Below are 57,671 nucleotides of genomic sequence, written 5' to 3'. Positions count from 1 at the left end.
TACCACACTCAGTTTCTGGCAGATGATTGGCGTATCAATATTATGCGGTGGGGGCATTGGCCTTGAGCGCCAAATGAGGGGCAAGCCAGCCGGTGTGCGCACCAGTATTCTCATTTGCCTAGGTACGGCTTTGTTTATTAATCTGGGATCTTCTGAGGTAGGGGGCAATACGGATAGAACCCGTGTGCTCGGGCAAGTGGTAACAGGGATCGGTTTTCTTGGGGCCGGCGTTATCATTGCTCGCGAAGGCGTGATTGCTGGGGTAACCTCATCGGCTGTGATATGGGTATTGGCTGCCATAGGCGCAGTGGTTGGCTTTGAGCAATATGCAGAGGCAATGGTTATCGCTGTCCTGACGGTGGCTATTCTGGTCGGGATCGGGGCATTGGAAGGCAAATACCATGTATTACAAAGAGGCGTTCACTCCCCAAAGCCGAATGACTATCATCATCACCATGGCCACCACAATCAGGGTCACTAGTCAAGGAGACTCATGATCACACCGAACAGGCCTGCGCCGGCCAGAGCAAAGCAGAAGTCCTTGATTGTCTTTCCTCCCCAGCAAAGGAAAAAGAATTTCCACCAGGGATAACGAAGGGCGCCCGCGGCCATAACTACCAGCTTGATGAAGAAATTTGGCACGGCTGAAAGAAGGAAGATGGTTATTGCGCCATGCCGGGCCGTCCATCCCTCGATTTGCTTGTATCTTTTCCACTTAGCAATGGCTCCCTGTCCGCCATATCCTGCCATGTAGGCAGTCAGCTCGCCTATTGTTTCGCCGATACCAGCAACCAGTCCCAGAATAATAGGATTTAAGCCCAGCCCGCCAGCGATGAATGCTGCCCAGGAACCCGGCAGCGGCCAGATCGGGGAGGTGCTCCCGATGAGGGCCATAAGCAGCACACCAACATAGCCCGTGTTTCTGATGTATTCCCAATAATCGGTGGAGCCGTCCGGCTTGTCAACCAGGACAATAACAGCCACAACGATGGCGACCGCGATGATAAGTATCGCTATGGAATATCGTCTTTTTCGCTGGCTTACCTCCACTGTGTCAGGAGGTTTTTCCTCAACGATCTCACCCGGCAGAATATCACCTTCCATTGGCCCTTTCCGTCCCCTTTTCACAATTACCTAGACTACAGCTTGGATAGCTCATAAGTCAAGATCAAGTCTCTCCTTTGGAATAGTGGCGGGGTATATTGAGACATTCCTTTTTCAAATCTCGGCCTGACATGCTATACTAGTCTGCAAATCAGGTGAAATTCTGCCCGGCGCTACCCTTTGTATCCCTGGCAGCAAGGAATCGCGCATGTTCTTGCCAACGACCGCACTCGAACTCAAAGCCCTCGGCTGGGAGAGGCCGGACGTTATTCTGGTCACAGGGGATACCTATATAGATAGCCCCCATATAGGCATAGCAGTAATAGGAAAGTACCTGCTTCAACAGGGTCTCAAAACGGCTGTTATCGCCCAGCCTTCGATAACCGATGGCAAGGATATCACCCGTCTTGGGGAACCGCGGTTGTTCTGGGGAGTGACCGCCGGATCAATCGATTCCATGGTGGCAAATTATACCGCAACGAAGAAGCGGCGCCATCAGGATGATTACACTCCCGGCGGCATCAATATCCGGCCAAACCGGGCAACGATCGCCTATACCGGCCTTATCCGACAGCACTTCAAAAAGACGAAACCCATCGTCCTTGGCGGGATTGAGGCTAGTTTGCGGCGCATCGCGCATTACGATTATTGGGACGATGCCGTTAGGAGATCGATCCTTTTTGATTCAAAAGCGGACATTCTCGCTTATGGCATGGCGGAGAAGACGGTCATCGAACTGGCACATGCATTGAGAGAAGGCTCCGATTGGAAACAAATCAGAGGGCTTTGCTATATCGCCAAGACCTTGCCCAAAGGGGATTTCATCGAGATCCCATCGTTCGAGGAAGTCTCAAGCGATAAGACGGCATTTCGCCGGATGTCGGAGTTGTTTGAGAGGAATGCCGAAAATACGTCCACAGGTTTGGTACAGAAGCACGGCGATCGATTCCTGATTCATAATCCGTCTCAGCCGCCGTTGTCTTCTGCAGAAATCGACGAGATATATGCCCTGGATTTCGAGAGGGATGCACACCCTTATTACAAAACCGGTGAGATAAGAGCCCTCGATACCATCCGGTATTCCATCACCACCCATCGAGGGTGTTTTGGGCAATGTAATTTCTGTGCCATCGCTGTTCATCAGGGCCGGACGGTTGTTTCCCGTAGCACGAAATCAATCATGGAGGAAGCTGTTCGCATCAGCCGAACTCCAGGGTTCAACGGAATAATTTCCGATATAGGAGGACCGACGGCCAACATGTACGGCGCCACATGCCTCAAGGGATGGCGCTGCAGCAATAAGCATTGTCTAATGCCGAAACCGTGTCCCAATCTACAGTTTGGACACCAGGCACAGATCGAACTCCTTGAACGGCTTAGAAGTGTTACAGGGATAAAGAGAGTTTTTGTCTCGTCGGGTATCCGGCCTGATCTGGTTATGGCTGATAAGAACACCGCAAAACGCTATATCGAACAACTCGTCAGGTATCATGTTTCCGGGCAGATCAAAGTGGCACCGGAGCATTCCGACGATAGAATCCTGACGCTGATGAACAAACCTTCAGTGAAATCGCTGCTGCAATTCAAGGAAATGTTTGACAGCACTTGCGCCGCAATAGGCAAACGCTATTTTATGACGTACTATTTCATCGCCGCACATCCGGGCTGTACCATGGGGCATATGCAGCGCCTCAGGGACTTTCTGTCTACCGGGCTGAGATTTACCCCTGAGCAGGTACAGATATTCACCCCCACCCCGTCAACAATCTCCACCACGATGTATTTCTGCGAAACCGATATGGCAGGAAACAGTATAGCCTGCGAGAAAACCTTGCAGGGGATCCAGGAGCAGAAGGACGCTCTCCAGAGGGTCGAAAAGGAAAAGAAACCAAAACCTTTCCGAACTAAGAAGTCTCGCTTTCCTTAACATCGGCCTTTTCCAGAAGGTCGGGCCGGTGGGTGGCGGTCCGCAGGATCGATTGCTCATGACGCCATTTGGCAATCTCGGCGTGATTTCCAGAAAGCAAGACCTCCGGAACTTCCCAACCGCGGAATGTGCGGGGTCGAGTGTAGTGGGGGTACTCCAGAAGTCCGCTGGCGTGCGAATCATCCTTTGACGATTCGCACGAGCCCAAAACACCGGGAATTTGTCTGGCCACGGCATCGATAACCACCATGGCGGGTAACTCTCCCCCGGTCAGAACATAGTCGCCGATGCTGATCTCGTCAGTACACAGATGCTCTCTGATTCTCTCATCGACGCCCTCATAGTGTCCACAGATGAGCAGAAATCGCGGATAACAGGAAAGCTCCTCGGCAATCTTCTGATTAAAAAGCCTGCCCTGGGGGGTGAGCAAGATCACCGGAAATTCCTCCGATCCCTTTATGGATTCCACGGCGGTAAAGAGCGGCTCTGGCATGAGCACCATCCCCGCCCCACCGCCATGAGGGTAGTCATCAACGGTTTTATGCCTGCCCAAACCCCAATCTCGCAGGTTATGAAAGACGATTTCGATCAACTTATTGTCAATGGCTCTCTTGATGATGCTTTCATTAAAAGGGCCATGGAACATTTCGGGAAAAAGGGTCAAGATTTCGATGCGCATCGTTGCTTTCCTCAGGATTCCTCGGATTTGTCGGGACCATGTCATATCAGCCGTAGCGATTGTGCTGGTCAGTGAAGTGATGGCGAACCAGTGGCTCTATTCTACTTTGGCGTGCGGACCTTGACAAGAAAACCCTGCTGATCCATAGTTGCTATTGGTCAAGAGCGCCAGGCACTGCAATTGAAAGCTCTGGAAGGAGTATGACGATAATGCATGTCAGTAGAGAGAGGCTGGACCGCGCCCTCAATCCCAGAACTGTAGCCGTAATAGGCGATAAGGAGAAGTTTGGCTACATGTGGCTCACTAACATGAGCACGTTTAGGGGGAAGGTGTTTTCTGTCCAGATTGACCCCAGGGAGATTCCCGGCATTGAGAAGATGGGAATTCCCAACTATAAGAGCCTTCTGGAAATTCCTGAAGAGATTGACTATGTAGTGGTTTCGGTTCCCATGCAGGCGTCTTCTTCGGTAATCAGGGATTGCATCGAAAAGAAAGTGGGCGGTGTATCGATGTTCACGGCCGGGTTCGCAGAATCCGGCCGTGTCGAAGGCATCAATTTGCAACGGCATATCGGGAAAATGGCCAGAGAGGCTGGCCTGGCTCTCCTTGGTCCCAACTGCATGGGCGTCTATAATCCGGAGATCGGGTTGCGATTTTTGCCGATTCAAGCCGTTGGCGAAAAGGGGCCGGTATCATTCATCTCGCAGAGTGGAGGACATGGCGGGGGTTTTTCGGTTGCGGCAAAGGCCCAGGGTGTGGCGATCAACAAGGTCGTCAGCGTTGGGAACGGAGTGGTCCTGGAAAGCACGGATTTCCTGGACTATTTCGCACACGATGAGGAAACCAAGATCATAGGGATGTATGTCGAGGATGTGAAAGATGGGCAGCGGTTCTTCCGCTTGCTAAGGGAAATTACTCCCCGGAAGCCCGTTGTCATCTGGAAGGGAGGGCGGACAGATGAAGGCATGAGAGCCACATTGTCCCACACAGGAGCTCTATCCGGATCCACAGACACGTGGGATATCGCCATAAAGCAATGCGGAGCCATTGGCGTGGGTTGCCTGGATCAGATGATCGATGTGATCAAGGCGTTGGCCTGTCTGCCAGAGGTCACGGGAGACGGAATGGGCGTCATCGGATGGTCAGGCGGGCAATCCGTATCGGTGACGGATGCCTTTGCCAGCGCGGGTTTGCGTGTCCCATTGCTGCAGAAATCAACCCACAGCAAATTAGAGGACATGCTCAGGACAGTCGGGGCCAGCTGCCAGAACCCGATTGACCTCGGCGCTATGAACGATGAAAATATGGAGGCCTCTATAGAAATAGTGGCCCAGGATGCGAACATCGATATTGTTGCAGTACAAATTGGAGGAATATCCACCTTCACCACTCGACCAGATCGGCTGGCACGCATCATCAGAGCGCTGATTGGAACGCGTGACAAAGTGGAAAAACCTTTTGTAGGGCTTCTGCTTTCTCCCGATCCCTACGCAGACGGCAAAGCGCTGGGTGACTTGAATCTGAGGCTGCAGCAGGCAGGAATACCGAGCTATCTGAGTTATGAGAGATCGGCATATGCTCTCAGAAAACTGCTGGACTACTACCGCTTCCACACCAACGGAGCCTAGTCCGACTGCAATCCTTCCGTGGAGCGCGTAATCCAGAGGAAACATTGGTACTAGAAGTCTCGCAATCTTCGTTCAGAGTCCGGGATTGACGCTCTAAATTTTCTTGACACTGCATCTGACGCCTGCTAAAGTAACTTTATACTTTGTGTTTACACCCGCCCCTGAAGTGAGAAAGTGGCTGCTGTCGATCCTAAAATGAAGACGTTCAACAAGCGTGGAGACAAGGGTACAACCAGCCTGCTTTATGGTGCAAGGGTCTCTAAAAACTCTCCCCGTTGTGAGGCCTATGGGACTGTGGATGAAGTGGTATCTGCTCTGGGGCTGGCGAGGAGTCTGGTAAAAAAGGAGCGGACAAGAGAGATTATCTTGAAAGCTCAAAAAGAGTTGTTTTCGGTGGGTGCGGAGCTTGCTGTTGAATCAGCTGACTATGAGCGATTCATCTCCCAGTTTAGTCCCATCACCGAAAAGATGGCGGACGATCTCGAGAGCATGATCGATGAGCTGGAGGCCGGGATTGAGATGCCCAAGGCTTTCATCATTCCGGGGGGGAACCCGGGGTCAGCTGCTCTGGACTTGTCCCGTTCCATGCTGAGGCGGGCCGAAAGAAGGACTGTCTCATTGCATGAAAGCGGGGATGTCAAAAACAAATTCCTCCTCCCTTATCTGAACAGACTTGCCGACCTTCTTTTCACCCTAGCAAGATACGAGGAGATTTGATGCAGAAAAGATTGGTTCAGCTTTACACTGGCAACGGAAAAGGCAAAACCTCTGCGGCACTAGGTACTGTACTCCGATCTGTTGGCCATGGGCTGAGGGTTTGCATCGTGTCCTTCATGAAGGGCGATTACCCTTATGGAGAGTACGAGACCTTACGGCGCTTGCCTGAGATCACGGTCATGAGATTTGGGCGAATCGAGTTTGTTGATCCTGATAACATACTGGAAATCGACAGGGACGAGGCCTGCAAAGCCCTGGAGGCTGCCCGGGAGGCTATTTTTAGCGGATTGTACGATGTTGTCGTACTTGATGAGGTAAATATCGCCGCGGGCTGGAACCTGATTAAACTTGAAGATGTGATCGACTTGGTAAAATCAAAGCCGCCCAATGTTGAACTTATTCTCACCGGCCGTTATGCCGACCCCTTGCTGATTGCGTGCGCTGATCTGGTCACGGAGATGGTGGAAGTCCAGCACCCCTATCGTAAGGGAATCCAAGCCAGACCCGGGTTCGAATACTAGCCGCTGGCCAAGTCGATGGGCAATATGAGATGCGGTTTGAATTGTGATGTACAATTAAACTAAACGAAAAGAGGGGATATGATCACACTAAGCGTAATAAAGGCAGATGTCGGGGGTTATGTCGGGCACTCCAGTATGCACCCTGATCTCATCGCGGAAGCCAAAGAGCACATGATAAGAGCCAAGGGGCAAGGGCTCCTGGTTGATTTTTGCGTCACCCGATGCGGGGATGATCTGCAGCTCATTATGACGCACCAAGAAGGCGAGGGAAATGGGCGTATCCATCGACTAGCCTGGGATACCTTCATCGCCTGCACAGAAGTTGCCAAGAAGCTCAAACTTCACGGAGCGGGGCAAGATCTCCTGAGTGATGCTTTCTCCGGAAATGTGAAAGGGATGGGTCCGGGATCTGCCGAGATGCAATTTGAGGAGCGAGGCTCCGAACCGGTACTTATCTTCATGGCGGACAAGACTTCTTCCGGCGCATGGAATATGCCCTTATACAAAATGTTCGCGGACCCCTTCAATACCATTGGCCTGATCATCGCTGAAAACATGCATTCCGGATTCAGTTTCGAGGTGCATGATGTGCGGAAACATCGGAAGGTGACCTTCAATTGTCCGGAGGAACTTTACGATATGCTAGCGCTTATTGGATCTCCATCGCGCTATGCGGTTAAATCCATCCGTCATCGACCTTCGGGCGAAATAGCGGCGGTTTCCTCTACCGATAAGCTTTTTGCAGTAGCGGGGCGGTATGTTGGCAAAGACGATCCAGTGCTGGTTGTTCGATCGCAGGGAATCTTCCCGGCTGTGGGAGAAGTGCTTGAGCCGTTCGCCTTCCCTCAATCAGTAGAGGGATGGATGCGAGGATCACATAATGGGCCGTTGATGCCGTGCTCGATTCCCAACTCGAACCCTTCGCGCTTTGATGGGCCGCCGCGAGTGGTGTGTGCCGGGTTCCAGCTTTCAGGAGGAAAACTGGTCGGCCCGGTCGATATGTTCGATGATGTCAGTTTTGATGAGGCGCGTCATCAGGCTAACGTGGTTGCAGAATACCTGCGCCGCCACGGCCCCTTCGAACCCCATCGCCTGCCGATGGATGAGATGGAATATACCACCATGCCTCAAATTCTGAGGAAGCTGGATAAACGATTCTCTCCCCTATAAGTCTTGGATGGAAATCAAGTAGTGTAAACATACAAAAGGGGCGGCCGCAAGGGGTCGCCCCTTTTTAATCACTTGGGGTTCAATTCCCCGTCGCTTGCGACGAATCGTCATTCCGGCGAAGGCCAGAATCCAGAAACTGGATGCCGGATCAAGTCTGGCATGACATCGGATACCCCGCTGCTTGCGGCGGGGTAGTTCATTTTCGCCGAGCGACCAGCCCCTAAAAGAGGCCGCATGTGAAAGGGTGAGAATAACGACGTAGTTGACATAACATTAGTTAGTCTCATAATCTGGTCAGGGCGTTCTTGTCAGCAAGGAAACAGTCAAAGGATGAATTATTGAAGATTCTACTCGCCAGCAATAATCAAGGGAAGGTTCGAGAATTCGTGTCTCTGATATCCCACCCTGCATGGGAGCTTACCACGCCCTCTCTGGAAGGTATCGAGATAGATGTAGAGGAGACGGGCAAAACCTTTGAGCAGAACGCCACTCTGAAGGCCTTGGCCTATGCCGAGGTTTCTGGTATGATCACCATCGCCGACGATTCCGGATTGGAAGTGGAAGGCCTGAACGGGGAGCCGGGCGTGCAGTCGGCGCGCTATGCTGGAATGGGGGCCTCAGATAAGCAGAGGATCGAGCTTCTTTTGAGCAAACTTGCCGGAGTGTCATGGGAGAAGAGAACGGCCCGATTCAGATGCGTCATCGCCATTGCGTTTCCGGATGGCAAGGTCGAATTGTGCCAGGGGGAATGCCCCGGAATTATCGGGTTTGAGCCGAAGGGGACAAAAGGGTTCGGGTACGACCCCATATTTTATATGCCGGAATTCGCCGGAACCATGGCCGAAATCAGCGATGAGCAGAAGAACAGGGTCAGCCATCGAGGGAAGGCAGCAGTCGAAGCTCGACGATTGTTGATCTCGCGTTTATGTAATTAGGATGCGAGTGGAATCATTCCGGTTCTGCCCGATGAAGAACCATGGGACAGTTGCAAAAACAACCCCGGGGCGGTAAACTCTAAACTAGCCGAAAGCCTATTGCAAGGAGAATTTCAGTGGCGAAGAAATCCCAAAGAAAAGCGCCGGCGCAACCCCGAAAAAACGCGAAGGCTAAAAATGTCGTGGCTCCTAAGCAACCGCTCACAGCCGAAAAAACCACTGTTACCGCATCGCAAAGTGGAAAGGCGGCCGACGCTGTTCCAGCGAAAGCCGTATCCCCTTCACCCAAAAAGGCCACGGTCGGATTGGCGGCTCAAGGCTCTTATTCATACGTGACCTCTGACATAAAGTGGCTTGCATCGATTATGGCAGTGATGTTCGTTTTACTGGTTGTGCTGTCATATATGCTGAAGTAGTTCCCTGAATCAGAGTGAGGCAATTCTGATCTCACCCCAGATTCCCATCTGATCATCCTTGATGATCACTATTCCTTTCAGGCCTTCAATGCCTTGAGCTGTCTCGATTGCTCCGGGTATATCAGTCTTCTCTTTCACAATGTTGCCAATAGCCGTTGCTGCCGCATCAGCGAGGGCAGCAGAGCAAGCCACCACAACAACAGCATCGGCTTTTCCAAAGCTGAGGGAGTGCCCAACTGTTCCCGATGACGTGCAGATTCCAACGGGCGTCTCCTCCGGAACCAGTTCAATAGCAACTTTACCGCTCAGAGGGGAATCACCGGCATAGATGCCAACCAGTCGCTTTTTGGTGATTTTGAGAAAAATATCTCCCCCGTTCTCTACAATGACTTCAGGTGAAAATGCCAGCAGCTCCTTGCCAACGTGTTCGGCGATGGCCCCAGCAACGGCGGCCATTGGGCCGACAGAAACCGTCTCCGCGGCAAGCGCCATCTCTTTCACGATTGCAGGGGCATCCTCCTGAATTGAAAAAGGTTCGAGAGTGGTGAGGAATGCCGGATGCTGCTCGATATATCTCTCGATAGCAGCTCGACATTTCATCACTGCTTTCAGGGCTTTTCTCTTCAGGTTTCTGCGGGCTCGAATGAGGAGATCGGTCTCTTTGATAACGGCAGCGAATGAGACCAAATCAGTATCCTTTATCGAATGGCGATATATTCTTGGCTCATACATTGGCGTTTGTCATTCAAAGTCGCCATGAATCTATCCAACTCTACACGGCGGCGATCTCTCTGATTTGAAAACTAGTATAGCACAGTCGGACCAACTGAGGGCTTTCCCCCTTGTGATATTGGCGTTAACCCGATAGTATTTCCATATCGACCAACAGGGTACACGGGTCCGAAGGGGAAATCGCTGAATTTGAACAAACAGAAGATGAGCACAGCCTTTCGAGGAGGCGCGTATGTTGAGCGAGAGACGTTTTCGGAAAATGTTTGAGGGCCACCAGGCAATCATGCTCCTGATCGAACCGGAGAGCGGCAGAATCATAGAAGCCAACTCGGCGGCGGTCAAATTCTACGGTTACCCACGCGACGTCCTCTGCAGCATGAATATCAGTGAAATCAACCAGTTGCCACCCGATCAGGTCGCCGCGGAAAGGCAGCGGGCCTTGAACGGAGAGTGCGACTATTTTGTCTTCCCTCACCGGATACACAGCGGCGAAATCCGCACGGTGGAGGTTTACTCGTCCCCTATAGAGATCGGAGAGCAGCATCTCCTTTTTTCTGTCATTCACGATGTCACCGAGCGCAAGCAAGCTGAAGAGGCGGTTCGCGACTCCGAGAAGTGGTATCGCGCCATTTTTGAGCAAGCCGTAGACTCAATCGTGTTGATTGATACGGCCACTGGAGAATTGGTTAATTTTAACGATCAGGCCCATAAGAACCTTGGCTATAGTCGCGAGGAATTCAAGCGGAAAAAGCTAGCTGATTTTGAGGCTATGGAGTCTGTCGAGGATACTGCCCGTCATGCCAGGGAAGGCAGTAAAGGCGGTCCGGTCACCTTTGAGACACGGCACAGGACACAGAGCGGAGAGATACGGGATGTTCTGGTGCAATCCAGCCCCGTAAGATTTCGAAGGAAAACGTATCGCCTCAGCATCTGGCATGATATCACCGAGATCAAGCGTAAAGAAGCGGCTGAATTACGGGCACGAGAGCTGGAAGAAATCAATCGGCTTAGCAATGCGCTTCTGGCCAGCGTATCGCATGAGTTGCGCACCCCGCTCACGGCCATAAAGGGATTGTCGGACAGCTTGCTTCTGCATGATGTCGAGTGGGACGATGCTACTCGGCAGGACTTCCTGCGGATGATCAGCCGTGAGTCAGAAACGCTCACTCATGTGGTGGAGAATCTAGAGAAGATGGCCAGGCTGGAAGCCGGAATCACCAAGATGGAAAAGAGGAAGACTCACATTTCGAGCATTACGGCTAATCTGAGTAGCCGTCTGAAGGAAGTATCGTCCAGTCATCGGCTGGAAGTGAGTATTGAGTCAAACATGCCTCCCATTGTTGTGGATCAACTCTATATCGGAGACGTCATATGGAATCTGTTAGAGAATGCGGTGGCGTTTTCTGATCGGGGAAGTCGAGTGATTCTAGATGCGAGACAGATCGGTGATGAGATCACAGTGAGCGTTACCGATGAGGGTGTCGGTATTTCGCCCGAGCACGTCGACAAGATATTCGACCGCTTCTATCGCGTGGAAAGCGGTGTGGCTCACCGAAGAGGGGGTATCGGTCTGGGGCTTAACATATGCAAAATGATCGTGGAGGAACATGGCGGCCGTATATGGGGTGAGAGTAAGCTGGGCCAAGGTTCCACGATCATTTTTAGCCTGCCTGCGGCGAAAAGATCATGAGGCCGTCATCTGCCCCCTAAGATTCGATGACCTCCACGGTCCAGTTCTCGTTCACCCAAACCCCGGCCACTTTCTTTACCGGCAGGTTCCACGACCGAACGGCCTCCATAGCCTTCTTCACATGAGCCCAATGATCTTCCTTTGATACCGGATTCCCGGCGCAATCGTGATGAGCGACGATCACAATGGTTTCGGAGCCATGAGCTTTGACCGAAATCATCACTCTTGATTTGATTGACTCCACTTGGTTGCCATGGTCGGCCAATATCCGGTCCGGTCCGGGTTCGGTGATGGTATCCACATAGTCCAGGTGATACTGCTGTTTCATCCAGTTGTTGACGGGCAGTTGCGTCCTTCCGTCCATGCAATTGATGGCCGTGCCGAATTTTCCGTGTCCCATGATTTCCACCTCGCTTTCATAAAAATATGGGGGGATTTTACGCCCCCCATATCGAGATCCCTTGTTTGTTCTAAGCTGTTTCTTTTGAGCCGGGGCTGCCGCCGGTCATGCTTCTCCCTCAGGCGCTTTGTCAGGCGGTTTGAGCCAGAGGGCAGCAATTATGATTCCTAATGCTGCCAGACCGGCTGTCGCCCAGAGTGCCGGATCATAATTTCCATCATCGGCGGCATAGCCGGATACCACATTGCCAATGATCGCACCCGCACCATAGGCGATGAACACTATTCCATAGTTATCGGTGTAATTCTTGAGGCCGAAGAAAATGGTGGTTGCCGTTGGGGCGATCGCGAGCCATGCTCCGAGGCCTAACCACAGAACGGAGAAACTGACGAGATATATCCCATTATCGCCAATACCTGCCGGAATCAAGGCAAGGGCTGCAGCTCCGATCATGAACAGGGTAATGATGGCCGTTCCCCGTGTCCCGATTCTGTCTGTGAGCCAGCCGAAGATCGGGCGTCCGCCGCCGTTGAATATGGCGAAGACCGATACCAAGGTTACTAACGTATAATCCATGCCCCATAGGGTCTCATTTGTCATGCCGATAACATCGCGACCGAACTGGGTGCACATGCCGATGGCCATCAGTCCGGCTGAAGAGCCGATCATGAAGCACAACCAGAGAACGATGAAGCTGCGATTCTTGAGCATTTGTTTGGGGCTGAAGTTCCATGTGGCCGTAGCCGCGCTCGCGGCAGGAGGCTGCCATCCGGCCGGCTTCCAGTTGGTCGGTGGGAATTTGAGGAAGAGGGAAATAAGGGCAACCAATATGAGGAACGCGATGCCAAAGACTTTGAACGCGTCCGATACGTCGTTGTTGACAACCACCCCTCCGACTTTCTGAAAGTCAATCAACCGTTTGGCTATCGGCGCAACAATGGCTGCGGAAACGCCGAAGCCCAATACAGTCAGCCCTACAGCCAGGCCCTTTTTGTCAGGGAACCATTTTGCGGCAGTGGCAATGGGCGCTCCGTAGGCCAATCCGACACCGATTCCCCCGATTACTCCGTATGTGAGACACAATAAGGCGAAGTTGGTATCTGTATAACCCGCCAGCAGCCAACCTGCGCCGACAATGATGCCGCCGATGAAGCAGATTTTGCGAGGGCCATATTTGGTGATCAGTTTGCCGCCGAAGGGCATCAACACGGCAAAGAAAGCCAGGAACAGGATGAACGGAACATTGCCCTTCAGTGTGCTGATATCGTACTGGCTCATAACGGCTGATTTGAAAACGCTCCATCCGTAGACCGCGCCCAAGCACAGCTGAATTGCCAGTCCCGCGATGACGAATACCCAACGACCCGTCTTTACGGGCAGCCCGAACAGTTTTTCCGGGCCCATGTCTTTTGTGGCTTCTGCCATTGTAGTCTAACCTCCTAGATTCGCTATTTAGAATTGCCTCTGGGTCTGCTCTAAAAAACCGAGCTAGTATAGCACGGGCACTGGCCAGTGGTCAACTCATCCTTCACTCTGAAACACCCACGGGATTGCTCCCGTGGGTGTTTCGCTTAACTCGCCCGTTTTCTCCGTTAAAGGTATCTTTTACCTTACGGGATCCTGGTGTCCACCAGTACCTGAACCACAGCAGGGTCAGCCAGTGTGCTGGTATCGCCCAAATTCCCAACATCGCCGGAGGCGATCTTGGTCAGTATTCTTCTCATGATCTTGCCGCTTCGCGTCTTGGGCAGAGCATCAGCGAACTGTATCTTATCGGGAGAAGCGATAGGGCCAATGGTTGCGCGGACATGAGCAACCAGCTCTTTCTTGAGAGCATCGGTCTTTTCGACTCCAGTCTTTACAGTGACGAAGGCATAGATGGCGCTTCCCTTGACTGCATGCGGGAAGGGGACAACTGCGGCTTCAGCTATTGCCTTATGGGATACCAGGGAGCTTTCGACCTCAGCGGTGCCAATGCGATGTCCAGATACTTTAATGACATCGTCGATTCGTCCCATCAGCCAGATATAGCCGTCGTCATCAATTCTGGCTCCGTCTCCGCTGGTATAGCTGCCGGGGAACGCCTCGAAATAAGTCTTCTTGAACCTTTCCGGCTCTCCATATACCCTGCGCATCAAGCCGGGCCAGGGTCTCTGAATCACCAACTGTCCGCCTTCATTCGGGGCGGCCTCAGTGCCATCTTCTCGGACCACTTTCATCTTCAGTCCGGGGAACGGGAATGTGGCTGAACCTGGCTTAAGAGGCGTGGCTGCTGGCAATGGAGTAATAAGTGCTCCGCCAGTTTCTGTCTGCCACCATGTGTCCATAATGGGACACTTACCTTTACCAACAACGTTGTAGTACCACATCCAGGCTTCCGGGTTGATGGGTTCGCCCACCGAACCCAGGATGCGAAGAGAGCTTAAGTCATGCTTATTGACCCAGGCATCGCCCTCTTTCATGAGCGAGCGCAAGAGGGTTGGCGCGGTATAGAAGGTATTGACTTTGTATTTCTCTATGATCTGCCATACCCTATCGGCGGCAGGATAAGTAGGAACGCCCTCGAAAACGATAGATGATCCACCCAGAGCTAGCGGGCCATACAGGATGTAGGTGTGCCCGGTGATCCAGCCGATATCGGCTGTGCACCAGAAGGTATCCTCATCATGCATATCGAATATCCACTTGGTAGTCAGTTGAGCATATACCAGATATCCGCCGCAGGTGTGAAGCACTCCCTTGGGCTTTCCGGTGCTGCCGCTGGTATAGAGGATGAACAACGGATCCTCGGCATCCATCCACTCCGGCTCACAAACGGGTGTAATATCGGGGGCAGCCATTTCTTCGTGCCACCAGTACTCAAGGCCTTTCTTAAGGGTAACATCGGCATTGGCTCTCTTGAATACGATCACATCCTTCACATTGGGACATTCCTTGAGTGCGGCATCGGCATTATCCTTACTCTTGACAACCTTGCCACTCCGGAAGTAGCCATCTGTGCAGATGAGCATGGTGGATTCGCAGTTCTGAATCCTGTCACGCAGAGCTTCAGCACTAAAACCGCCGAAGACAACGCTATGAATAGCGCCAATTCTGGCGCAGGCAAGCATAGCAATGGGCAGCTCGGGAATCATGGGCAAGTAAATCGTGACGCGATCGCCCTTCTTGATACCGTGCTTTTTGAGGACATTGGCGAATTTGCATACCTCGTGATGCATCTCTTGATAAGTTAGCGTTCTGCTATCGCCTATGTCTCCTTCAAAGATGATTGCTGCCTTATTCTTTCTCCATGTTTTAATGTGCCTGTCCAACAGGTTATAGGAGACATTGAGCTTCCCGCCGACAAACCATTCGTGCTTGGCGTTCTTGAAGTCCTCAATGAGAACCTTGTCCCATTTCTTGAACCAATCTACGGCCTCAGCCTGTTCGCCCCAGAACCCCTCGGGATCATCGATGGATCTCTTGTAGATTTCTTTGTACTGATCCATGCTCTTGATATATGCCGTTTCGGCGAGCTTCTTCGGAGGAGGAAATACTCTTCTTTCATCCATCATCGAAGTGATCGCTTTTTCTTCTGCTTTTTTCGGCTCTGCCATATCTAAATTATACCCTCCTTCATTCGCGACGCACCAAGCGTCTGATAGCGATACTCACGCGATTGGGCTGTTTCGATACCAGCATCATTCAGCTACCGCGCTATTCACCGCCGTCTAGTTTAACATATGAACCGATTTCTGACAACGGGGAGATCAAACTCGCCTCAGGAAGGGGTTCTACCATGTCTCAATTTCATACTTGCCATGCCTGTGAGGGGTAGAAACAGGGGGTTGACGAGGCAGCGATTGGAAACCATGCGTCGAAGGATAAGATGGGCAGAATGCAGTTCTTGCGAGTGGTTTCCCGGAGAGCGGATAACTCAAGTGGGCTGGCGCTGATAACTCTCGGTGGGAAAGTCACGCGGTCCGTCGACCAATTGGAGTCTACCCTCATGGCGACCCGATTGAAAGACACATCCGAAACAAGCGATTGTTTCTGTGTTTCTGTAGAGATAAGTCTTGATTTACCGCCTCATCTAGTGAACAAGAGCAGCAGATCGATCGATAGAAAATATCACTCCTGAGGCCACCATCCCCACCAACTCTCTTCATCACACCGGCTGCATTTGACCAGTCCCACAACATGCCCCTGAGAACCGCAATGTTCGCATTCAAAAGTTTCACGAATATTGTAACCAAAACTGTTGTGAAGCCCCTTGTTGATGGTCTTCATCTGGCTCTCCTTTTGCCTGGTTACATTCATGATGTTCTGCATACTCGCCGTGATCTTTTGGATTTCCGATCTGAGGCTCTTTATTTCCATCTCCATTTGCCGAACCTTTGCCGAGTCTTGTCCGGGCCGTTGCGATGGCTGCTGAGCACCATTGGCCACAGCGCTTTCCAGAGGACTCACTCGCGCGGCGATGGACTCAACTTTCTCCATACGCCTTGCCAGAGCATCTGTTGCTGATTGCAAAGCCTTTATGGCCTTCTCCGTATCTGAATTCGCCATCACCTGCCCCGATCCAACATTGCCAGGGCCTTTTGCCCTAGGTGATCCCATCGGTTCAATCTGCCTTGGCGCTGCTTTCGTCGCCGCTACTTCACCCGAGGGGCTAGACGATGCAGCATTTGGAGCCACATTTGGACCGGGCTTTGCAGCCGATGCCGTGCCGTGCTGACTTGAAGCGCCTTTATCAGGGGACGTGTTCGGTGCGGGGGGTGCCGCAACGGCTGGGCCCTTTTCAGGAACACCCGCGCTAGAGCCTTCACTTTGGGCCAGCTTTCCGGCTATCCTTTTGGCAAACAGTCCTTCACTGGGAGCTTCACTGCCCTTCGTCAGCAGAGCCTCTATCTCAGGAGACATGTCGGCCCCCTTCTGGGAGGCACTTCTTGATATCAGGGCATCTATTTGAGCTTGCGAAAGTACTTCATCGGCCATAGTTTATTCCCCAAAGTTATATTTCCAGCAACTCCGTTATTTTCTTGCTCTGATACACGGGCGTGGTGAGGTCCATATCAATAGGGGGATTCACGTCTTTACCGTTGGTATCCTTAACAACACGTACCACTGGTCTGCCAATGTGTCCCAGATTAACATTAGTAACGATGCCGGTCTCCCCTGAATTTAACTTAACCATCACACCACTGGGATAGATAGGAACCCTTCTGGCAAATACCTTTACCAACTCCGGGTCAAACATCCGCCCTCCCTCCGCCATAATATAGTCAAAAGCATCCGCTGGCATAATAGGTTTTTTCCCTGGCCGGGCGGAAACAAGCCCATAATAGGTCTCGGCTATGCTGATGAGCTGCGCCAGAGGCGATACATCCCATCCCTTTACACCATTGGGATAACCTGTACCATCAAACCGCTCGTGATGCTGAGCCACGGCTTCAACCACTGCCGGAGGAACGCGTTCATACTGGCCGAGAATCTCAGCTCCGTATAGGGGATGTTTCTCGAACTCCGTATTTTCCGCCTGAGTCAGAGGAGTCCTCTTTTCCCACAGCGGAGAGGACAGCCAGATATAGCCGATATTCTGCAGCATGGCTGCTTTTCCCACATTGAGCAAAGCCGTATTGCTCAAACCGACCTCCCTCGCCAACAAAATGGCCAGGGTAGTACTCTGCACCGGTTGGACATAATGGAAGTCCTCCACCAGTAAACACCCTGAGCTGTCCGGCTCGCCCAAAGGCGAGATAAGGATCGCCTGGACTATGGCATAGGTCAATCGCTCTACTTCCAGCCTCGATGCGAACATATCATCGTCATCCAGATTCTTCCTTCGGTCACCTTTTTTGTTCTTATTGATGTTGATCAATCGGCGCATTGCCTCGACCGCCTCTTTCTGCATGTCCAGCTTTACCAGAGGCTTGATGGTCAGATCGCTGACTCGCGGGTCCTCAATCAGAAGCTCCCAGACTCCGTTGTTCTGCAGAGACTTCAGGTAGTTGTCCACCAGCTCCGTGCCTGCAGGCAAAAGCATGTCCCCATATTTGTCAAAGACCGGGCTGCTCAGTTGCATCCCTGGTCTTGCGTGTTCAACAGATATGCGTCGCATGGTGTCTTTCCTTATCCCTTTTTATCCTACTGGTGAAACTTATCCACTCGTTATTCCTGCGCGGCTTGCACCTGTCCCTTTTGAAGAAGTTCACCCTGGCCGATCATTTTCCTGACCGCCGCCAGAACCCGATCATCACTACAGGGTTTTACCACAAAATCCTTGGCACCAGCATGGATAGCCTCCATGACTATGGACTGTTGGCCCATCGCGGTGACAATGCACACCTTGGCATCGGTATCCAGTTTAATCAACTCCTTCAGGGTCGCCAATCCATCCATCTCGGGCATGGTAATATCCATGATCACTGCATCAGGTTTTTCCTCTTTGTACCGCTTGATGGCTTCGATGCCATTCAATGCCTCAACTACATGGAACCCGTTTTCGGTCAGCAATCTGACGGACCTCATGCGCTGAAAGCGAGCATCATCTACAACCAGTACCGTTGCTCTCCGGATCTCTGTTTTTGCGGGTGAAATCACTCCCTTGGTCATCGCTTAATGTCGCTCCACAATCAAATCTCTAAGAGTTCTATAACCAGTCGATCCTGATAACTTGGCTTCGAGAGGTCCATATCGTATGGGCGGCTGACATCATTGCCTTTACTATCAGAGATGATCCGCACCATCGGTCTGCCGATATGTCCGAGGTTGGCATCAGAAATGATTCCGATCTCCCCTGTGCTCAATTTCACCTTCACCCCGCTGGGGTAGATGGGAACGCGACGCGAGAAGACCTGCACCCATTCCGGATCGAAAAGCTCTCCCCCGTATGCCATGATGTACTCAAACGCATCCATTTGCTTGAATGGCTCCCTCCATGGTCTCGCCGACACAAGATCGTAGTAGGTATGTGCAATCCCTATAATCTGGGCAAATGGGGATATATCCCAGCCCCTTATCTTGTTAGGATAACCACTCCCGTTCCACCGTTCCTCATGTTGCAGTACTGCTTCGATGATCTGAGGAGAAGTCTGGCCGGTCTGACGGAGGATTTCAGCACCATATATGGGATGTTTTTCAAATTCCAGAGTCTCCTCTGGTGATAGCTCCGTTTCTTTTCTCAATATCTCCTGAGGCAGAAAGGTATAACCAATGTTCTGCAGCATGGCGGCTTTGGCCACGCTCAGCATATCCCCTTCGTTGAAGCCGGCCTCCTTTGCCAGCATCACTGCCAGGATGGTAGATTGCACAGGTTGAATGCAATGATAATCTTCGATGGATTGACAGCCAGAGAGATCCGGCTCCCCCATAACTGATGTCAAAACCTCTTGCGTGATCATATAGCTCATTTTCTCGATGTTCAGTCGAGCGGAGACCATTCTCGGGTCCTTGGGACTTTTGATCCCTCCACCCTTCTGGTTTATGGTCAACAGATCGCTGATTGCCTTGACTGCTTCTTGCTGCGTCTCCGGCTTTATAAGTGGGTCCCAAAGCACATCATCGACTCGCGAGTCTTCAATGGATAATTCCCTTACACCCTTGTTCGGCAATAACCGCAGCTGTCGTTCCGTCAGTTTGGCGCCAATGGGTAACAGCATATTGCCCCATTTATCAAAAAGAGGCTTTGCCAGCTCCATTTCGGGTTGAGCGTATTTAACCGATATGCGACGCATGATATTTTCCCCTTATTGAGCCATTATTCTTTAAAGGTTTTCTGCCCCCAGAAAGACTGGCCACCAGTGCTGCCAGAGATCATTGTCTTACGATAGAGGGAGGGGGACAAAGTCTTAAGCCCCATCTCTGCCGGGCGGAAGACGATTTCGCTCCCTCCGAGGAACAGAACTCCTTGATCTTTCAGTGAGTTCGAGAATCGCGTGATGATCTTATCCTTGGCTCCGTCTGTAAAATAGATCATCACATTGCGGCACAGAATTAGGTCGAAACCATTTTCATATGGATCGGCCAGCAAGTTATGTTGCCTGAACTCTACCTTCTTCTTGATACTATCAACCACCCAATAGGCGCCTGCCGATTCCTTGAAGTATCTGTCCCGAAGGTTTGGCGGCACGGTTTTAACGTCAGCTGCGGTGTAAGGCCCACCGCCTTGCGCCCGCGCGATGATGGTCTTATCTATATCCGTAGCGAGTATCCGGTGTTCCTGCTTGGCAGCGAGTTCGCCTAGAATCATGGCCATTGTATAGGGCTCAGAGCCATTGGAACAGCCGGCACTCCAGATATTGAGACGGTGGCTGTGGCCCAGCAATTCAGGCAGTATCGTTGTCTGGAGCTTCTCAAACTGCGTTTCGTCACGGAAGAATGAGGACACGTTTATCGTCAGGAAATCCCGTAATTCATCCAACATCCGCTGATCCTGCTCGACGCGGCTGACGTAGGCTGCGGGGTTGGGGGCACCGGATCGCTCCAGAAATCCGGCCAACCGCCGACGCATCTGTTTTTCCTTATAGCTATCCAGATCGATATCAATCAGATCCAGCACTTTCTTTTTCAGATAACCGTATTCCACATCATCCATAGTTCATACCTCAAGGGCCATTTCGAGATTTACATGGCATCTTTTGGTGATCTCACCTGCTATCTGCGATAATGGCAAAACTCTGTCGGCATACCCGGCATCAACAATGCTTTTGGGCATTCCGTAGACCACACAGGTAGATTCGTCCTCCACCACCACTTCACCGCCGAACTTTTTAATGAGACCCGCCCCCCTGGTACCATCATTTCCCATGCCGGTGAGCACTACACCGAGAGCAGTCTTTTGATAAGCCTTAGCCACCGACTCCATGGTCACATTGGCTGCAGGCCGCAGCCCACACTCCATCGGGCCCTGATTGAGGCTCACCCGGCCACCTTCATTCACCGTCATATGGCTGCCGCCGGGAGCTAGTAATACCAGACCGGGCTTGAGGGCATCTCCCTCCTGAGCCTCTCGGACTTCCACCTCCGACAAGTCGTTCAGCCTATTGGCCAATGACTTGGTGAATCCCGGCGGCATATGTTGCACTACCAGCATGGCTGCTGGCAAATCTCCGGGCAGCGAAGGAATCACCCTGTGCAATGCTCGCGGGCCTCCGGTTGAGCACCCGAGAACGATCACTTTATTCTGTATACTGGCACGAGGTTTGCGTGCTTTCTTCTCCATCGCCTGACTTTTTCTCGGGACGGTGGCAATCGTCTTCATGCGTGACACATCGGTTTTGGCAGCCATCCTTATTTTGGTTACCAAATCGTTCACCATTTCGGGCGATAGCCCTGCCGGTGCCGCCGAGGAAGGCTTAAGGAAGAAATCAACAGCTCCCATATCCAGCGCCTTCAGTGTTGTCTCCGCACCCTCACTGGTCAGACTGCTGAGCATGATCACCGGTGTGGGATACTCTGACATGACATGTTTGAGTACCGCCAAGCCATCCATCTTCGGCATTTCCACATCGAGTGTCACCACATCCGGTTTCAATTGCTTGATTTTCTCCAGGGCATCAATCCCATCGCGAGCAGTACCTATGACCTTCATCTCCGGATGAGCGCCAATCTGCTTGGAAATAGCAAACCTGGCAAAGGCAGAATCATCCACTATCAGCACGCTAATGCTATTGCTCATGGCAGGTTCCTTTCTTCAGAATTCCTGTGTGTTGATGGCGCTTCCCTAGGCAAGCGCCATCAAGTGTTGGGCACCCCCGGATTCCCGGCAGGAGGTGTTCTGCACCACTTAATCACAGGTTTCCTAGCTCACCATCTTTTGAACCGTCGCCAGAACCCGGTTGGCATCAAAGGGCTTCACCACAAAGTCCTTAGCTCCGGCGCTTATGGCTTCCAACACAATAGATTGTTGTCCCATGGCCGTGACCATGCACACCTTAGCATTCGGGTCCAGCTTTCTCATCTCCTTCAACGCCTGCAACCCATCCATCTCAGGCATGGTGATATCCATCATCACCGCATCGGGCTTTTCATCTTTGTACTTCTTCACCGCTTCGGCGCCGTTTCCGGCCTCGATCACCTGGAATCCATTCTCGCTCAATAATTTACTGGCCCTCATGCGCATGAAGGGGGCATCATCTACAACTAATATTTTCGCCATCATTTATTCTCCTTGTTTCCTTCTTCGGGCCTACAGTGCCACATCTGTTGAACCCACTGATTTCACCATCACCTTGCCAGTCCCCACGAATAACTTAAGTGAACGTCCACGAGATCCGCCTACCTCGGCGGCCGAAACCCTGATGGCCTCGTCTGCCAATATCTGTTTGACCGCCTCGATATTCCTCTGCCCCGTATTGAAATTATCCGCCGTTCCCGGCTTGATCATCTGCGCGCCACCGGCGAGTTTTGTGATCAGGCGAGATCTCACGGCATTATGTTCTCTCATTGCTTGAAGTAGCTGGGGAATGGCAATATCGGCGAATTTCGCATTGCCCGCAGCCCCATTGTTGCTGAATGGCAGAACAATGTGCGCCATTCCTCCCACACCGGCAATAGGGTCATACATACAAAGGCCGATACACGACCCCAAGCCCAGACACGTCAAAACTGTTTGCGGATCCTTAGACAACTTGATCTCTCCCAAACTCACCACGACCGTGCTTTCTTGAGTTAGTGTTAGCACTGTGCCCCCTTCTTAGGGATCAGTTTGCTATGCTCTACCATAACCTCCATAAACTCCGCAGTTGGTAAAACCAGGAGTGTTCCGCTGATCTCTTGATTTCCAACGGCAAAGATGGCTTCCATGGCGAATAATTCATCATGATCCTGCAGGACATCGGCTACGGCTGAATCAAGGATCGATCCGGCCATGTCGATCATCACCGTTGGTATCGAAGGCATCAGACGCAGACCGGTGTTATCGGCTACTGAATTGAGGAAAAATGACCCCGTGATATTGCCCATCTCACCCAGGGCAGAGGATTCCATCTCACCCAATTCCTTGGTGGTTCCGACCTGCTGTCCCATCAGCATATCCACCAGGCCAAAGGCCACTTCCTTTGAATAGATCAGCATAATATGACCCGTTGCTGCGCCGGTGATCATCAAATAGATGGATGCCACTTCATTCTCCGGCCCGCCAACCAGATCTGCCGCTTTCGCTGCCGGGATTACTTTAAGATCAAGGGCAACGGTCTTAATCTCCACCCCGACCATTCCAGATAGGCCATGGACCGCATTCTGAGTTCCTTGCCCGACGAGTTCCGCCCATTTCCCTACATCAATCTCCTTGAGTCCTGATTTGCTGCTTTTCTCCAATTTCACCCTCCTATTAGTGCCTGTGTTCGCGCATAATCAATATCTACCAGGTCTTCTGTCTTGCCTTTTCTCGTTGCTAGTTCATGGATTGCCCGCCAAACTTCATCGATTCGCTGCAAGACTTTATCAAACTGGGCACATCCAATATCAGTGCCACTTCTCCGCTGCCAAGAATGGTGGCTCCGGCTATGCCGTGGACGTTGCCGATGAAGCTGCCCATAGACTTTACCACCACTTCCTGAGGCTCTATCAAAGAATCCACTGAAAGTCCCACCATTCGCTCGCCGACGCGGGCCACAACGATGTGAACCATTTCCGCGTCAGTGGATTCCTCTATATCCGTATCAAATACCTCGTTCAGTCTAATTAACGGCACCACTCTGTCCCTGAGGCTGAACACCTCCCTTTGAGCAGCCGTCTTAATATCTTTCGGGCTGAGTCTCAGTGTTTCGCTGATGGTGACCAGAGGAATGGCATAAATCGTATTGCCAGAGGAAACCAGCAGCGCATTAATGGTTGCCAGGGTAAGCGGTAACCTCAATACAAACTTGGTGCCCTGGCCCACTTTCGTCTCCACAGAAATGACGCCGTTGAACGCTTCAATATTCTTGCGCACGATATCCATTCCCACTCCCCTGCCGGATACATCGGTGGCCTTTTCAACGGTTGATACTCCGGATGCGAAGATGAGATCGATGGCCTCGGCATCACTCATCCTCGATGCGGCCTCAGCGGTTATCAGGCCTTTTTTGAGAGCAACCTCTTTGATCACCGCTCCATCGATTCCCTTGCCGTCATCCTCTACGGTGATCATGATGAAATTTTGTTCATGAGCTGCTGAAAGCCGAACGGTTGCCTTTTCCGGCTTCCCAGCAGCCTCGCGCTTTTCCGAAGTCTCGATGCCATGATCGACCGAATTCCTCAGTAAATGCACCAACGGGTCGCGGATATGCTCTATCACCGAACGGTCAATCCCCGTCTCCTGACCCGTGATGATGAAATCAACCTTTTTCCCCATCTTTTGGGCCAGGTCTCTGACCATCCTAGGGAAGCGATTGAACACTGTTCCTACCGGCAGCATGCGAGCAACGGTGATATCCAGTTGAAGCTGATCGATGACTTTGGTGACCTGGGTGAAGGTCTTGCTCAGAGCCACCACATCTTCATCCTCTCTATATTTGAGGTCCAGCGACCGGCTGATCTGGTTCATCCTGGTTCGGGCAACTACCAACTCGCCGATCATGTTCATCAGGCTATCCAGCCGTTCCACATCAATCCGAACCGTCTCAGCTGCTTTAATGGCTTCAACCGGAGCCCGTTCGGCTGGAGCGCCCGAAGACTGGGATTGTGCCGGGCGATCAGTTTTGACGGTCTTCTCTACATCAAATGCGTTAAGGGCCCCATCCTCCACAGCTTTTTCACCTGGGCAGCCGTCTTCGCCAGGATCGTAGAAACCAACTCTTACATTCTCCACATCGGATATTGTGCAGAGCAGCGCTCTTATTTCTTCTTCCTCCAGCAATCCGGCAAAGATCAATATCAACTGAGATTCCACTTTCTCAGCCTCAATCTCTTTCCGGGAGGGCTTAGATGCAATGACGATTCCTTTTTCATCCAGCTCGTTTAATGCTTGAAGACAGCGAACCGCCGCCCATTGGCTTTCCTTGCTGATTGCCATCTCTATCTGATGTACCCTGTGGCTCAAGGCCAGCGATTCCTGAAGTCGCTTATACTCACTCTTATCCAGGGATATCCTCACCGCTGTGGGCGTCTCCTGATCCGACTTCCCGGCCTGTGCGAGCTTCGCTTCAGCGCTGGTGAGCTCTTTTAGTGTCGCAATGACAGAATCGACGTCAATATTCTCTTCCTTCTTAGCGGTCAGATTATTCCGCAGCACTCGGAGACTATCCAGGCTATGCAAAAGAGCATTGGCTATCTGGGTATTGACCGATAGCGTGCCTTTCCTCAGCTTGTCCAGTATGCTCTCCATGGCATGAGTCAGATCGGCCATCTTGTGATAACCGACCATGGCGGAGGATCCCTTTATCGTATGAGCGGCGCGGAAAATCTCCTGCAACACCTCCGGGTTATCCCCTTCATTCTCCAGCTTGATGATATCTTCATCCAGGACCTGCAATTGTTCATCTGTGTCTTGCAGAAACACCTGCAATTCTTCCGGTGTCACATCAGCTGCTAACGTTACCATTTTTCCCCCTTGATCCTTTTACCAGCTCAATAAGTTTCTCCCGTATCTCTTCAGGAGTCAGCACAAAGTCCACGTTACCGGTCTCAACGGCTGCCTTGGGCATACCGTATACGACGCATGTCCTGCTATCCTGTGCGATGGTTGTGCCTCCCAAACATTTGATATGGCTGATTCCCTGTGCTCCATCTCGACCTATGCCGGTTAGAATGACGCCGACAGTGGACAACCCAGGTTCGTGTCTGATAGACTGCATCGTAACGTCTATCGACGGGCACACAAAGTTGACCCTTTCGCTTTGACGCAGCCTGATCCTTCGGTTATCCTCTATCTCCATATGCACTTCGCTGGGAGCGACAAAGACTTTCCCGTCTTCCAACATGGCCCTGTCCTCTGCTAATCTGACACGCATATCCGTCATTCGTGACAGAGACTCTCTGATGGTGTCATTGATAAACTTGGGCATGTGCTGAACAATGAGGATGGAAGCATCGAGCACCGGCAACTTGGCCAACACCCTCCTCAAAGTCAGAGGTCCCCCGCTAGAAGAACCGATTATGATGATGTTTTTTGAAAACTCCACTTCTGCTCCTAGATCAGCCAGCAGGCGGCCGGTTAAATACTCTCCAGTGATTCCAAATAAGAACTGCATTCCTCCACAACTGAATTGAGTTCGCGGAGTTCAAACGGCTTTCTGATGTAGTTCAGAACGCACTCGGCAAGCTCTTCCATCTCTGTATCTGGAGTATGTTTTGCAGTCAACATGGTGATCACATTTCCCTCCAGAAGTCCACGGTTGACGATCTCTCTGATAGTGGCCCACCCATCCATATCAGGCATCATTACATCCATAAGGATTACCCCTTTGAACCCCATTTTCAGCTCCGCAAGACACTGTTGCCCCCCCGCGGCAGTGGTCACCGCAAAGCCATTACTGCTCAGGATTGCCTTCACAGTCTTGAGCATAGTTGGGTCATCGTCAACTACCAATACTTTCCGATTCATTCCCAGCCTCCTCACAAAGCGATAGTGAGGGATTACGATTCACCATTGCTTCAAGCCGATCAATAATCCAGTGACCGGTTTTTCGGCAATTCTCAGGGTTCCTTCCTTATCGATGGTTATCGATAACCAGATAGGCCCCTTTCTCTCAATGCATGGCCTCTAGAATTCTGCGTAGCCGTTTCACCCTGCGGCGGCGCCGATCGCAGCAAGTTCCACTTCTTCAAGCTTCTCAGCCTGATCTCTTGTGAACACCTTTGCCAGGTCCAAAAGAGTGATCAGCCTCTGTCCGACTTTGGCTATCCCCAGCAGATAATCCGAATCACCCGTAGCAATCATCGACGAGGGAGGCTCGACAGAATCGGCAGAGATGCGTAACACCTCCGTCACCGCGTCAACCATTATGCCCACTTGTTGTTCCAGAATATCCACCACGATAATGCGGCTCTCTTTTGTTGTCTCTCTGTCGGCAAAATCGAAAACCTTGTGCAAGTCAACCACCGGGATAACCCTGCCCCTGAGATTGATCACTCCCTGCACGTATGCCGGAGTTCTGGGCACCCTTGATATCTCCTGTATGCGGATGATTTCATTCACCGTGCCGATATCCACCCCGTAGGATTCATTGGCCAGGCTGAAGATCACCAGTTGTCTCTCAGCCTGCTTCTTCCCTGCATCGCTGCTCATATCAATTGCCCTCCACTTGTTTCACCCGGTCAACTCACCGCTCTATTGGCTATCACAAAGTTTCTGCCCAGTTGGGGGGAAAGAGTTTTTCCTTAGTCCCTCTTCCTTCACATCATCTTTAGCTATTAACCAACACCTTCTCACGATCAAGCTCATTTCCCTGATCGCTATATCTGTTGCCGCCCGTTTTGAAAACGGAGACCTTCGTCAGGAGTTCCTCAGCCATTAGCTTCAGTGATTGGGATGACGCTACCACTTCCTGCATTTGGGCGCTCATCTCTTCGGCGGAAGCCGATACTTCCTGGGTCGCGGCACTGTTCTCCTCAGCCACTCCGGCAACTGTTTCGATCAGATTGCTCACCTGCTGAGCATTGGCCGACATCTCTTCGGCCGCCGCGGTATTCTCTTTCGTAACCTTCCCCACACTATCGATGATGGTTACCATTTCATTGGCAGAGGCGCTCATCTGCTGGGCCGCGGCCGATATCTGTTCGATCTGCACACCAAGCTCCGAGTTTGCATTCAGGACAGTCTGAAGGGATGCTTTGGATTCGGCGATCCCTTTATAGTTACCCTTCATCTCTTTCCGGCCTTCTTCCATCGCCTTTACTGCCTCTGCCACACCCCTTTGCGCATAGCTGATCAGCTCGGCAATCTCCTTGGTAGCCTGGGCTGTCCGCTCTGCCAGTTTTCTTACTTCATCAGATACCACCGCAAATCCCCGACCATGTTCTCCTGCCCGCGCCGCCTCGATGGCTGCATTTAACGCCAGTAGATTGGTTTGGGCGGCGATATCATCGATCACGGCCACAATCTTGCCGATCGCCTCGGACTTCTGTCCCAGTTCGGAAACCTTCTGCGAGGCTGTTTCGACCGCGGTCATGATCAGTTTCATCCGATCTCCCCCCTGCTTTGACGTCTCCGTGAATTTCTGCGCTCCTTCGGCCGCACCTTTTGCCGTCCTGGCGGCAAAAGCGGCACTGCTTGCCACTTGCTCCGCTCCGGTTGACAACTCGGTGATCGAAGTGATTGCCGCCTGAACTCCCTGCGATTGCTTTTGAGCGCTATTTGCTATCTGTGCGACAACCTCGGTCAGTTGCCCTACTGCCTTGGCCGTTTCCTGGCAGGCTGCAGCCTGATCGCTGGCTCCGGTGGCCATCTGCTGGCTGGTGCTGGCCACCTGTTGGGTGGCAGAACCTACCTGCGTTGACGATGCAGCAAGTTGATCGCTGGCTGCATTCAACTGTGTCGAGTTGTCCGTTACCTTGGCAATCAAGTCTCGCAGATTGACCATCATGTTTTCGAAGGCATCGCCAGTGTTGTGCAAATTGGCAATCATTCTATTCAGAGACGTCATGGTAACGCCGATTTCGTCACGCGAGGTTATAGGCATCTCCTGTGTGTTGATCCGAACTTTCTCGGAGAGATCTCCCTGGGCAGCTGATTGCATGGTGCCGTATAGCCCCTCGAGATCGGTGGCAAATTCATCCGCCCTCTCCGCTATCAACCGGACCTTTTTGGTGATTGAGCGGGAAATGACGATGGCAAGAACAATACCTATCATTATCGAGCCGCCTATGAAGGCCAATGTCATCATGATGGCTAGACTCTTGGCAGATTCGGAGTCGTCTTGAGCCTTTGCCTTCAGTAATTCTGCCCCGCCGTAGTATTGGCTATCTTTATCCGGACTGCCGATCAATACATTTCCGGCTTCTATCATCACCAAGAGTTGAGCCTCTTTCTGCTGATCTAAATCGACGTATGCCTCAAATGCAGCTTGATATGCATCCAGAGACTTTAAGATCGCATCTGCTTGCGCCCGATCGATCAGATCGCCAACGCTCGCCTCGAGATCATAGTTCACCACACTCTGCGCAGTCCATATCTGCACCATGAACTCATCAGAATAGTTCTTATCATGGCTAAGCAGATAGTCTTTCTCGGCCATTCTGAGATACTGGATGTTTCGCATGAGGCGGTTAGCACTGTTTAGCACGCTGAGTTTTCCGGAAGCGTCCATTGAACTGGTGTCGTACGATCCCTCCACGAAGACTGACAGCGTGGTAACATCGCTAAGCGCCCGTGCTTCCAGCTGTCCTGTCATATCTTTGACCTCGTTTTGGGCGGCAACAGACACCTCTTCCATTTGAAGTTGCTTCGCAGCTCCTGCGCTCATAAGACCAGCATAGGCATCTTTTGATTGCCTGTAGCTATCAAACTGGGCCTCCATTACATTGAGAAGGGCGAGGTTCTCTCCTCCAGACGATTCCTTCATCGTTGCGATGAGATTCTTCGCGTCAGCCAATATGGCATCAATCCGGACAAGATAGCGATCATCCCCAGTTTGCACATACTCCCTTTCCGCTTGCCTGATTTCCAGCACCTTTTGCACGGTCAGATTGGCCTCATCGGCACTTTGCGAAGCATCAGCTACACCAGAAATCCCCCGCATGCCGATAAAACCCGTAGCCCCGGTCATGGCTACAACCACCAGGAAACCGATAAGCAACTTCGGTCCGAGGTTAAGCGTTGTCAACCTTTGCAGCTTAGCGCCCAATTTCGGCCGCCATTTCAGATTAATTAACTTTCCCACCTGCCCTCCTTTTGGGTGATACTGGGGTCAATGGCAATAAGCAGTAAGGACAATCTCCTGACTCATAGTCATTCCCCAATCCTCTCCCCTCCGCACTTTCTCTTAGGCTCCAACCAGCACTTTGTCACGCTCAGGTTCGGTCTCCTGTGAGTCGCCCTCATCATCAGTGCTCCCGAAAAGGGACATCAATATCATGAACGCTTCAGCCATTTGCTTCAGCGACTGGGATGAGGCCACCACTTCCTGCATCTGAGCACTCATCTCTTCGGCGGAAGCCGACACCTGCTGGGTTGCGGCGCTGTTCTCCTCTGCCACCCCGGCGACTGTTTCGATCAAATTGCTCACCTGCTGCGCATTCGCGGACATCTCTTCGGCCGCTGCCGTGTTCTCTTCCGTAACGCTCCCAACACTATCGATGATGGTTACCATCTCATTGGCAGAGGCGCTCATCTGCTGGGCCGCAGCCGATATCTGTTCGATTTGCACACTGACTTCCGTCGACGCTTTCAGAATATCTTCCAGAGATTCGCCCGCCTCGCTGGTCAGTTTGTACCCTCCGTTCACCTCATTGGTCCCCTCTTGCATCGCTTTCACTGCCTCTCCCACACCCTTTTGCACGTTGCTGATGAGATCGGCAATCTCCTTGGTGGCCTGGGCCGTCCGCTCTGCCAGCTTCCTGACTTCATCGGACACAACCGCAAATCCCCGCCCATGTTCTCCGGCCCGAGCCGCCTCGATGGCGGCATTCAGCGCCAGAAGATTGGTCTGGGCGGCAATATCATCGATCACCGCTACAATTTTGCCGATCGCCTCGGACTTCTGCCCCAGATCGGAAACCTTCTGCGAGGCTGCTTCCACACTGTTTCTGACTCGTTTCATCCCTTCGACTGCCTGTTTGGCCTGTTCCGCACCCTTGTTGGCAGCCTCCGTTGCTGCTTTGGATCCCCCGGCAGCAGCAAGGGCATTCTTCGCTACCTGATCTGCCCCGGAGGACAGTTCCGCTATGGATGAAGTCGCTTTATGGACTCCCTCGGCCTGTTCCTGAGCGCCCTTGGCAATCTGGGCAACAACTTCAGTCAATTGACCTACCGCCTTGGCTGTTTCCTGACAACTCGCGGCCTGATCGCTGGCACCTTTCGCCATCTGCTGACTGGTGCTGGCAACCTGTTGCGTTGCGGAATCTGCCTGAGTGGCCGATGCGGCGAGTTGGTCACTAGCTAAATCCATCTCTTTGGCATCACCGGCCACTTTGCCGATGATGTCTTTGAAGCACTTGGTCAGGTTTGCAAAGGCATTACCGAGGACGTCTCTCTCGGATTTCGCCGTGAATGACAGAGATAGATCCCCTGCCTCCACCTTCTCAGCCGTGGAAGCCAACTCCTTGAAATATACGGCGGCACTCCGCAGTGAGGTGGCTAGGTCTCCTATTTCATCCTTGGACTTGAGATCAATGTTGAAACCCAACTCTCCATGGCTGATCCTATCGGCAGTTTTGGCCAACTCTTTAATATTCTTGCCCGCATATTGCGAGAGAATAACCAGAGCAATCAGAGACACAGCAGCCAAAGCACCGCCAATGGTCATAAGAGTGGTCTTAGCTGTGTCGGGAACGGCGCCGACCAGCAACAATACCACAAATGCAACCATGCTCATCAATCCCACAGACAGCAGCTTCCATTGAAAACTGAGTTTTATCATGCCTACCTTATCCACCATTTTCACTTAATTCCTCCTATGGTAACTTCATGGAAGATCACCCAAACTGCTCAGAAGCGGCCCTTCGTTTTTGTACCAACTTTGTTTCCATTGATGCTTCTATTCCCATCACACAACAGCTACAAGTTCACTATTCTTCACAGTCGATAGTAGGGTTGATCGGGATAATGTTCCTTATCATATTTCTCCCATTCCTGGCACATACAATCCCGAAGGCTGAAACCCATCCCCACCCTTTTCCAGTTAACATAGGCTCGAAATGCCCTTAGGTATATCAAGGGTGTTACCCAAAATCTCTTAGTGCGCCTCCATATGGCTTTGAGCTTTTCGGGATTGCTCGTCATCCAGCGCAAAATCAAACTGGCTATGACAATGGCAACTATAAGTATCGTTAATTGAATCAGTAATTGAATCGCTAGATGCATCTGGCCTAATTCCTTTCTGTCATGTTCAGTTCTCTTCTTGCAGCAACTTTCCAGGAAACCATGGCTCGGATTCGGGGAAAAAGCTTGCTGCTTTCAACCGTTGCCACATGAATTCTCCATATATGGGGCTAACCCCGGAAGGTTCCTACTAAATACACGGCTCAGGATGCCTTCGCAAAATCAACAGCATCATCGCTACCCGCCACGAGGGTGCTGTAGCTTCGACGGAGTTGGCCCATTTACACGTTACACGCAGAATACACCAAGACCCCGTCTATACGAAACGGTGAGAACACTGATTTTTCTGTGATGGTTACCCCCAAATTTTCCTTATGGTTAAACATAATCAACAGGAAACTTACACGGTTTGATATTTGTTACTGCCGACTCATTTTCGAGACAAGCGTTGGAGGGTTATAATTTAGCCAGGCAGTATCATCTTCCAGGCATTTCTCTGTTTTGCGTCAACCTGATCCGCAGAGGGTCGATACTCCAAGGATTAAGGAAAAAATGACTCTCTTGACAACAGGAGATCAAAAGGCTAAATTGTCGAGTATACAGTGCATGTCTGATATTTCACCCTTTCCCGATTACGACCCGAGGAAACGATGAAACTAGCCACCAAGTTAATCCTGATTTTCCTCCTTCTTTCTCTCATCCCGGTGATCATTGTTGGTTACGTGGCTTATGACCATGGCCGGAAAACCATCGAAGATGACACGCTGGAAAACCTCATCTCAATCAACGCCTACAAGGCTACACAGTTCACAGGCTGGATGAATTCTAATGAGACTGCGGTCGATATACTGTCTGCCCATTCCTACATGTTGGAGAAATTGAAAGCGATGGGATCACTTGACCGGACGGACCCAGCATACCGGGAAGCCCGTCAGGGTATCGTTGATCGTCTCTTCGCGGCGGCAATTGAAGGGGTCGGTTTGGACGAAATGTTTCTCCTCAGAGCCAGCGATGGACTGGTGTTTGTCTCCTCGAATGAGGCCAGAGAGGGACAATACGGGGTGGGGGAGCCTTTTTTTGAGGAAGGTAAGCAAGGGATGTATGTCCAGACTGTCTGCTGCCAGTCTCCTCCGTCGTCAACCTCCGCCATTGTTATCGGAATGCCCGTCAAAGACAATCAAGGCAACCTTGTCGCTGTGCTTGCAGGTCGCGTCGATATACAGGAGCTGTCCTCCGACATTCTGGCCAGAGGGGCCGATTCAAAGCAAACCCAGAACACATGCCTGATTGATGAATCCTATCAGTTTGTCACCGTCCCGGAATTTGGTAAGGGAAATGTTCAGGACCAAGCCGTTCTGGCCGTGAACAGGGAAGCGCCCCCCAATCCGGGCGGACCCATTGCTTTCCACGGCCTGTACCATAACTACCGGGGCGTGCCGGTCATTGGAGCCGGTCAATGGATACCGGAGTGGAAGTTATACATTCAGACAGAGGTAGATCAAGCCGAAGCATTTACACCGGTCCGCAATTTACGGAACATAATTTTGATCATCGGTGCCGGTATGGCGCTGGGGGTGATATTCCTGGCCCTGTTTTTCAGCCGTACTATTACCTTACCGGTCCGTCGTCTTTCGCAGGGAGCAGAGGAGATCAGCCGGGGCAATCTGGATTACCGGATGAACGCGAAGGACAGGGATGAACTCGGCGATCTCTCCCGTTCGTTTGACCGGATGGCTGAGACACTCAGGACAACAACCGTTTCGCGCGACAAATTAACTGTGGAAATCGCCGAACGTAAGCGCGCACAGGAGAATATAAACCGCCGGCTGGAGTTCGAGAAGACCATAGCCATCATCTCTGCTCGATTTGTGGGGAATGACGATATTGACAGCGCCATCAAAGAGGCACTGCAGGATATGGCTGTGCTGAGCGGAGCCCATCGAGCTTATCTGTTTCTGTTGCGAGAAGATAGCAATATCATCGACAACACCCACGAGTGGTGCGCCGAGGGAGTATCTCCCCAGATAAGTAATCTGCAAGGAATACCCTGCAATAAATTCGAAGGTGTGGACAAGATGCGCTCCGGAGAGGGGATGCACATTCCAGATGTTTCCATGCTTTCCCTTGAGAATACCCGGGAGAGAAATCTCCGATTGCTTCTGGAGAGCCAGGAAATCAAATCACTCATCATTGTTCCTCTGTTTATGGCAAACCGGTGGGCAGGGCTCATCGGTTTTGACAATGTTTCCACAGCCGGAAAGTGGAAAGAGGATGACAGAGCCCTGCTCCAGCTATCCGCCGACATCATAGGCAATGCTTTGGAGAAGACGCGAGCCTGGAAAGCGCTCGCCGCGAGCGAAGAGCGATATCGGCTCCACTTTCAGAATGCGTCCGACATCATCGTCAGCTTTGACACAGAGATTCGCATTCTCGATGTCTCACCGTCAATCGAAACGATGCTGGGATATACACCATCCGAGTTGATCGGCAGGAAGGCGGTCGATGTTGGCATCATCTCAGAGAAATCAGCGCAGGAGATCGTTTTCAACCTGAACCACTTCCTTCCCGGCGAAGCGATGCCGCCTCGTACCTACAGGTTCATCTGCAAGAACGGAACGATTAAACTTGGCGAGGTAACCAATACCCCCCTTATTGTGGAAGGAAAGATTACAGCGTATACCTCTGTGGTGCGAGATGTAACGGAGCGAAGGCAAGCGGAAAGGGCGCTCCGCGAGAGTGAAGAGAAATACCGTACTGTGGTGAACAACATTCCGGATACCGTGTGGATAGTCGAGCAGGGAAAGGGGATCGCTTTCGTTAGCCCCAATGTGCAGGCAATCATGGGATGTGCGCCGGAAGAACTGCGTCAGGGAGGAATCCGTGGTTGGCTGGGAAACGTTCACCCTGATGACCTCAACAATGTGAAAATTGCTTTGAGGGCCCTCGATGAGGAAGGGATTTACTTTGCTATCGAGCACAGGTTCAGGCGAAAGGACGGGGAATGGCTATGGTTATATACCAGAGCCGTTAATTCCTATGAGCAAGACGGCAAACGGTATTTCTATGGTTTGACCTCGGACATCACCGACCGAAAACGGGCAGAGAAACAGTCCGCCATTCAGCAGAATCTGGCTCAATCCTTATCTGCTACCGACGAACTCGATAAGGGCGCCGCCCTGTGCCTTGAGGCGGCCATCGCCGCCTCCGGAATGGACTCGGGAGGCATCTACCTCGTTGATGAAGATACAGGGGGAATAAGGCTGGTATGTCACCACGGATTATCAGCCGATTTCATTGATTCTGTTTCATACTATGGCCCCGATTCCCCCAATACCCGTCTGGTGATGAACGCGGTGCCACTGTATACTGAGTTCTCGAAGGTTAACATACCTTCAAAAGAAGCAGAGCAGATGGAGGGTCTGCGGGCCATTGCAATACTTCCGATTGTTCATGAGGGCCGGTTGGTCGCCTGCCTCCACGTAACTTCTCACACTGAAGAAAGATTTTCCGTCCACGCTCGTATTGCACTCGAGCAGATCACAGGACATGTGGGGGAAGGTATTGCCCGGCTGGTTGCAGAAGAAGCGCTGCGTCATAGTGAGGAGCGATACCGGCTCCATTTCGAGAATGTATCCGATGTCATCGCTGAGTTTGACCAGGAACTCAGGCTTATTGACGTTTCGCCCTCGGCTGAGAGGCTTGGCGGATATGTCCTCGCGGAACTGATGGGAAAGAGATGGCTGGAGATAGGCGTCATCGCAGAGGATTCATTGCAGGAACTGCATCACAATCTAGATCACATCTTCGCAGGTGAGACGCTTCCCAATCCAACCTATAAATTCATCTCCAAAGACGGAGCCGTACGATTTGGCGAGGTGACCCATTCTCCAATTTTCAGCGAGGGAAAGGCAGTGACGTACCTTGCTGTCATTCGTGACGTCACGGAGCGTAGACAGGCCGAGGAAGAATTACGTCGCCTGAGTGTAACCGATGAGTTGACCGGCGTTCCGAATCGCCGCCGTTTCTACGATGTGGTCGAAACGGAGATCAACCGAGCCCTTGCAGACGGCAGTTCATTCTCGCTGGTAATGCTCGACCTCGATCGATTCAAGCTGTACAATGACACTTACGGGCACACAAATGGCGATAAGGTCCTTCAAGAGTTCGCCCGACTGCTGGAAACTTCTCTTAAGAACAATGACATGGTTTTTCGCTACGGCGGCGACGAGTTCATCCTGCTGGTGCGCTCAACTCATGTTAAAAAAGCAGACAAGATTGCTAGGCGCATCAGACAAAAATGGGAGGAGAGAGTCAAGTCCAGTTTTCCTTCCTCAGAGATGCTTTTGCAGATCAGTGCAGGGATAGTTGACTTCCCCGATGATGGAGATACCATAGACAGCCTGATGAATCTGGTTGATATCGCTCTTTATCAGTCAAAGCGACGCGGGGGGGCTACCACCACGCGGGTGTCCGATCTGGACGAGCTGGCAGCTTCGGGAGTCTTGGGCTTGGCGACGCTGGACCAGATTTATGCTCTGGCCGCCGCAGTAGATGCCAGGGACAAAGAAATGTATGGTCATGCTACAAGGGTAGCAGGTCTGTGTGAAAGGATTGGCAAGGCGATGGGGTTGACTCAGATGGACCTGGTAAAGTTGCACTCTGCCGCCATCCTGCACGATATCGGTAAATTCGGCGTCTCTGATGCGATCCTGAGCAAACCGGGAAAACCTACGGAAGAAGAGTGGGCGCTCCTCACAAGGCACTCTGCCGAGGGAGCGAAGATTGTGGAACACGTCAAAGACCTGGCGGACATTGTGCCGGATATCCGCCACCATCATGAATGGTATGATGGCAGCGGATATCCGGGCCGGTTGAAGAGCATAGAGATTCCAATCCGTGCCAGGATCATCTCCGTAGCTGATACTTACGATACCCTGACCTCTGCCCGATCCTATGCTGATGTGATGTCGCACACAGAAGCGATGGCCGAATTGCAAAGATGCAGCGGAAGCCAGTTTGATCCCGCCATCATTGGCGTGTTTTTCAGGGTTATGGGAGAACAGCAAAGCCCGATGGCCTAACTCTGAGCCTTGACAAACAGTCTCCTGTTAAAGCTGCAATCGCCCGGTAACACCAGATGTCAATGGCTCACCAACGATTCTTACTGTTTCGCCGTAATCCACACAGTACGTCAATACCGCCTCTCTGCTTATCAGCCCTGCATCGTAAAGGTGTATCAGAGATTCATCCATAGACCGCATACCCAATTGCTGACCGGTGCGGATAACGTTGGCTAGTTGGTGTATCTTGCCTTCCCGAATGAGGCTCTTCACCGCCGGGTTTCCCAGCATGACCTCCACTGCGGGAACTCGTCCTGATCCATCCACACGAGCCAGCAATCTCTGGGATAATACTCCTTGAAGCACCTCGGCCAGTCTTGCCTGGGCGAAGATCTGCTGATTCGGGGGAAACAGATCAATTATCCTGTCAATTGAACTGGGAGCATTGGAAGCATGCCCCGTGGACAACACCAATTGGCCGGTCTCCGCGGCCGTCAGCACCATCATCGCCGTATCAACATCTCGCATTTCCCCAACCAGAATGACTTCCGGGTCCTGCCGAAGCACATGCTTCAGCGCCTGAGCGAACGAATGGGTGTCAGATCCCACCTCTCGCTGCGAGATCATGCACCGATCGCTGGCGTAAACATACTCGATGGGGTCCTCAATGGTGATAACTCGTCGTTCCCTGGTTTGATTCAAGTGCTGTATCATTGCTGCTAACGTGGTCGATTTGCCGCATCCCGAGGGTCCGGTTACCAACACCAATCCATTCGGTTTGAGGGCCAGGTCCCTGCAGACCAGGGGCAAACCGATAGCCTCGATGTTGATTGGGGGTGACTCTAGGTGTCGGAAGACGAGGCTGATGGTTCCCTTCTGCCGGCAAGCATTAGCCCGGAAGCGAGATCCATGTGGGACAGTATAGGCAAAATCCAGCTCCAAATCGCGAGAGAATGTGCTCTGCTGATTCTCATCTGTCACCGAATTGAAAGCCTGTATCAGCTCAGCAGGAGTAATCGGCTCACATTGAATATTTATCAACTGTCCGTCGACCCTCAGCGCCGGACGGACTCCGACCATGAGGTGAAGGTCTGAGGCATTCTTCTGATCCGCCAAACGCAGTAGTTCATTGATTTCCATTTTTCCCTCCCTGAGAAACAGAATTGAAAAAGCCAAACACTGCTTCACTAAACGATGCGTGGTATCGCATTCGCCCTTGCCCCGAACGCTCCTCCTCGGGCATCAAAGGTGACACGTCGAGAGTAACTATCCGTTGATCTTTCCGGATTAAAGATGCCTGTCTCGTTGGCCTTGTGAGCGGGGCTCTTCACATTTTGGCCGTCGGCGATGCCTTCTCGCCCGCCTTCCACGGCCCTTACCTTGCGGGGTTCCACAGTGACCGTTATCCGATGAACATTCATTCTTCCAGACATAAGCAACTGCCGGGATTGCCCGTGAGACTGTTCGAATTTAGATTCCAGTACCGGAGTTATCCGGACATCGTTGATGCCAGGGGTATCGGCTAGAATACTGACCATGGCTTGTGGCTCATCGAGATAAACGGCGATCAAGCAACCATCCCGGTGCGAGCCGCTGGAGTATTGAAATCTGCATTTATGCTTCTTCATCTGTCTCATGATGTTTATTACATGAGCATTGTCAAAAGGCGGAGCAATGTATATCTCCATATCTCCCGCGAAGATCTCGGGATCGTCAATGGCGTATTTTCCGTTGGGGGCGTTCTGCGCTGTTGTTAACATAACCTATATCTCCTTCAACCATAATTAGTATAGGGAGGGAAGGTCAACGAAAGGGTCAATGAGCATAAACAGAAGGTAACAGTAAGGTTAAGAAGTGATATACACCGGGTCAACGATTGGTTAATAAGACAACCTGCATACTCACAAACAACTGCTCCTCTGTGAAAACCGATCCCTATCTCCCTCTAATTGTGGTAGAATAGGCACGTTATGCCTGAAAATATCCTTGTGGCAGCTGCCTGGCCTTATGCCAATGGCCCACTTCATCTAGGACATCTGGCCGGAGCCTATCTTCCAGCCGATATCTTCGCCCGATACCATCGCCTTAAGGGAGATCGGGTATTAATGGTTTCAGGCAGCGACATGCACGGCACTCCTATCACGGTCAGAGCAGAGAAAGAGGGAACGACTCCTGAGCAGGTGGCAACCGCCAGTCACCAGAGCTTTCTGGACTCATGGAAGAAGGTAGGAATTTCCTTTGACCTGTTTACTTCCACCCACACAGTCAATCACACCCGGGTGGTTCATGACATTTTCAACACCCTCAACCAAAAGGGCTACATTTACAAAGCCAGCATGCCGTCTGCCTACTGCCCGAAATGCCAGCGATTCCTTCCCGATCGCTACGTCGAAGGCGAGTGCCCATACTGCCACGCTTCCGGTGCGCGAGGAGACCAGTGTGATGCCTGTGGCAAGCCGATAAATCCCAGCGAGTTGATCAACCTGCGCTGCATCCTCTGCGGCGGATCCCCTGAAATCCGGGAGACAGAGCATTTCTTTTTCAAGCTGTCGGCGTTCAGTGAACAATTGGAATCCTGGGCAAGGACACAGAATCAGTGGAGACCGAACGTGCTCAGCTTCACCCTGAGGTATATCAATGAAGGTCTTCGGGATCGAGCTATCACTCGCGACCTGGAATGGGGTGTTCCCGTTCCAATCGCCGGATTTGATAGCAAGCGCATCTATGTTTGGTTTGAAGCCGTGATCGGATATCTCTCGGCCAGCCAGGAATGGGCACAGATCCACGGCGATCCGGAGATGTGGCGACCGTTCTGGCAAAAGGATGCTAAAGCCTATTACTTCATCGGGAAGGACAATATTCCTTTTCACACCCTCATCTGGCCCGCGATGCTGATGGGCTACGAGGGACTCAATTTACCTTATGATGTCCCAGCCAACGAGTTCTTGACACTGGAGGCCAGGAAATTCTCCACCAGCCGCAACTGGGCGGTCTGGCTTCCCGATTATCTAGAACGCTATGATCCTGATCCGCTCCGTTATATTCTTTCAGTAAATATGCCGGAGACCGGCGATACCGATTTCTCCTGGCGAGAATTCGTGCGGCGTAATAATGATGAACTGGTGGCTACCTATGGCAACCTCGTCAATCGGGTGGTCAGCTTTACCTATCGCAATTTCGATGGGCATATCCCACCGGTTGGAGAACTCGATGCTGCCGATAATGCGCTTCTTGGAAAAGCAAGGGCCGCCTTGGGTAGCGTCGGCCAATCCCTCTCAGCGTGCCACTTTAAGGAAGGGATAAAGGCTGCGTTTGCGTTTGCCCAGGAGGCCAACCGGTATCTCGACGAGAAAGCCCCGTGGAAAGCTATCAAGCAGAACAAAGAGGCTGCCGGTCAAACTCTGGCCGTAGCGCTCGGAGCGATCTCCTGTCTGGCAACAGTGCTTTATCCCTACCTGCCGTTCAGTTCAGAAAAAGTCCATCGTCTTCTTGGTTCTGCCGGAGATATCCGGGATGGCGGCTGGAATTTCAAATTCCCGCTTACCGGACAGGCGCTGGCCCAACCTGAACCCCTCTTCAAAAAGCTCGATGAAGATGTCGTCGCTGCAGAAACGAGCAGATTGGGCTAAGAGGGTTTGGAGGATTCACCCTCTTCAGAATAGATGGCCTGATCTCATCGCAATGACACAGAGATTTGCATCGAAACAAAGGTGTTCTGACTTATGAGGATCGAAACCATTTTCGAGCCTGTCAAAAACGAGATGCCCCTGGTGATGGAAACGCTGGGAAGCGTCGCCGATGTCGATTATCCGCAGCTTGCCGATATCGCCAGACATGTGATGAGCGGCCTTGGCAAAGGGATTCGTCCAGCCCTTACCCTGCTCTCCGGAAAGTTTAACCAATACAATCTGGATCGGCTGGTCCCGATGGCTGCCGCCACGGAGTTGCTCCACGTGGCTTCTCTGGTTCACGATGATACCATCGATAAGTCGCCGCTCCGAAGAGGTCTTCCAACGCTCTATAACATCTGGGGCGATAGCGCCGCCACCATAGCAGGCGACTACCTCTTTGCCAAATCTGCCGAACTGGCCGCCGTCCCCGGGAATCTAAGGGCGGTCAGACTTTTTGCCCAGACGCTGATGGCATTGGCCAAAGGTGAACTGGAAGAGAATTTGAGCGTCTATGACTGGCAGCAGAGCCGGGAAGACTACTTCAGGCGAATAACCGGAAAAACCGCTGCCCTGTTTGCCATGGCTGCCGAGTCGGGCGCCATTCTCAGTGATAGCCCCGAGGAGCACGTTCAATCTCTCAAGTCGTATGGTCTGAATCTGGGCCTTGCATTCCAGGTTATCGACGACTTGCTGGACTTCACCGGGGATGAGGCGGTGATGGGCAAGCCAGTAGGCAATGATCTCCTCCAAGGCATATTGACACTGCCTGCCCTACTCTACCTTGAACAGCGCCCGGACGATAACCCTGTTAAGCGAGGATTCGAGAACAAAGGGAAGGGAAAAGAGTTGCGTCATGCCATCACGCAAATACAGCAATCGCCTTTCATCGCAGAGTCTTATTCCGTAGCCAAAGACCTCGTTCAGAGAGCCAAGCAATCTATCAATCCCCTGCCCGATAGCCCGGCCAAGAGTTCGCTGTTGAGCTTGGCTGACTACGTACTGGAACGCGATAAGTAGAATAACGGATGCGCCGTACAGCCATCCGTCCTTTGGTCAGGCACTGCACTTCACTGCATCTCTGTGACGAGAGATTTAGTTCATCTTCGGCCATGAAATATCACAGCCCCTGTTTCCTTCACTTCCGCGGATGTGGCGATTATAATACAAACAATGGCCGGGTGCGTACCGCCCCAATTCTCTGAGGTTCTCTGCCGGGCTCGGGAAAATCGGCCGAAAGAAGAGGGAGTCTCCTTCAATGACTTCTAGAAGAAGGATTTCCAGTCAAAGACTCGTCTTCGATAGGAGCCGGCGGCATGACCAGCAACAGTAAAAGCAACGGGGGAAGGCAAATGAAACAAATACTCCTTTTCGGTTTGATGTTGGCGCTCTTGGTATGCGCTTGCGGAAAGGATGAGGACTCCACTCCGACACTATCGGCCTCTTCCCTTACGCCGGAAGAGATCATCGCTACGGCCTCGCCCAAACTGGATAACCTGACCAGTTTCCATTTTGCTCTAAGCCAGGAAGGTGGTGGGACCCCGATAAATATGGGACTCGAGATGACCGGAGCTTCTGGCGATATTGCGCCGCCCGATAAGCTCAAGATGAAGATCGAGGCCACATGGGGCCGAATGTTCGTTGAGGCGGAACTGATCACCGTCGGCACGGTGACCTATATGACCAATCCCCTGAACAGTAGTTGGGAACTTCTTTCGGAAGATTTTAACGCTGTCTCACTGTTCCAGCCTGGTACTGGCATCAAGGCGGTGATGGAAAGCGTCACCGGACTTTCGATGATGACGGACGAAAAGTCAGGCGGGGTCATATGCTTTCATATGAGCGGAACCCTGTTTTCTGAAACGCTGAATTCCATCGCCGTGGGGCATGCTGCTGAAGGATTGCCTGTCAGGACCGATATCTGGATCGGCGTCGAGGATTTCCTGCTTCGCAAAGTTGTCTTCGATGGCCGAATTTGTGAGGACGAGAAGGAGGGCATCATCAGGACACTGGACATTTCCAGATTCAACCAGCCCGTCACCATCCAGTTACCCGAATGATTCCAAAGAAGAACCGCACGCTGTGCCTCTAGCCTGCCATTATGGAAGAATCCAAGACGAGAGTCCCTTCCCATAATCTCATCCTCTTTGCTGTTTGTGCTGGCATTTTTGTTGCTGCCCTTGACCAGACAGTGATATACGGCGCTCTCAATGAGATCATGTTTGATCTTCACATGAATGTCACCCGCCTGGACCAAGTGTCATGGCTAGTCAGTGGCTATCTTCTGGGATATACGTTCGCGATGCCTCTGGTGGGGCGAATCTCCGACGTCTACGGTCATCGTCGAATGTACATCCTCTCGCTGCTGGTTTTTATGGTAGGCTCAGTACTGATTGCATTGATGGCCAGCTTTAACTATATTCTGGCCGCCCGGGTGGTGCAGGCAATTGGGGGGGGGGCGGTAGTGCCAGTTGGCATGGCTATTATCGGGGATACCTATCCGCTAGCCAGAAGAGCCATCGCCCTGGGAATTCTCGGCGGGGCAGTGGAACTGGGAGGAGCGCTCGGTCCTCTGTATGGTTCTGTAATTGCCGAATATCTCGATTGGCATTGGATATTCTGGATCAACGTTCCTGTGGGGCTGATAGTTATTCCACTGATATACTTTTTTGTAAAACCGAGCCAGCAGGTCCGGGCATCGGTGGATTACCGGGGTGGTCTGATGATTGCGGCGGCGCTTGCTTTCATGAGCATTGGGCTCTCGCAACAACTGCACCGTCCAAATGCCGAGTTTTATATGGCTGGTTTGCTGTTAGCTTCCATCTTCCTCTTCGGGTTGTTTATCCTTCGAGAACAGAGGGCGGCAGAGCCTCTTGTCAAACTTCATCTGTTTAGAGATAGCACCTTCTCTGCGGCTAACATCACTCATTTGTTCATCGGTGGCGCGCTTATCATCGCTATTGTTATCGTTCCCGTAATGGCTGCTACACTTATGGGAGTGGAAGGCGTGGGACTGGGACTGAGGCTGGGGCGGCTTACCTTTGCTATCCCTATCGGAGCGGTGATAGGAGGTTTTCTGTGCCATCGATTGGGATATCGCATTCCCACGGCTGTGGGGTTGCTCCTGAGCGCCGGGGGGTTCTTGTTTTTGTGGCGGTGGACAGATTCAGTGGCTGAACCCTGGCTCACGATACACCTGGTAATGTGCGGCCTTGGATTTGGGCTGGTCATCGCGCCTATCACCACTGCTGTCCTCAACTCAGTCGGTGAGGGAGATCGGGGGGTCGCCTCGGCACTGGTGACATCAATGCGCATGATCGGGATGATCATCGGGCTGGCGCTGATGAATTCATGGGGAATGGGTCATTTTCATGTAATGGCAGCCGGGATGTCACTGCAACAAATTGAGGATAAACTCCCCCCGCTGGTGCTGGACCTCTTTCACAACTTCTTCCTTGCCGCTGCAATCGTGTGCCTGCTGGCGCTTGTGCCGGCAATGTGGATTCGGCGCAGAGAAGAATTGAGTGAGTCCTGAACCAGCCCCATATGTGAAGAATCTGGCTACTGTGCCAGGGTTCTGACCAATTCCAGCAAGTGCAAATCCAGTGGCTTCTTGGTGGCGACTACTTCTTCCAGCGGTGTAGGCACAATTTCGTCCTTTATCAGCCCCATCAACACTCCGTGCTCACCTTTGGCCAGGTGGTCCGTTGCTGCTACGCCCAATCGGGTAGCCAGCAATCGATCAAAGGCGCTGGGTACACCGCCGCGCTGCACGTGTCCCAGGGTGGTCAGCCGCAAATCGAACCCCAACCGATGCTGGTGTTTCTGGAAGTGCTCCATGAGCTTGATGCCATTGTATTTGGCACCTTCAGCCACCACTACCAGGGCGTGTGGTTTGCCTCGTCCATAGGCGCTGATGATTTGACTGGCCACTATTTCAGGATCTGTTTCCATCTCCGGGATAACCACCGTTTCAGCTCCACCGGCAAGCCCGGACATCAAAGCCAGGTATCCACAATCGCGCCCCATAACTTCTACAAGGATGGCTCGTTGATGGGATGAGGCAGTGACTTTCAGCCTGTCGATGGATTCTAGGGCTATATTCAGGGCTGTGTCTACCCCGATGGTAACCTCTGATCCGTAGAGGTCATTATCGATAGTGGAGGCAATGCCGATGACTGGGAACTTCATCTTGGATAGAGCGTGGGCCCCGGTCTGAGATCCATTTCCTCCGATGACAACCAGCGCCTCGATGCCATGTTCATGAAGCGTCCTTAGCGCTTTGATTCGTCCTTCCTCTGTCCTGAATTCAGGACAGCGGCTGCTGCGTAACATAGTGCCGCCCATTTGCATAATACCGCCCACATCCCGAGCCCCGAGCGGCACCATCGTATCATTGATAAGGCCGGCATATCCATTTCGAACGCCGAATACGCCCCAACCCTTATCCGCGGCGGTGCGTGCCACAGATCTGATAGCAGCATTCATGCCGGGAGCATCCCCTCCGCTGGTTAACACTGCAATTCTTTTCATCTCAAAACCTCCTGGAATCCCATAACCTACCCACTCCCTACCCTCCTCGAACCAGCCGATCTTGTAGTAGAGAGCCACTGCCTGAGACCAACATTCGACTGTAGCAGTTGTGCACTTTGGTGCAATTCTAGCTTTGTCTGCACTTCATGTCAAGAAGCCGCTGAAGTTTTTGAAATGCTCCGATTTTCCTCATAACCTCCTCCACGGTAACTGCGCAAGCCTGAAGACAAAAAATGTGCGGGCTCACTCATCCCTGTTTTGAGGTGGTCTTAGAATGCTTGACACGAGATAGTTTATTCGATAAACTATCAACCAATGTGAAGAGTCCTCAGATAGGGGAGCGTTGATGCGGAAAACCAGCATCTGAGATGGGGTATTGACACAACGGCGCGGATATTCCTCGTTCTGCACCGGAGAATGCATCAAGACATCTTCAGAGAAGCATATGATGCCGAAAACGGATCAGACAGAAACAAAGGATCACGGCTGGGACGGGGGCGACACCGCAGGATTCCACTCTTTACCCAGACGCCAGATAGTGCTCACCATGGCCGCAGTGATGCTGGCCATGTTTTTGTCGTCTATGGACTCGACAGTAGTGGGCACTGCCATGCCACGTATCATCGCCGACCTCGGCGGATTCGCCCATTATACCTGGGTGACCACAGCCTATTTGGTAACCTCCACCACGGTAGTACCCATTATAGGCAAGCTGACGGATATTTACGGGAGAAAATGGATTTGCATCGTCGGGATTGCCATCTTTCTGCTGGGATCTATTCTCTCAGGGCTCAGCCAGACGATGACCCAGCTCATTCTTTTCCGGGCCTTCCAGGGCATCGGTGCTGGAGTGATGATGGCCAATTCCTTCATCATTATCGGAGATCTCTTTCCGCCTGCAGAGCGGGGTAAGTATTCCGGGATTATCACTGCGGTCTTTGGCCTATCAGCTGTGATCGGCCCCATGATCGGAGGCTTTGTTACCGATAACCTTTCATGGCACTGGATTTTCTTCATCAACATCCCGGTCGGTATCCCGGCGATCATTTTCTTTATCCTGTTCTTTCCCAAGGTGCAACCGGCAGCCACCGGACAGCGCCTTGATTATCTGGGCGTGATTACGCTGGTGCTGGCGGTGGTACCCATTCTACTGGGTCTCTCCTGGGGTGGGTCGGAATATGCATGGATTTCAGCACAGATCATCGGGACGTTAGCCTTTGGAGTAATTTCAGCCGGCCTTTTCTTTTGGGTGGAGTCGCGTGCCGTTGAGCCCCTTATCCCCCTTAGTATCTTTCGGGGCCGTATTATTGGCATTTCGATGATCGCCACTTTTCTCACCGGATTCGGCATGTTCGGCGGTATTGTGTTCATCCCGCTCTTTTTCCAGGGGGTGCTGGGTTCATCGGCGACCAGCAGCGGTAGTTTCCTCACCCCTATGATGCTGGGAATGGTAGCTGGCAGTATTCTTTCCGGACAGGCACTTTCCCGCATGGGAGGCCACTATCGGACTCAAGCGCTGGTGGGGTTAACGGTCATGGCGCTTGGTACAGGCTTGCTTTCCCGGATGACGGTAGGTACCACACACGGGCAGACGATCTTTAACATTGCGCTTATGGGATTCGGGCTTGGCATAACAATGCCCGTCTTTACTATTGCTGTTCAGAACGCGGTCCCCTACCGCCTGATGGGCGTGGCCACATCGTCCATTCAGTTCATTCGCTCTATTGGCGGCACTCTGGGGCTGGCTGTCTTTGGCTCGGTGATGACCAACCGATTCTCCTCTGACCTGACGCACGCAGTCCCACCAAGTGTCAAGGATGCCCTACAGCAGGGGCAACTTTCATCAATGGCACACAACCCACAAGCGCTTGTCAGTCCTGAAGCTCAGGAGCAACTTCATTCCCAGTTCAACCAGCTGGGCCCCCAAGGCGAAGGGCTGTTCCAACAACTCGTGGACGCGCTACGGCACGCGCTTTCCTCGGCCATCACCGAGGTATTTCTTATAGGATTAATCGTGGCGCTGATTGCATTGGCAGCCACAGTCTTCCTCAAAGAAATCCCCCTGCAGGGGAAGCGGAATATCAGTGTAGAGTCCACATCTCCACGGTCGGAGCCGGAGAAAGCCTCCGGGATTTAGTTCGCCCGTGTGACGTTTCATCGGAGGAACCAATAGCGCAGACGTATCCCGATCTTCTTTACACTGTCACCTTGCTTTGCTACACTCTAATCACTTATTTCTTCCGTCCAATCACAATAAGACACATGAGGTGCAAACATGGCGGCAAAAAAGGGAGACTACCCGCATAAAGAAACAAAGAAGCCCAAGAAGGACACCAAGAAAATCAAGAGTGTCAGCAGCATCCTGCCACCTCCACCGTCGGTGGAAGTGATCAAGAAACAAAGACCACCTAGGAAGACTGAGTCTGAGCAAGAGGGATAGTAGGTGGGGAGAACCGTAGAATCCCCATGGTAACTGGGCATAGCCTGACTGAACTCGCCTGCCTATCAGCCATAGTGCACGGCCGAGTGCAGGGAGTATACTTCCGCGCTTTCGCCGAAGAGCAAGCGAGACGCCTGGGGCTCACTGGATACGTGAGAAACCTTCTCGTAGAAAGATCGGTTCAGGTGGTTGCTGAGGGAGAGAGAGCAAAGCTGGAAGAGCTCGCAACTCGTCTCAAGGCTGGGCCATCCGGAGCGAGGGTAGAGGAAATAGACATCAAGTGGGAAGCGTACACCAAGAGTTTCAGCAATTTCGAAATCAGACACTGATGGTATCCTAAGGGATATACCCTTTTGATTGAAATGGCATGAACGTCCGATTCCGGCAGACTTTCAATTGACTTCCCGGCCTCTATTCCTCATGCAAAACCGGCGACATGTAACATCATCGGTGTCAATCCCAACGGAGGCTTTCGAGAGAGCGGTGATACATTCCTGATCCCGACTGTACGCGATATATCTATAGGGGCTTAACGCAATATGCCCTTGTAGAATTCCCCAAAAAAGTGGGGGAAAACGGGCTTGAGTCAGTCCACTAGAACACTTTGAAAAATAGTTCCGAACAAAGCCATCGAGGAAATGACATAATATCGGTATCCAATTGACTCATGGGAGTCATTCATACTACAATGATTACGGCAACGTTCACCAGGAAATCGGATTGCAGGTGATGGTTTCGGTAATAATCAATACGCGCAGGGTAGAACTGTAACTTAGTGCGATCATTAGGGGCAGGTTACCCCGTTCAGAATCGCTATCAAGGAATGGCGGTTCTCGGAGACTAACAGAGGTATTAATGGAACACGGCTACTCAGCCCAGGATATCCAGGTACTCAAGGAAATTGAAGCTGTAAGGCTAAGGCCAGGGATGTATATCGGCAGCACCGATCAGCGGGGGCTGCATCATCTCATCCACGAGATAGTCGATAACAGCATCGATGAAGCGATGGCCGGTTATTGCAACCGTGTCTGCATCGTCATCCACGCCGATAACAGCGTCACTGTAATTGATAACGGCCGCGGTATTCCGGTTGATATTCACCCCACCACCAAAGTTTCCGCGTTGGAAACAGTGATGACCACGCTACATGCCGGGGCCAAATTCGGCGGAGGGTCCTACAAGGTTTCCGGCGGGCTACATGGGGTAGGTGCCTCCGTGGTGAACGCTCTCTCCGAGTGGCTGATAGTTGAGGTCAAGCGCGATAGTAAACTATATCGCCTGGAATTCAGAAGGGGCATTCCCACAAAAAGTATCGAAATAGTCGGAGAGTCCGATGAAAATGGGACCACCGTCACTTTCCTTGCGGACACTGATATCTTCCACGAACTGGATTATGACTTCCACATCATATCCCAGAGATTTCGTGAAGTCGCCTATCTGAACAAAGGGGTCTGGATCGATTTCAGGGATGAAAGGCAAGATCGCCAGATAAGCTTCTGTTTCGAGGGAGGTATCGTCAGTTTCGCTCATCAACTCAATCGCAAGCGAGCGGTGATTCACTCAAAACCGATTCACATTGCCAAGGTCATCGATAACAACACTGTGGAAGTCGCTCTTCAGTATAATGAGGGCTTCAATGAATCGACATTCTCCTTTGCCAACTGTATAAATACCATCGATGGTGGAACGCACCTCACCGGCTTTCGCACCGCCCTTACCCGGGCGCTGAATGACTACGCCAGAAAAAGCAAAATACTGAAAGAGACCGATTCTAATCTTTCCGGAGAGGATGTAAGAGAGGGGTTGGTAGCTGTTGTCAGTGTCAAACTCACTGATCCCCAATTCGAGGGTCAGACCAAGACCAGGCTGGGCAATTCAGAGTTGAAAAGCCAAGTGGAGACGACTGTCTACGAGGGTTTAGCCTACTACCTCGAGGAACACCCACAAGAATCCAAGCGTATTCTGGAGAAGTGTCTCACCACAGCCCGAGCGCGTGAGGCTGCTAGAAAGGCCCGGGAACTGGTCACCAAAAAGGGTCTGTTTGATAACAATAGTCTGCCCGGTAAGCTGGCCGATTGCTCTGAGAAGAGTCCAGATAAGCGCGAGCTCTATCTCGTTGAGGGAGATTCAGCCGGAGGTTCAGCCAAGCAAGGCAGGGATCGCAATTTCCAGGCCATATTGCCGCTGAAGGGAAAAATCCTCAATGTGGAAAAAGCTCGGCCGGAGAAGATGCTGGCTCATGAAGAGATTCGAGCGCTCATTGTGGCGGTAGGAGCGGGCGCGGGAACCGGTAATGGCACACAGTTCGATGTCGCCAAGATTCGCTATCATCGCATTATCATCATGACCGATGCTGATGTGGATGGCTCTCATATTCGTTGTCTGCTGCTGACATTCTTTTTCCGCTATATGCCTGAACTGATCACCATGGGTCATCTTTATATTGCTCAGCCACCGCTCTATCGTTTGAAGAAAGGCAAAGCGCATCACTGGGTTTACTCCGATACGGAGAAAGATGATCTGACTGGCCAACTGGGGAGCAAAGGTCTCGAAATCCAGCGGTATAAAGGTCTGGGAGAAATGAATCCCCAGCAACTCTGGGAGACCACCATGAACCCGGAGACCCGCGTGATGTTAAAAGTGGAGATTGAGGATGCCATCCGGGCAAACGAGGTTGTGGAGATGCTCATGGGAGAAGATGTTCCGCCCCGGAAGGCCTTCATACAAGCCCATGCACAGCAGGTTCGGAATTTGGATATTTGAAGACTGATGAAGAACTGAGTTCTCATTGGTTGCCAAGAGAACTCATATAAGGGTATAATACGCTACGTATTTAAGGACAAGAGAAATGCCAAAAAGAACTTATCAACCAAAGAAAATTCCCAGGAAACGCAAGCACGGTTTTTTGCACAGGATGAGCACAAAGGACGGGCGAGCAGTTTTGAGCCGAAGGCGACTGGCAGGTCGTCATAAATTGACTGTATAGACTGTGCAAGAATACATCGCTTGGCACAGATGCGAAGAGGGGAACGGCTTAACAGGGGTTCGCAAATCGATGCAGTCTTCAAGTGCGGGAAGGCTTCGGCTAATGACTTTATGGTCCTGAGAGCCATGCCAAACGGCTTGGAGGTCAGTCGGTTTTGCTTTGTTGTCAGCAAAAAAGTAGGGAAAAAGGCCGTCTTACGAAACAGGGTAAAACGGCTCTTGCGTGAGGCGGTGAGGCTGAATCCGATTCAACCGGGCTGGGACATCGTGATCATCGCTAGAAATCGAGCTGCCGGGGCGCGCTATGATGATATAGAGGCAGCCTTGATCGGGCTAATGAATCGAGCCGATCTACTGGTGAGAAACTAGATGAAGAAGATTGCCCTGGCCTTGATCAGCTTCTATAAGAAAGCAATTTCCCCTGTATTGCCACCTGCCTGCCGCTATCAGCCAACATGCTCGGAGTACGGGTATGAAGCGATCAGCCGATATGGGTTTTTGAAAGGCGGGTGGCTGACCGCCAAGCGCATTGTCCGATGTAATCCCTTTGCCAAGGGCGGAGTAGACCCGGTGCCTTAAGTTTTTAATTTATGCAATTTTTATATAGACCGATGCCAATTTCACAAATTAAACCAGTCGCGAAGCTCCTGTTCATCCTCCTCCTCTGTAGCTTGTTCCTTGTAGGATGTGTGGGGCGCATATCTACCCCTGACGGATGGGCTGGCCCAGTAGTATCCGACAATACCCTCTATGCCACTTCGCAGAAGAACGGCATGTTCTTGGCCATAGACCTGTCAAATCCAGGCAAGGTTCCCGTCAATCTGACCCCCAGAATCGGAGAAAAACAAACAAATTTCTTCGGATGTGAATCGACCACCTCTTCGGACCTGGTCAACTACGGTGCACCCGTTGTCTCGGACGGAATTGCCTACATTGCTGCGTATGACGGGAAAATTTACGCTGTAGATGCAATAACCGGCATGGAGATGTGGCGGCCTGTAGAGACAAAAGGTCCCATTGTCGCCAGCCCTGTGCTTTCCGGGACCACGCTCGTCGTGGCGTCCAACAACAAGCTGTATGCCATCAATACCTCGGATGGCACCCTTCTCTGGGCTAAACCCTTCAAAGCCAGCGGTAAAATATGGTCGAGCCCGGCTATTGCGGGCGACAAAGTCTATTTCGGCAGCCTCGGGCACAAGCTTTATGCCGTCACTCTGGCCTCGGGCAAGCTCTTCTGGGAAAAGGGATTCGACGCACCAGTTGCAGCGGAACCCTTGATTGTCGATGGCACCATCTACGTTGGCACCTTCGAGGGTAAATTCTATGCCCTTGATGCCGAAACGGGCGATCAAAAGTGGGATGAACCTTTCAAGGCAAATGACTGGTTCTGGAGCAAAGCTGCATACCACAACGGCACGATCTATATTGGCTCGCTGGATAAAAACGTCTATGCCATCGATGCCGCTACGGGTAAATCCAGATGGAGCCCACCGGTATCAACTGCAGGACCGATCAGGTCAGCCACAGTCGTTGTTCCTGAACATAATTTGCTACTGGTAGCCTGCAAGTCTGATCAGGGTTTTGTCTATGGAATCGACCTTGAAACAGGCAAGGAGAAGTGGCTGCCTCAGAATCTGGGAAAGATATACGCCGACCCGTGGGTCGAGGGCAATACCGTCTATTATCTCAATCGGCATGATGATCTCTATGCGCTGGATGCCCAAACAGGCGTCTCGCTTTTGTTAGCATCGCTGGATCAGAAATAGCGAGGAAGAACCTTGATTGAACTCTGGCATAAAATCCTGCTTGAACCGCTGATCAATGGCCTCTTGGTGTTATCCGGAGTATTTGGAGGCAGTTTCGGAATGGCGATCATCGCCCTGACGATACTGGTGAATCTGGCGGTTCTTCCCTTGACGCTACGCCAGCTTAGAGCCACCAAGTCAATGCAGATGCTGCAGCCCAAGATGAAGGAACTGCAGAAAAAATACGCCAAGGATAAAGCAAAGCTTCAACAAGAGACTCTAAAGCTCTATAAGGAATCTGGAGTAAACCCCCTAGGCTGTGTCTTTCCGCTGCTGGTGCAAATGCCTATTCTGATTGCTCTCTACCAGGCTATTATGCAATCCCTCGCAACGACGCCGGAGCGCCTCTTTGGGCTGTCCCAGAACCTCTATTCATGGTCACCTGTTCAGCAAGCCGTACCTCCAGATAACAGTTTTCTCTGGCTGGATATGGCCGCTCCCAACTTATTCATCACCCTCCTGATTATGGCGTCCATGTGGATTTCTCAAAAGATGTCCGCCACACCATCGACAGATCCCCAGCAGCAGCAAATGCAGAACATGATGCAATGGATGATGCCCATCATGTTTGGATTAATCTTTATGGCTTTCCCCAGCGGACTGGGTCTATATGTGGTAGTTGGGAACCTCTTCCGCATCATCATGCAGTATTTTGTGATGGGGAATTGGGGAGAGCTGGCAAACGTGTTACCTGGCAGAACTTCGTCTGGCCCGGATGCAAAGGAGCCCAAGAAGAAGAAGGAAATACCTTATTCCGCCAACATTACAAAGAATCTCAAATCGGCCAATAAGAAAACCAAAGCAAGTACAATTGCAGAGGATGGTAAACGGGATGGAACCGCTGGAAATAAGCGCAAAAAACGTTGATGAAGCCGTTAATCTGGCTTTAAGCAAGCTGGGACTGAGCCGCTCTGAAGTAACGATCGAGGTATTACAGGAGGGGAAGAGCGGCATCTTTCGATGGGGAGGGGAGGATGCAAAGGTCAGAGTGACCCCGCTGATATCAGCAGACGACGAGATAATAGAAGAGAGTGAGTCACCGGTAGAAATCAGCGCTCTGGCGGATGTGGCCAGAGAGGCGACGGAGAAGCTCCTCTCCCTGATGGATGTGCCAGCCACTGTTGAGGTGACTGGAGAGGGAAATGATCAGTCTCCCATGGTGATCGAGATTAGCGATGGCGATCTCGGGATTCTAATTGGGCGACGGGGACAGAGCCTCATGGCATTGCAGTATATTGTGAATTTCATGGTCAGCCGGAAGTTTGAAAGCAATGCCAGAGTCACCATTGATGTTGGCGGATATCGGAAGCGGCGGCAGAAGGAGTTGGAAGCCCTGGCCCTGAGGGTTGCGGATGTAGTGAGCTCCTCCAAGAGGCCCATAACGCTGGAGGCCATGCCAGCGTCGGAGCGGAGAATCATACACATCACACTGAAAGATACGCCAGCGGTTACCACTGGCAGCATCGGTTTTGGTGATAATCGCAAGGTTGTTGTATCCCCCGAATAATCCCCAAGCGAAGCAGCAATCAATAAGGATGTCACTCTGGCAGAGGTAAAGATTCCTGATGTTCCGACCCGTATCCAACAAGCCTAATTTTCCTGATCTTGAGCAGAACATTCTCCGGTTCTGGCGGGAGGAGAATGTTTTTCGTAAAAGCGTGAAGCAACGCTCAGACGGACCTCTCTATATGCTCTACGATGGCCCGCCGACGGTTAACGCCAGCCCCGGCATCCATCATGTACTATCGCGAGTCTTCAAGGACGTGTTCCCTCGGTATAAGGCTATGCGCGGCTATTACACTCCCCGTATTGCCGGGTGGGACACTCACGGGTTGCCGGTGGAGTTGGGAATCGAGGAGGCGCTGGGGTTTTCTTCCAAGACGGAGATTGAATCCTACGGGATCGGGAACTTCAACGCCAAATGCCGCGAGAAGGTAACGGGGAATATCGGCCTGTGGAATGACTTGACTGAGCGGATTGGTTTCTGGATTGACCTAGACCATCCCTATATCACTTACAATAACAGCTACATCGAAACGTGTTGGTGGCTGATCAAGCAGCTCTGGGATAAAGGACTTGTTTATCAGGGATATCGGGTGACTCCGCACTGTCCCCGATGCGGAACTTCCCTCAGTTCCCATGAGGTAGCGCTGGGGTACAAGGATGACACGCCGGACCCTTCGGTTTACATAAAGTTTAAGCTCCATCGGAGTGAATCCAAAGGAGAAAACCTGCCCCGTCTGCCGGAGGACAAGCCCGTATATTTGCTGGCGTGGACCACCACACCATGGACCCTTCCGGGAAACACGGCTCTGGCAGTTGCCCCGGATTCGGAATACATCTTATTGCAGAACGAGAATGAGTATCTCATTCTCGCCCTGGCGCGAGTAGAAAGTGTAGGATTTGAAGGATATCATCGGGTTGATACTGATCAGCCAATCTTTGGCCGCGATCTCGTTGGGATCCGTTATGAGCCTCTGTACGACCCGCTTGAATACAAGGTGCCCGATATCCGGCTATACAGAGATGGCGAGTGGGTATGGGAATGGGGAGTCGAAGACTTCCCGCCCCAGTTCCCTGTGGTCGCTGGCGACTTCGTTTCCATGGACGACGGCACGGGCATTGTGCATATCGCGCCGGCTTTTGGCGAGATCGACTTCGAGATGGGGAAGGCGAATAACCTTCCGCTGGTTAAGCCCGTAGATTTGCAGGGGAAAATGGCGGGCGAATATTCCTTTAAGGGGCTGTTCGTTAAGGATGCCGATCCTCTTATTCTGAAGGACCTGAAATCGCGCGGCCTTCTCTATCGGAAGGAGACCATCAAACATACTTACCCCTTCTGCTGGCGTTGCGCCACGCCGCTTCTTTATTACGCCAAGCCTTCCTGGTACATCAAGACCACTGCCAGAAAAGGGGCCCTTCTTCAGGGTAATGAGCAGATCAACTGGTACCCGGATCATATTAAGCGCGGCAGGTTTGGCGATTGGCTGCAAAACAATGTTGACTGGGCTTTCTCTCGCGAACGATACTGGGGCACTCCGCTGCCGGTATGGAAATGCGAAGCATGCGGCAAAGTGGAATGCATCGGCGGATTTGAGGAACTTCAGAGCAAGCCTGGCGTAGCCGGAATCGCGGGTGAGCCGGACTTCCACCGTCCATGGGTGGATGGGATCACGTTCGCTTGCCAATGCGGCAACACAATGCGCCGGGTTCCAGAGGTCATCGATTGCTGGTTTGATTCCGGCGCGATGCCTTTTGCGCAGTTCCACTACAATTTCGAGAACAAGACCCTGCTCACCGATGGCCGTTTTCCGGCGGATTACATCTGCGAGGCCATCGACCAGACCCGGGGTTGGTTTTACAGTTTACATGCCATTTCCGAACTCGTTTTCGATCAGCCCAGCTTCAAGAATGTGATCTGTCTGGGCCACATCCTCGATGCCGAGGGTGAGAAGATGAGCAAATCCAAGGGGAATGTGGTCGAACCATGGCAGGTAATCAACACCTACGGAGCCGATGCCTTGCGCTGGTATCTGGTAACTTCATCGCCTCCGGGCAATGTGCGCCGTTTTTCCGCCGAGGCCATTCTGGAAGGCTTGCGCCGTTTCCTCCTGACGCTTTGGAACACCTATTCTTTCTTTGTGACCTATGCCAATATCGATAAGTTTGACCCTGGCAAGTCAGAAGCCCCGGCCAGCCGACCGGAACTCGACCGCTGGATTATTTCGGAGCTGAACCATCTGATCACGGAAGTCACTAAGTCCTTCGATAACTACGATGCCACCGCTGCAGGCAGGAAGATCGAGAGCTTTGTGGATGATCTTTCCAACTGGTATATCCGCAGGAGCCGACGCCGTTTCTGGAAGAGTGAGAACGATACCGATAAGCAATCGGCTTACTTCACGCTTTATGAGTGCCTTACAACATTGGCCAAGCTATTGGCTCCGATCACGCCGTTCGTAGCCGAGGAGATTTACCAGAATCTGGTGAGTAACTGCTATCCAGATGCTCCCCAGAGTGTACATCTGGCCGATTTCCCGGTTGCCGATGCGTCTAAAATCGATCAGAAACTGTCCGATGAGACCCGGCTGGTGATGAAAGTGACCAGCCTCGGGCGCTCTGCCCGCAGCAAGGCAGCCATCAAGGTGCGCCAACCATTGGCCAGAGTGGTCGTCAAGGTCAGAACCAAATCCGAGGAGGAAAGCCTCAACAAACTTCGGGGCCAGATACTCGATGAACTGAACATCAAGGAAATGACGGCCACTGTTGATGAAAGCATTCTGGTCGATTATGAGATCAAACCGAATCTGGCGTTGCTTGGGCCTAAATACGGAAAGAACCTTGGCCGGATAAGGACTGAGCTTGGCAACCTCGATCCACAGGAAGTAGCCGCCGGAGCCAGGGCAGGAAAGGAAATTCCAGTCGGCGATTTCAGGCTTTTGCCGGAAGAGGTGATTGTCTCCACCAAATCCAAGCAGGGCTATGCGGTCATCGAAGAGGACGGAAATGTGGTGGGGGTAACAACCGAGATTTCGTCCGACCTCGCCGATGAAGGTATGGCGCGGGAGATTGTACATTGCCTCCAGACCATGAGGCGCTCTGCCGGTTTCGATATTGCCGATTACATCCGAACCTACTATCAGGCAGGCGAAAACATCCGGCGAGTGATGACGAAATACTCCTCATATATCAAGCAGGAGACCCTGTCGGGAGAACTCACTGAGGCATTTTCCCCTGGTGGAGCCTATCTAGAGCAGCACCAGTTTGATGGCTGCGATGTCACTCTGGCGGTGAAAAGGCAATAGATTTTGTGTCAGGCTGGGCGGAGACGTGGTGTCTCCGCCCAGCCTGATCCGAATTTCATTCACCCAAATCGATGGGCACCGGCTCTCCGTCCACCCAGTGAACGTAAAAGCCCGATATGCTGCTCTTGCCACCCGCCCCGATCTTCAGCGGCCCCACGGGGGAATCGTATTCGAGCCCAATTGCAGCCTCCGCGACCTTGGCAGGATCATCGGTTCCAGCCTTCTCTATCGCCTTGATGGCAAGCAGCAGCGGACTGTAAATGATGGGATGGTTCGATAGGGGAACATCTTCCGCACGCGAATACTTCTTCTTCCATGCGGGATCCACTACGCACTTTTCGGCCCAGAGATCAGCGAATTCCCTCTGTGCAGCACTCCCCTGACCATGCAGATACACGAATGGTGTATACCAGCCGTTAGCTCCGGGAGTCTTCCCAACCCCGCTGAAGTTAGCCCAACTTCCGCAGTTTCGAAGCTGACAGGTGCTTCTCCCGAACGTAAAGTTGGTACTACATTGCTTTAATTTTCATTCGCTGAGGGAGGTGCAGCCCAAGCATCTGGAGGAGAACTGCCT

General features: G+C 51.9%; 49 protein-coding genes and 1 pseudogene (1 of these 50 running past the window's edge). 25 read left to right on the top strand and 25 right to left on the bottom strand.

The annotated features are described in order from the left end of the window. Positions 1–481, top strand: partial view of an MgtC/SapB family protein gene (locus PHV74_00860; protein MDD5092920.1) — the 3' portion only. 8 nt of this gene lie to the left of the window's left edge; the window shows 481 of its 489 coding nt (coding positions 9–489); its start codon lies off the left edge, out of view; its stop codon occupies positions 479–481. Here PHV74_00860 and PHV74_00855 read toward each other — a convergent pair. After that, positions 478–1,104, bottom strand: coding sequence for a VTT domain-containing protein (locus PHV74_00855; protein ID MDD5092919.1), 627 nt, complete (start codon positions 1,102–1,104; stop codon positions 478–480). The two genes, PHV74_00860 and PHV74_00855, sit on opposite strands and share 4 nt — an antisense overlap. Positions 1,105–1,312: 208 nt before the next feature. Between PHV74_00855 and PHV74_00850 the strand changes: the two genes are divergently transcribed. Continuing rightward, positions 1,313–3,031, top strand: coding sequence for a YgiQ family radical SAM protein (locus tag PHV74_00850; GenBank protein MDD5092918.1), 1,719 nt, complete (start codon positions 1,313–1,315; stop codon positions 3,029–3,031). On the opposite strand, the gene trmD is transcribed toward PHV74_00850, so the two are convergent. Then, complete coding sequence (gene trmD, locus PHV74_00845; protein ID MDD5092917.1) at positions 3,009–3,710, bottom strand: tRNA (guanosine(37)-N1)-methyltransferase TrmD; 702 nt, start codon at positions 3,708–3,710, stop codon at positions 3,009–3,011. The genes PHV74_00850 and trmD overlap by 23 nt on opposite strands. Positions 3,711–3,919: 209 nt before the next feature. Here trmD and PHV74_00840 point away from each other — a divergent pair, with 209 nt between their 5' ends. From PHV74_00840 to PHV74_00815, 6 genes are all read left to right on the top strand, one after another. After that, positions 3,920–5,338, top strand: coding sequence for a CoA-binding protein (locus tag PHV74_00840; GenBank protein ID MDD5092916.1), 1,419 nt, complete (start codon positions 3,920–3,922; stop codon positions 5,336–5,338). A gap of 195 nt (positions 5,339–5,533) precedes the next feature. Then, entirely contained in the window at positions 5,534–6,055 is a 522-nt protein-coding gene (locus PHV74_00835) for a cob(I)yrinic acid a,c-diamide adenosyltransferase (GenBank protein ID MDD5092915.1), read from the top strand. After that, positions 6,055–6,576: a cob(I)yrinic acid a,c-diamide adenosyltransferase gene (locus tag PHV74_00830; GenBank protein ID MDD5092914.1), complete on the top strand. Its 522-nt coding sequence runs from the start codon at positions 6,055–6,057 to the stop codon at positions 6,574–6,576. The genes PHV74_00835 and PHV74_00830 overlap by 1 nt, the downstream gene beginning before the upstream one ends. A gap of 78 nt (positions 6,577–6,654) precedes the next feature. Next, a complete protein-coding gene (fbp, locus tag PHV74_00825; protein MDD5092913.1) occupies positions 6,655–7,746 on the top strand; it encodes a fructose-1,6-bisphosphate aldolase/phosphatase in 1,092 nt (363 codons plus the stop codon). A 338-nt stretch (positions 7,747–8,084) separates the two neighbouring features. Beyond that, positions 8,085–8,681, top strand: a complete 597-nt coding sequence (locus PHV74_00820) for an XTP/dITP diphosphatase (GenBank protein ID MDD5092912.1) — start codon at positions 8,085–8,087, stop codon at positions 8,679–8,681. A 116-nt stretch (positions 8,682–8,797) separates the two neighbouring features. Further along, positions 8,798–9,097: a hypothetical protein gene (locus PHV74_00815; protein MDD5092911.1), complete on the top strand. Its 300-nt coding sequence runs from the start codon at positions 8,798–8,800 to the stop codon at positions 9,095–9,097. Positions 9,098–9,106: 9 nt separating this feature from the next. On the opposite strand, the gene PHV74_00810 is transcribed toward PHV74_00815, so the two are convergent. After that, complete coding sequence (locus PHV74_00810) at positions 9,107–9,829, bottom strand: UPF0280 family protein (GenBank protein MDD5092910.1); 723 nt, start codon at positions 9,827–9,829, stop codon at positions 9,107–9,109. Between the two features lie 232 nt (positions 9,830–10,061). Here PHV74_00810 and PHV74_00805 point away from each other — a divergent pair, with 232 nt between their 5' ends. Next, positions 10,062–11,519, top strand: coding sequence for a PAS domain S-box protein (locus tag PHV74_00805; GenBank protein MDD5092909.1), 1,458 nt, complete (start codon positions 10,062–10,064; stop codon positions 11,517–11,519). 16 nt (positions 11,520–11,535) lie between these two features. On the opposite strand, the gene PHV74_00800 is transcribed toward PHV74_00805, so the two are convergent. From PHV74_00800 to PHV74_00715, 18 genes are all read right to left on the bottom strand, one after another. Next, positions 11,536–11,919, bottom strand: coding sequence for a hypothetical protein (locus tag PHV74_00800; GenBank protein ID MDD5092908.1), 384 nt, complete (start codon positions 11,917–11,919; stop codon positions 11,536–11,538). 105 nt (positions 11,920–12,024) lie between these two features. Continuing rightward, positions 12,025–13,344, bottom strand: a complete 1,320-nt coding sequence (locus PHV74_00795; GenBank protein MDD5092907.1) for an OFA family MFS transporter — start codon at positions 13,342–13,344, stop codon at positions 12,025–12,027. A gap of 185 nt (positions 13,345–13,529) precedes the next feature. Next, entirely contained in the window at positions 13,530–15,515 is a 1,986-nt protein-coding gene (gene acs, locus PHV74_00790; GenBank protein MDD5092906.1) for an acetate--CoA ligase, read from the bottom strand. A gap of 514 nt (positions 15,516–16,029) precedes the next feature. Beyond that, on the bottom strand, positions 16,030–16,896 hold the full coding sequence (locus tag PHV74_00785) for a hypothetical protein (protein ID MDD5092905.1): 867 nt from the start codon (positions 16,894–16,896) through the stop codon (positions 16,030–16,032). A gap of 16 nt (positions 16,897–16,912) precedes the next feature. Then, positions 16,913–17,983, bottom strand: a complete 1,071-nt coding sequence (locus tag PHV74_00780) for an HD domain-containing protein (GenBank protein ID MDD5092904.1) — start codon at positions 17,981–17,983, stop codon at positions 16,913–16,915. A gap of 86 nt (positions 17,984–18,069) precedes the next feature. Further along, positions 18,070–18,513: a response regulator gene (locus PHV74_00775; GenBank protein MDD5092903.1), complete on the bottom strand. Its 444-nt coding sequence runs from the start codon at positions 18,511–18,513 to the stop codon at positions 18,070–18,072. 20 nt (positions 18,514–18,533) lie between these two features. After that, positions 18,534–19,634, bottom strand: coding sequence for an HD domain-containing protein (locus PHV74_00770; GenBank protein ID MDD5092902.1), 1,101 nt, complete (start codon positions 19,632–19,634; stop codon positions 18,534–18,536). Between the two features lie 23 nt (positions 19,635–19,657). Next, the gene (locus PHV74_00765; GenBank protein ID MDD5092901.1) at positions 19,658–20,494 is read right to left on the bottom strand and encodes a protein-glutamate O-methyltransferase CheR; all 837 of its coding nucleotides are present in this window, start codon (positions 20,492–20,494) and stop codon (positions 19,658–19,660) included. Positions 20,495–20,497: 3 nt separating this feature from the next. Further along, entirely contained in the window at positions 20,498–21,577 is a 1,080-nt protein-coding gene (locus tag PHV74_00760) for a chemotaxis response regulator protein-glutamate methylesterase (protein MDD5092900.1), read from the bottom strand. A gap of 123 nt (positions 21,578–21,700) precedes the next feature. Further along, on the bottom strand, positions 21,701–22,060 hold the full coding sequence (locus tag PHV74_00755) for a response regulator (protein ID MDD5092899.1): 360 nt from the start codon (positions 22,058–22,060) through the stop codon (positions 21,701–21,703). A gap of 27 nt (positions 22,061–22,087) precedes the next feature. Next, positions 22,088–22,582: a chemotaxis protein CheD gene (locus tag PHV74_00750; protein MDD5092898.1), complete on the bottom strand. Its 495-nt coding sequence runs from the start codon at positions 22,580–22,582 to the stop codon at positions 22,088–22,090. Further along, positions 22,576–23,217, bottom strand: a complete 642-nt coding sequence (locus PHV74_00745; GenBank protein ID MDD5092897.1) for a chemotaxis protein CheC — start codon at positions 23,215–23,217, stop codon at positions 22,576–22,578. Before PHV74_00745 ends, PHV74_00750 begins: the two co-directional genes overlap by 7 nt. A gap of 76 nt (positions 23,218–23,293) precedes the next feature. Then, entirely contained in the window at positions 23,294–25,423 is a 2,130-nt protein-coding gene (locus PHV74_00740) for a chemotaxis protein CheA (GenBank protein ID MDD5092896.1), read from the bottom strand. Further along, positions 25,404–26,072: a CheB methylesterase domain-containing protein gene (locus PHV74_00735; protein ID MDD5092895.1), complete on the bottom strand. Its 669-nt coding sequence runs from the start codon at positions 26,070–26,072 to the stop codon at positions 25,404–25,406. The genes PHV74_00740 and PHV74_00735 overlap by 20 nt, the downstream gene beginning before the upstream one ends. Further along, positions 26,036–26,425 carry a response regulator gene (locus PHV74_00730; protein MDD5092894.1) on the bottom strand — a complete coding sequence of 130 codons (390 nt, stop codon included), beginning with the start codon at positions 26,423–26,425 and terminating at the stop codon, positions 26,036–26,038. Before PHV74_00730 ends, PHV74_00735 begins: the two co-directional genes overlap by 37 nt. Before the next feature lie 180 nt (positions 26,426–26,605). Beyond that, on the bottom strand, positions 26,606–27,109 hold the full coding sequence (locus PHV74_00725) for a chemotaxis protein CheW (protein MDD5092893.1): 504 nt from the start codon (positions 27,107–27,109) through the stop codon (positions 26,606–26,608). Positions 27,110–27,227: 118 nt separating this feature from the next. Beyond that, complete coding sequence (locus PHV74_00720; protein MDD5092892.1) at positions 27,228–29,702, bottom strand: methyl-accepting chemotaxis protein; 2,475 nt, start codon at positions 29,700–29,702, stop codon at positions 27,228–27,230. 102 nt (positions 29,703–29,804) lie between these two features. Next, on the bottom strand, positions 29,805–31,418 hold the full coding sequence (locus PHV74_00715; GenBank protein ID MDD5092891.1) for a methyl-accepting chemotaxis protein: 1,614 nt from the start codon (positions 31,416–31,418) through the stop codon (positions 29,805–29,807). 1,033 nt (positions 31,419–32,451) lie between these two features. On the opposite strand from PHV74_00715, the gene PHV74_00710 reads away from it, so the two are divergent. Next, entirely contained in the window at positions 32,452–36,882 is a 4,431-nt protein-coding gene (locus PHV74_00710; GenBank protein ID MDD5092890.1) for a PAS domain S-box protein, read from the top strand. A 27-nt stretch (positions 36,883–36,909) separates the two neighbouring features. Here the strand turns inward: PHV74_00710 and PHV74_00705 are convergent, their stop codons facing one another. Continuing rightward, the gene (locus PHV74_00705; GenBank protein MDD5092889.1) at positions 36,910–38,001 is read right to left on the bottom strand and encodes a PilT/PilU family type 4a pilus ATPase; all 1,092 of its coding nucleotides are present in this window, start codon (positions 37,999–38,001) and stop codon (positions 36,910–36,912) included. A gap of 47 nt (positions 38,002–38,048) precedes the next feature. Continuing rightward, entirely contained in the window at positions 38,049–38,621 is a 573-nt protein-coding gene (locus tag PHV74_00700; GenBank protein MDD5092888.1) for a hypothetical protein, read from the bottom strand. A gap of 210 nt (positions 38,622–38,831) precedes the next feature. Between PHV74_00700 and metG the strand changes: the two genes are divergently transcribed. From metG to PHV74_00680, 4 genes are all read left to right on the top strand, one after another. After that, on the top strand, positions 38,832–40,490 hold the full coding sequence (metG, locus tag PHV74_00695) for a methionine--tRNA ligase (GenBank protein MDD5092887.1): 1,659 nt from the start codon (positions 38,832–38,834) through the stop codon (positions 40,488–40,490). Between the two features lie 93 nt (positions 40,491–40,583). Beyond that, positions 40,584–41,549 carry a polyprenyl synthetase family protein gene (locus PHV74_00690; protein MDD5092886.1) on the top strand — a complete coding sequence of 322 codons (966 nt, stop codon included), beginning with the start codon at positions 40,584–40,586 and terminating at the stop codon, positions 41,547–41,549. A gap of 332 nt (positions 41,550–41,881) precedes the next feature. Then, entirely contained in the window at positions 41,882–42,589 is a 708-nt protein-coding gene (locus PHV74_00685; protein MDD5092885.1) for an LppX_LprAFG lipoprotein, read from the top strand. A 41-nt stretch (positions 42,590–42,630) separates the two neighbouring features. Then, the gene (locus PHV74_00680; protein MDD5092884.1) at positions 42,631–44,064 is read left to right on the top strand and encodes an MFS transporter; all 1,434 of its coding nucleotides are present in this window, start codon (positions 42,631–42,633) and stop codon (positions 44,062–44,064) included. A 26-nt stretch (positions 44,065–44,090) separates the two neighbouring features. On the opposite strand, the gene pfkA is transcribed toward PHV74_00680, so the two are convergent. Then, the gene (gene pfkA, locus PHV74_00675; GenBank protein ID MDD5092883.1) at positions 44,091–45,062 is read right to left on the bottom strand and encodes a 6-phosphofructokinase; all 972 of its coding nucleotides are present in this window, start codon (positions 45,060–45,062) and stop codon (positions 44,091–44,093) included. Between the two features lie 445 nt (positions 45,063–45,507). On the opposite strand from pfkA, the gene PHV74_00670 reads away from it, so the two are divergent. The 11 genes from PHV74_00670 (at position 45,508) to ileS (ending at position 57,097) form a co-directional block, all read left to right on the top strand. Beyond that, positions 45,508–47,199 (top strand): MDR family MFS transporter, encoded by a 1,692-nt coding sequence (locus PHV74_00670; GenBank protein ID MDD5092882.1) that lies wholly within the window; start codon positions 45,508–45,510, stop codon positions 47,197–47,199. 138 nt (positions 47,200–47,337) lie between these two features. Next, positions 47,338–47,502, top strand: a complete 165-nt coding sequence (locus PHV74_00665; GenBank protein ID MDD5092881.1) for a hypothetical protein — start codon at positions 47,338–47,340, stop codon at positions 47,500–47,502. Positions 47,503–47,528: 26 nt separating this feature from the next. After that, the gene (locus PHV74_00660) at positions 47,529–47,831 is read left to right on the top strand and encodes an acylphosphatase (protein ID MDD5092880.1); all 303 of its coding nucleotides are present in this window, start codon (positions 47,529–47,531) and stop codon (positions 47,829–47,831) included. Between the two features lie 526 nt (positions 47,832–48,357). Next, positions 48,358–50,265 carry a DNA topoisomerase (ATP-hydrolyzing) subunit B gene (gene gyrB / locus PHV74_00655; GenBank protein MDD5092879.1) on the top strand — a complete coding sequence of 636 codons (1,908 nt, stop codon included), beginning with the start codon at positions 48,358–48,360 and terminating at the stop codon, positions 50,263–50,265. A gap of 85 nt (positions 50,266–50,350) precedes the next feature. Beyond that, the gene (gene rpmH / locus PHV74_00650; GenBank protein ID MDD5092878.1) at positions 50,351–50,488 is read left to right on the top strand and encodes a 50S ribosomal protein L34; all 138 of its coding nucleotides are present in this window, start codon (positions 50,351–50,353) and stop codon (positions 50,486–50,488) included. Between the two features lie 29 nt (positions 50,489–50,517). Next, a complete protein-coding gene (gene rnpA, locus PHV74_00645) occupies positions 50,518–50,856 on the top strand; it encodes a ribonuclease P protein component (GenBank protein MDD5092877.1) in 339 nt (112 codons plus the stop codon). Next, the gene (gene yidD / locus PHV74_00640; protein MDD5092876.1) at positions 50,857–51,066 is read left to right on the top strand and encodes a membrane protein insertion efficiency factor YidD; all 210 of its coding nucleotides are present in this window, start codon (positions 50,857–50,859) and stop codon (positions 51,064–51,066) included. It abuts the gene before it with no gap. 110 nt (positions 51,067–51,176) lie between these two features. Then, positions 51,177–52,253 (top strand): PQQ-binding-like beta-propeller repeat protein, encoded by a 1,077-nt coding sequence (locus tag PHV74_00635; protein MDD5092875.1) that lies wholly within the window; start codon positions 51,177–51,179, stop codon positions 52,251–52,253. 12 nt (positions 52,254–52,265) lie between these two features. Further along, positions 52,266–53,159: a YidC/Oxa1 family membrane protein insertase gene (locus tag PHV74_00630; protein MDD5092874.1), complete on the top strand. Its 894-nt coding sequence runs from the start codon at positions 52,266–52,268 to the stop codon at positions 53,157–53,159. Next, complete coding sequence (locus PHV74_00625) at positions 53,125–53,799, top strand: protein jag (GenBank protein MDD5092873.1); 675 nt, start codon at positions 53,125–53,127, stop codon at positions 53,797–53,799. Before PHV74_00630 ends, PHV74_00625 begins: the two co-directional genes overlap by 35 nt. Before the next feature lie 58 nt (positions 53,800–53,857). Next, complete coding sequence (gene ileS, locus PHV74_00620) at positions 53,858–57,097, top strand: isoleucine--tRNA ligase (protein ID MDD5092872.1); 3,240 nt, start codon at positions 53,858–53,860, stop codon at positions 57,095–57,097. A gap of 55 nt (positions 57,098–57,152) precedes the next feature. On the opposite strand, the pseudogene PHV74_00615 reads toward ileS, so the two are convergent. Then, a pseudogene (locus PHV74_00615) lies at positions 57,153–57,506 on the bottom strand (transporter substrate-binding protein). Positions 57,507–57,671: the final 165 nt, after the last annotated feature.

The organism is Dehalococcoidia bacterium, assembly GCA_028711995.1.
In the GTDB taxonomy this organism is placed as follows: Bacteria; Chloroflexota; Dehalococcoidia; order SZUA-161; family SpSt-899; genus JAQTRE01.
Note: the sequence above shows the minus strand (reverse complement) of the source record. Positions and strands in the feature narration are given on the sequence as shown.

Coding starts and splice junctions, on each gene's coding strand:
- PHV74_00855 (MDD5092919.1), bottom strand. CDS start 1,104: ATGGAAGGTGATATTCTGCCGGGTGAGATCGTTGAGGAAAAACCTCCT.
- PHV74_00850 (MDD5092918.1), top strand. CDS start 1,313: ATGTTCTTGCCAACGACCGCACTCGAACTCAAAGCCCTCGGCTGGGAG.
- trmD (MDD5092917.1), bottom strand. CDS start 3,710: ATGCGCATCGAAATCTTGACCCTTTTTCCCGAAATGTTCCATGGCCCT.
- PHV74_00840 (MDD5092916.1), top strand. CDS start 3,920: ATGCATGTCAGTAGAGAGAGGCTGGACCGCGCCCTCAATCCCAGAACT.
- PHV74_00835 (MDD5092915.1), top strand. CDS start 5,534: ATGAAGACGTTCAACAAGCGTGGAGACAAGGGTACAACCAGCCTGCTT.
- PHV74_00830 (MDD5092914.1), top strand. CDS start 6,055: ATGCAGAAAAGATTGGTTCAGCTTTACACTGGCAACGGAAAAGGCAAA.
- fbp (MDD5092913.1), top strand. CDS start 6,655: ATGATCACACTAAGCGTAATAAAGGCAGATGTCGGGGGTTATGTCGGG.
- PHV74_00810 (MDD5092910.1), bottom strand. CDS start 9,829: ATGTATGAGCCAAGAATATATCGCCATTCGATAAAGGATACTGATTTG.
- PHV74_00805 (MDD5092909.1), top strand. CDS start 10,062: ATGTTGAGCGAGAGACGTTTTCGGAAAATGTTTGAGGGCCACCAGGCA.
- PHV74_00800 (MDD5092908.1), bottom strand. CDS start 11,919: ATGGGACACGGAAAATTCGGCACGGCCATCAATTGCATGGACGGAAGG.
- PHV74_00795 (MDD5092907.1), bottom strand. CDS start 13,344: ATGGCAGAAGCCACAAAAGACATGGGCCCGGAAAAACTGTTCGGGCTG.
- acs (MDD5092906.1), bottom strand. CDS start 15,515: ATGGCAGAGCCGAAAAAAGCAGAAGAAAAAGCGATCACTTCGATGATG.
- PHV74_00785 (MDD5092905.1), bottom strand. CDS start 16,896: ATGGCCGATGAAGTACTTTCGCAAGCTCAAATAGATGCCCTGATATCA.
- PHV74_00780 (MDD5092904.1), bottom strand. CDS start 17,983: ATGCAACTGAGCAGCCCGGTCTTTGACAAATATGGGGACATGCTTTTG.
- PHV74_00775 (MDD5092903.1), bottom strand. CDS start 18,513: ATGACCAAGGGAGTGATTTCACCCGCAAAAACAGAGATCCGGAGAGCA.
- PHV74_00770 (MDD5092902.1), bottom strand. CDS start 19,634: ATGCGTCGCATATCGGTTAAATACGCTCAACCCGAAATGGAGCTGGCA.
- PHV74_00765 (MDD5092901.1), bottom strand. CDS start 20,494: ATGGATGATGTGGAATACGGTTATCTGAAAAAGAAAGTGCTGGATCTG.
- PHV74_00760 (MDD5092900.1), bottom strand. CDS start 21,577: ATGAGCAATAGCATTAGCGTGCTGATAGTGGATGATTCTGCCTTTGCC.
- PHV74_00755 (MDD5092899.1), bottom strand. CDS start 22,060: ATGATGGCGAAAATATTAGTTGTAGATGATGCCCCCTTCATGCGCATG.
- PHV74_00740 (MDD5092896.1), bottom strand. CDS start 25,423: ATGGTAACGTTAGCAGCTGATGTGACACCGGAAGAATTGCAGGTGTTT.
- PHV74_00735 (MDD5092895.1), bottom strand. CDS start 26,072: ATGCAGTTCTTATTTGGAATCACTGGAGAGTATTTAACCGGCCGCCTG.
- PHV74_00730 (MDD5092894.1), bottom strand. CDS start 26,425: ATGAATCGGAAAGTATTGGTAGTTGACGATGACCCAACTATGCTCAAG.
- PHV74_00725 (MDD5092893.1), bottom strand. CDS start 27,109: ATGAGCAGCGATGCAGGGAAGAAGCAGGCTGAGAGACAACTGGTGATC.
- PHV74_00715 (MDD5092891.1), bottom strand. CDS start 31,418: ATGGTGGATAAGGTAGGCATGATAAAACTCAGTTTTCAATGGAAGCTG.
- PHV74_00710 (MDD5092890.1), top strand. CDS start 32,452: ATGAAACTAGCCACCAAGTTAATCCTGATTTTCCTCCTTCTTTCTCTC.
- PHV74_00705 (MDD5092889.1), bottom strand. CDS start 38,001: ATGGAAATCAATGAACTACTGCGTTTGGCGGATCAGAAGAATGCCTCA.
- PHV74_00700 (MDD5092888.1), bottom strand. CDS start 38,621: ATGTTAACAACAGCGCAGAACGCCCCCAACGGAAAATACGCCATTGAC.
- metG (MDD5092887.1), top strand. CDS start 38,832: ATGCCTGAAAATATCCTTGTGGCAGCTGCCTGGCCTTATGCCAATGGC.
- PHV74_00690 (MDD5092886.1), top strand. CDS start 40,584: ATGAGGATCGAAACCATTTTCGAGCCTGTCAAAAACGAGATGCCCCTG.
- PHV74_00685 (MDD5092885.1), top strand. CDS start 41,882: ATGAAACAAATACTCCTTTTCGGTTTGATGTTGGCGCTCTTGGTATGC.
- PHV74_00680 (MDD5092884.1), top strand. CDS start 42,631: ATGGAAGAATCCAAGACGAGAGTCCCTTCCCATAATCTCATCCTCTTT.
- pfkA (MDD5092883.1), bottom strand. CDS start 45,062: ATGAAAAGAATTGCAGTGTTAACCAGCGGAGGGGATGCTCCCGGCATG.
- PHV74_00670 (MDD5092882.1), top strand. CDS start 45,508: ATGATGCCGAAAACGGATCAGACAGAAACAAAGGATCACGGCTGGGAC.
- PHV74_00665 (MDD5092881.1), top strand. CDS start 47,338: ATGGCGGCAAAAAAGGGAGACTACCCGCATAAAGAAACAAAGAAGCCC.
- PHV74_00660 (MDD5092880.1), top strand. CDS start 47,529: ATGGTAACTGGGCATAGCCTGACTGAACTCGCCTGCCTATCAGCCATA.
- gyrB (MDD5092879.1), top strand. CDS start 48,358: ATGGAACACGGCTACTCAGCCCAGGATATCCAGGTACTCAAGGAAATT.
- rpmH (MDD5092878.1), top strand. CDS start 50,351: ATGCCAAAAAGAACTTATCAACCAAAGAAAATTCCCAGGAAACGCAAG.
- rnpA (MDD5092877.1), top strand. CDS start 50,518: ATGCGAAGAGGGGAACGGCTTAACAGGGGTTCGCAAATCGATGCAGTC.
- yidD (MDD5092876.1), top strand. CDS start 50,857: ATGAAGAAGATTGCCCTGGCCTTGATCAGCTTCTATAAGAAAGCAATT.
- PHV74_00625 (MDD5092873.1), top strand. CDS start 53,125: ATGGAACCGCTGGAAATAAGCGCAAAAAACGTTGATGAAGCCGTTAAT.
- ileS (MDD5092872.1), top strand. CDS start 53,858: ATGTTCCGACCCGTATCCAACAAGCCTAATTTTCCTGATCTTGAGCAG.